Here is a 56,613-nt window from a genome sequence, read left to right on the forward strand (position 1 = left end):
CAGTGGACCACGCCACTTGTTGTTCGACGCCAGCGGCAAGCATGCCTACTTGACCTTGGAGATGCATGCCGAGGTGGTGATGTTCGATGTCCGGGAGGGCAACCTGATCGAACGCCAGCGCCTGCCACTGACCGAGCGCCAGGAGGCGGCTGCCAAGGCAGGCGCGGGCTTGCACCTGTCGGCAGACGGTCGCTTTCTGTACGTCAGCAACCGCGGCACGGCCAACGAGATCGTCGTGTTCAGCGTAGGCAAGCAGGATGGACGGTTGGCATTGGTGCAACGTCGGTCGGTCGAAGGTGACCACCCCCGTGAATTCGCGCTGGACCCCAGTGACAGGTTCCTGCTGGTCGCCAATCAGAAGAGCAACCAGATCAAAGTCATGCGCCGCGACCCGCTCACGGGCAAGCTGGGGGAAACGGTACAGACCTTCGATCAGCCGGCGCCGTCGGATCTGAAGTTCATGCGCTGACCTTCGCGTGCGATGACAGCTGTTGTCACCTGGCCATAATGGCTCTGAATAAGTCCGAGCCCAACCAGCCCTGCAGCCAGCCACGCACCCTCGGGTAAGGAGCCGTGGCGAACCAGTCGGGCTGGACTGCGGCGAACTGCCGGATCAGCGGCAACAGTGCAGCATCGGCGATACTTGGGTGCTCGGCCAGCAGGTAGGGCCGGTCCTGGAGCAGGTGCTCCAGACGTTCCAACCAGTGTTGCGCAGCTTCGCGGTAGTCGTGCCGTGAGTGCTGTGGATAGCGCTCGGCATACTTGTACAGGTTCACCTGGGCCTTGAAGGTGGTGTCGTTGACGGCAATCAGCGCTTCGGCTTGCTGCGCCGCTTCGGGCGAGCTCAACAGGCGCCAGTCTTGCGGGTCGTTCTGCGCCAGTGCCCAGCGCATGATATCCAGGCTTTCATCGAGCACCTGGTTCCCGGTGTCCAGCACCGGAACGGTGCCCTTGGGTGACAGCGCCAGCAGGGCGGCGGGCTTGTGCTTCATTGCCACCTCCTGCACGGTCACCTCACAGCCGGCATAGCGCAATGCGAGCCGGGCACGCATGGCCCAGGGGCAGCGGCGAAACGAATAAAGGATCAACCGCACACCTCGACGTCACTCAAGCCGTTGCCCAGGCGCCGGACCTGAATTTGCACCGGTATGCGCTCGTGCATTTCCTGCACGTGGGAAATCACTGCGACCTTGCGACCCTGGGCCTGCAAGCCGTCCAACGCGTCCATGGCCAGTTGCAAGGACTCGGGGTCGAGGCTGCCGAAACCTTCGTCGATAAACAGCGACTCGATGCGCAACGTGCTCGATGCCATCGAGGCGAGCCCCAAGGCCAAAGCCAGGGAAACCAGGAAGGTCTCACCCCCGGACAGCGAGTGCACCGAGCGCAGTTCATCGCCCATTTCGGTGTCCAGTACCAGCAACCCCAGCGCGCTGCCGCCGCGCTTGAGCCGATAGCGCCGCGCCAGTTGACGCAGCTGGGCATTGGCATGGTGCAACAGCAGATCGAGGTTGTAGCCTTGGGCGATCTTGCGGAACACATCACCCGAGGCCGAGCCGATCAGTCCGCTGAGCCGAGCCCAGCGCTGCCACTGCTGACGGGCCTGCTCGATCTGCTCGGCCAGGGCCTGCGAGGCGTGCTGACGTCGCTGGTCATCGGCCTGTTGGGCCCGCAGTTCGGCGCAGGTCTGCTCGTGAACGACCAGACGCTCGCGCAGTTCGAGCAGCGCCTGGTCCACATCCTGGACCGAGGTGTCGAGCGTCATCAGCGCCGCGTGCTGGCGCAGGCGCTGCTCGCGCTCCTGAAGCAGCACACGGCTCTGCTCGAGGGCTTTTTCCGCGCCCTGCAGGCGCTGGCGCAGTTCACTGGCCTGGGTGTCGTCCATGGCCAGCAGGCGATCAAGCCCTGCATCGTCCAGCTCCGGGTGCGCGGCGCGCCACTGGGCGATCTGATCCTGCAGCTGCTCGGCTTCTTGCTCCAGCGCCTGCAACTGCTCGGTGCTGGCCTTCAGTTCACCGGCCACCTGCACAGCCTGGGTGTGCAAGCCTTGCAGGCGCTGGGCGAGATCCGCTTCGACCGCGCGCGCTTGCTCCAGCGCCGCGTCCATGTGCTGTTGCCAGGCCTCGGCACTGACGTGCTCGCCCAGTAACTGCGCGAGCATGGCCTGGGCATGCTCGCGCTGCTCCTCCAGGGCTTTGAGCTGCTGGTCACGCTGGGCGAGGCTTTGCACACGCACCTGCTGTTGATCGTGCAGTTTGTCCAGCTGGACCTGGCGAGCTTGCTGTTCTTCCAGCTCATCCTTGCGCTGGTCGAGCTGTTGCAGGCGCTGGGCGATCTGTTGGTCAAGGGCAAGAAACGCGTTGGCCGGATCGTCTCGCAGCGCCTTGAGCGCTTCGTCGGGCATGACCCCAGCCAAGTCCGCGAGCCCTTGCTGCAGGAGGCGCTCGTCGTTTTCCAGGGCCAGGTGTTGTTGCTCCAGGTGCCGCTGCGCTTGTTGGTGCGCGTCTTGGGCGGCTTGCAGTTGCTGGTTGAGACGCGCGGCCTCTTTCTGCAGGCTGAGCAAGGCCCGCTGGCGCTTTTCGTCGTTGCCGATCTCTGTATCCAGGCGCCGTAATTGGCCGTCGAGCCAACCGCTACGGGCATGGTCGTCCTGGGGCGCCAGAGCAGGCCAGAGGGCATGTTCATGAAGCTGCGCAACCAAAGGCTGCAACTGCTCGTCCAGCGCCGGCAGTTGTTGCTGAAAGTCCTTGAGCTGAGCATTGACCACACCTAGCTGGGTGCGCAGCTCTACCAGGCGCGTGTTGAGCGCTGCCACCTGACGCTGGGCGGCCTCTTCTTCGGCCTGGTCATGTTCACCCAGGCTTTGCAGCAACACCTCGGGCTGATGGAACGGGTGTTCGGCGCTGCCGCACACAGGGCAGGGCTCGCCGTCGCGCAGTTGCTCGCGCAGAGCTTGAACCGTGGTGTTGCGGGCCAGCCGCTGGCGCTCCAGCAGTTGACGCGTCAGGTTCAGCGCCTGCTCGGCCTTTTCCAGTTCAGCCTTGGCGGCGGTGCCTTCGCCAATCAGGCGCTGGCGCTCGACCATGGCGTGTTGCTGGCGATCACGCAGGGTGGCCTGTTGCTGAATCAACTCGAGCACGCGGGCGTGTACACGCGTCAATTGCTCCACGGCGCGATGCTGCTTGCGGTTGTCCTGCAGCATGCTGCCGAGCAGGTCGATCTGTTCTGCCAGGGCGTCGGGCTGCGCCTTGGCTTCGCGGAACAGGGCGTCATGGGCGTCGCGCTCGGCCTGCAGGTGGGCAGTGGCCTGGCTGGCTTGAGCCTGCAGGCCGGGCAGTTCCTCGCGGCCTTTGCCCAGCCGGCCGCCGATCAGCATCACCTGCTTGAGCTGCGGCAGATAGGCATGCCACGCACCGGCCAGCCCGGCCAGGTGCTGGTTCTCGGCCAACGCCGTGTCGATCTGGGCCAGTTGCTGTTGACTGCGTTCTTGGCTGGCTTGCAGTTGCTGCAACTGCTGTTGGCCCTCAGCCACTTCATGTTCGGCCTGCTGGCTGTCGCTGCGCTGGACGGCCAGTTGCTGATCGAGGCGGGCCAGATTGTCCTGGGCCGTATAGGCTTGGCGCAGCAGCGGGCCGGCGTCGCTATGGGCGGCCTGGGCGGCGGTCAATGCAAGATGTGCTGTTTCCAACGCCTGCTGCTGCTCGGCTATCCGCTGTTGCAGCTCGGCGTGATGCCGGGTGTGTTCGGCAAGCCTGGCGATGATCGGCGCGCGCTGCGCCGCCAGTGCCTGCTGGCGGTGAAACTGATGGCGCTGCGGGGCAAGACGCTCCAGGCGCGCCAGGTCCAGGCGCGGCTCGGCCAAGGCTTGCCAGTCCTGCTCGGCAGCCTCCAGGGCAGTGCGAGCCTGCGCCTGCTGGGCTTGCAACTGGTCATGTTCGATCAACCCACTGCGCTGCTGCTCCAGCTGTCGCTCGCCAGCCTGGGCGGTTTTGAGCTCGCGTTGCGCCTGTTCTAGGCGTTGGTCCAGTTCGGCGCGGGCATCCGCGGCCATGGGCAGCAGGTGGGTGGCTCGCTCTTTCAAGGCGGCATGCGCCTCGCCCGCCTCGCGGGCTCGGGCAAAGGCCCGTTGGCCCAGGCGCGAATAGATCGCGGTATTGGTCAGTTTTTCCAGCAGTTCGCTGCGCTCGCGGTCGTCGGCCTTGAGGAACGCCCCGAACTCGCTTTGCGCCAGCATCACGGCGCGGGTGAACTGTTCGAAGTTAAGGCCCAGGCGCGTCTCGATCAGCTGCTTGTATTCGTTCTTGCCGCTGCCCAGCACCTGCTCGCTGTCCAGGTCGTAGAAGCTCTGGCGGCTGAGCTGGAGCTTGCCGTTGGCCTTGTCGCGAGCACGGTTCGCCTCCCAGCGCGCCCGGTAGCGGCGCCCGTCGACGCCGACGAAATCCACCTCGGCAAAGCCACTGCCGGTACCGCGACGCAACAGGTTGCGCGGGTCCGAAGTGGGGATCTCGCCATCGCCGTCCGGCACCTTGGCCTCACGGCCGATGTCATTCAGACGTGGCACCGTACCGAACAGCGCCAGGCACAGCGCGTCGAGCAGGGTGCTTTTACCTGCCCCGGTGGGGCCGGTGATGGCGAACAGACCCGCGCCTGCCAGGGGTTCCTGGGTGAAGTCGATATCGATCGGGCCCGCCAGCGATGCCAGGTTCTTCAGGCGAATGGCAAGAATCTTCATGGTTGCTCTTCTTCGTGCTGTACGTCCTGCAGCAGCAGGGCGAAATCGGCCAGCGTCTGCTCATCGGCAGGGTCGCCATAGGCTTGCGCCCAGGCACGGCTGAACAGGTCTTGCGGGGTCATCTGGGCCAGTTCGACGAACGCCGGGCCTTCGTCGTCGGCCGTTCGACCGGCGTACTCGGCACCAATGCGAATCAACCGCACGGCTTTGTCGTGCAGCGCGGTTTCGATCTGCTGGCGCAGGTCGGGCTGCGGCTCGTTCAGCACGACGCGCACCTCCAGCCAAGGCTGGCGGTTGGGGTCATCGAGCAGGTCCACCACGGGCAGGTCGGCCAGTTGCGTCAAGACCTCGTTCAGTGGGGCCGGCCCTATGCGTTGCAGCGGCACCGCACGCGGAACTGGGCGAGCCTCGACAGTGGCCAGCGCCGCGCCGTCGAAAGTGACTTCCAGCACCTGGTGGGGGTAGTTGACCTCCGCGAACGACAACGGAATGGGCGACCCGCTGTAGCGGATACGGTCTTCGCGGTTGACCTTCTGGGGCTTGTGCAGGTGGCCCAGGGCGACGTAGCTGATGGCCTTGTCGAAGAGCTTGGCCGGCAATGCCTCGGCGTTGCCGATGATCAGGCTGCGCTCGGAGTCTTCGGAGACCGCACCGCCGGCCATGTGCGCATGGCTGATGGCGATCAGCGCTTGGTCCTTGCGCTGCCTGGCCTGGGCGGCGGCGATCAGTTGCTGGTGGACCCGCGTGATGCCTTGCAGGTAGTCGTCGCCCAGTTGCAGGCCGGTCACCTCCGCCGGCCGCAGGAACGGCAAGGCCAGGCACCAGGCGGTCACTTTGCCGCGCGCGTTGGTCAGCGGAATCAGCAGCCGCTCGACATCCAGTTGCCCATCGTCCAGCCAGTGCACGCGGCCCAGTGCGTGGGTGCGCAGGCGGCGCATCAACGGCGCAGGCAGCTCGATGCGCGAGCCGGAGTCGTGGTTACCGGCGATCATCACGATATCCAGTTTCGGCTGCTGTTCGTGGGCCCTGACGATGAAATCGTACAATCGCTCCTGGGCTTTGACCGGCGGGTTGACGGTGTCGAAGACGTCGCCTGCGATCAACAGCGCATCAGGCTGGCGCAGGTGCAGTTGGCCGAGCAGCCAGTCGAGGAAGCAGGCGTGTTCGAAGTCGCGTTCCTGGCCATGGAGACTTTGGCCCAGGTGCCAATCGGAAGTGTGAAACAGACGCATGGATGACCTGTGGGTATGAAGGTGCACGGGCGGGCAAGGGCGTTATGGTACCCCATGGACGCGGCGCTGTGCGGGCTGGTAAAGCCGGTCACTACGCGGCGCTACGCCGGTCGACGACGTGCGGCGCTACCGGCTCACTTGGGGTACAGCGGTGGCAGGCTGCCGCTCTCGCCAGTGGGCAGCAGCACCTGTTCGGCCGGTGGAATGGTGCCGATCGCCCGCCACAGGTCTTCGCCTTGCCAGTGCTGGCCGCTTTCGCTGTACAGCGCACCGTTCAATCCATCCAGGGCGTCGGACAAGGGCACGAAGCGCGCTGCCATTTCGGCCAGGGTCTGCGGTTGTTGCCGCGCCCAGGCATCCAGGGCCTGGCGCGTGGCCTGGGGGTCGTTGGCCAGGCAGGCACGCTTGAGGTCGTCCAGCAGGGTCCGAGGGCTGGGCCCTGTCTGTGCCGCACGCAGCACCGCTGGCTGCGAACGGGCGCGCCACCACAGGGTGAAGCCCAGTAGCGTGGTCAACGCAAGCACAAGGGTCGCCACCTGCCAAGGCCACAGCAGCGCGCTGCTGCCATTGCCCACCACCGGAGTCTCGGCCACCAGGGCGGGGTTGTCCTGCACGGTGATCGAGCGTGCAGGCAGGCCACTGTGCTCGAGGTGATCTTCGCGTGTGTTCCACCAGGTCACTTCCAGCGCAGGTAAGGCCAGCGGGCCGCTGTGGGTAGGGATGAGCGCCTCGCGTTCCTCGCGGGTGGCTGTCATGCCCCGTTCGCTGATCTCGTTGCGCAACAACGGCTGGTCGGGGTAGCGGCGCAGGCCGTTGGCCTCAGTGGGCGGCACTGGCGGCAACTGAGCACTGGACAGCCCTTCGGCGCGCAGGGTGACGGTGCGGGTCAACGAGTCGCCGATCTGGGTCTGCTGGGCGGCAGGATCGGGGCTCCAGCGTTCCTCCAGGGTCAGGCTGCGCGCGGGCAGCCAGGGCAGTCCGGCTGGCCACTGGGCCGGGACGGGCCGTACCGTCAGGCGCAGCGGCAGTGAGCTGACCTGTATCTGGCGGCCGGCACGTGCAGCGCCGTTGCCGTTCTGCTCGGCCTGGCTGCTGGCCGCAGCCGTGGCGGTGAAGGTCAGTGAAGGAATGTCCAGGGTGCCGCTTTGCTGGGCATAGACCGCATAGCGCGTCTCGATCACGCCATGGCGCACACCCTGGATTTCCTTTTCGTAGGTGCGCGATTCGCCCAAGGGCTCGACCTTGGCGTTGTCCAGTTGCAGCGGGCTAAGGCTGCTGTCGTCATACAGCGCCACCGAATGGTAGATGCGCAGGGTCAGTACAGCCTGGGCTTGCACGTAGACATCGGTGCTGTCCAGGGTTGCCTCGATGAACACCTGGGCGTTGTCCTCGCGGTTGGCATCGGCCTGCAGCACTTGCAGGTCCACCGGCTGGCTGAACGATTGCCCCAGTTGCAGGGCAGGAATCTGCAGGCTGCCGCTGCGCCGGGGCAGGAGCGTGATGATCCAGCGGGTGCTGGCGCGGGTTTCGCCATCGAGGGTGTGCAAGCTGTTCAGCTGCCGGGTGCTGCGCACCTCGAAGTCGCCTTCCAGGGCCCGCAGGTCAGGCTTGCCGAACTCGGTCACATCCTGGCTTTCGAGGGTCAGCTCCAGGCTCTCGCCAGCTTCCAGGCGGGTACGGTCGACACTGGCCTTGAGCGACGGCTCGGCATGAGCCAGCAGGTTCCAGAGCAGCATGAGGAGAAAGACGCCGCAGCGACTCATCGTGGGGTTTCCTGTTGCAATTGCTGTTCGTACCAGAATTTGCGCCGGAGCAACTGCGCGGGATTGTCGGGGATTTCTCGTAGCCATTGTTCAAGCGCCTGGCGTTGCTCGGCATCCAGCGCGGTGGTGACAGGCGTGTGGGGTGGTTCGACCACATCGTCATCCTCGCCTGGCGGGTTGCCAGGTGCACCCTGGTCACTGCCGTCGCCTTGCGCCGAGGCGCCGTCCCCCGCCTGCTCGTCGGAACCGGGCGCAGGCTCTGCCGGGCTGCCTTGTGCGCTGCTGTTCCCCTCGGTTTCACGGCCTGGCGAACCCTGGGCTTCGGTGCTGCCGGGCTGTTCGGCAGCTTTGCCCTGGCGCTGGGCCAGCATTTGCTCGACCAGGGCCTGATTGTCCAGCGCCGCCTGCAAGTCCGGCTGACGCTCCAGGGCTTGATCATACGCGTCCAGCGCGGCTTCCAGTTCACCACTGTACGCCAGGGCATTGCCACGATTGTAGTGGGCGGCGGCGGTGTCCACCTGCAGAAAGGCCTCGGCGGCGCCGGCATAGTCACCCGCCTGGTACAGGGCCATGCCCCGCCATTGGGGGTCACGGAAGCGGCCGGCGGCTTCGGCCGCTCGACCCTGTTCAAGCAGGCGCTGGCCTTGCTGGTCGGGGCGCAGCCACAGATCCTCGAGTTCGAACGCCTGGCCGGGCTGGGGCAGGGCGAGCAACAGGGGCAGGCAGAATAGCCAACCCCGCCGACCGGCGCAGGCTGCCAGCAACAGCAATGGAATCAGCAGCCAGTACCCCTGGTCGGCCCAGCTGTCCAGTTGCAAGGTCTGGCCCTCGCTGCGTGTGCTGCGCGGGTTGTCGAACAGCCCGAGGCCGCGCAGGTCCAGGTCATCGATGCGGGCATGCCGGTAGCGCCCGCCGGTGCCGTTGATGAAGCCTCTAAGGGCTGCACTGTCCAGCCTTGGCAACAGGATCGCGCCCTGGTCGTCCTTGAGAAATTCGCCGTTGGCCTGGCGCACTGGCGCCCCGTCGCGGCTGCCGATGCCCAGCATCAGCAGGCTCGGACCGTGGCGACCCAGTGCCTGGCTGATGCCTTGGCGCTCGGCGACGCTGAGCGAGGACCCGACCAGCAGCAATCGCCCCTGGCCAAGGCCGCTCTGGGCGAGCAGCGCCAAGCCCTTGTGCACGGCAAGGTCTGCCCGTTGGCCGGGCTTGGGCATGATCGAGGGGTCGAGCGCTTCGAGCAGGTTGCGGGTGGTGGCCAGGTCATCGGACAGCGGCACCAGGGTATGCGCCGACCCCGCGTAGACCACCAGTGCGGTCTGGCTGTCACGACGGTGCTCAAGTACGTCGAGGACCTTGCGGCGCGCCTGCTCAAGACGATTGGGCGGGCTGTCCTCGGCCAGCATCTGCGGGGTCAGTTCCAGCAGAATGACCAGAGGGTCGGCAGGCCGCTGGTGGTTTTCCTCCACGCGTTGCCAACTCGGGCCCAGCAGGGCCAGCACCACCAGCAGCCAGGCCAGGCCCAGGGCTATCCAGGGTAGCTTGCTGGTGGTGCCGCTGCCGCCACCGAGCAGCACGTTGTGGAAGGCCGGGGGCAGGATCATTTGCCAACGCCCGGCGCGCCTGCGCCGGTGCCATAGCTTGAACAGCAACCAGCCGAGCACGGGCACGCTCAACAACCACAGCGGGCGCAGCCATTGGGGCCACAGATCAATCATCGCGGCCTCCTCAGGCGCAGGCGTTTGAGGCGCTGCCGCCATTGTGGGTGCGGTTGCAGAAAGCGCGGCTTGCGCAGCTGGCGCTGCAGCGGGTTGTCCGGCCACTGTACGCTGATCACCAGCAGCACGCTCAGCAGCAGCGCCAGGGCCAGCGGCCAGGCATACAGGGCCTCGGTGGTACGCGCCTGGGTCGGCTGTTGCGCCACAGGTTCCAGCCGGTCCAGCGTGTCGCCGATGGCGTCGAGTTCGGCGCCATCATGGGCGCGGAAATACGCGCCCTGGGTGGTCTCGGCGATTTCGCGCAAGGACGCTTCATCCAGGTCCAGGCTGGGGTTCAGGCCCAGCAGGCCAGGGGTGCCGGTGGCTTGCGGGTCGGCGCCAATGCCGATGGTGTAGATGCGCACGCCCTCCTGAGCGGCCAGACGCGCGGCGGTGAGGGGGTGGATCAGCCCGCCATTGTTGGCCCCGTCGGTGATCAGCACCAGTACCCGGCTCTGCGAGGGCCGCTGGCGCAGCCGCTTGACGGCCAGGCCGATGGCGTCGCCGATGGCGGTGTTCTTGCCGGCGATGCCGATCTGGGCTTCATCGAGAAAGGTGCGCACCGTGCGCCGGTCGAAGGTCAGCGGGGCCTGCAGGTAGGCCTGGCTGCCGAACAGGATCAGCCCCACTCGGTCACCTTCACGGTCCTGCAAAAAGTCGCCCAGCAGGGCCTTCACCAGGTCGAGCCGGCTGATGTCCTCGCCTTGCCACTGCATGTCCGGGAAGTCCATCGAGCCAGACACGTCCACCGCCACCAGTAGATCGCGTCCACTGGCTGCCACCGGCATCGGCTCGCCCAGCCATTGGGGGCGAGCGGCGGCGCACAGCAACAGCAGCCAGATCACGACGAACGGCGCCTGCTGGCGCCAGGTTGGCAGGTTCAGACGGGCGCGGCGCCCCGCCAGGCTCTCGAGCTCGTGCAGGAAGCCGACTTTCAGCACGGGCTCGCCACTGTCGGCGGCAGGCAGGACGAGCCGTGCCAGCCAAGGCAGGGGCAGCAAGGCGAATATCCACGGCCAGGCCAGTTCAAACATGCTTGCGAATCCAGGTTTCCACCGCTTGGCTGAGCCCGGCGATGGCCTTGTCGTCCAGGCGGCATTCGGGCTTGTAGGCCCCTTCGACCAACACCATCCAGCGGGTCAGGCCTGCCGCCGGGCAGCGGTTGTCAAGAAACGCCAGCCACTGCCGGCCATTGAGCGTGTGGCTGTTGGCCAAGGGGTAGTGACTGCGACACAGCCGTTTGAGCAGGGCGTTGATCTGCTGCAGCCAGGCGCCGGCAGGCGCTTTGTCATAAGGGCGGGGCAGGCGCGCCAGTTCCTCGAGGGCGGCCACGCGCACCGGGTCCAGCGGCTGCTCGGTGCGGGGTACGGGCCGTTTGCGGGGGCGCCAGTGACGCACGCGCCACAGGCCCCAGGCCAGCACGGGCATCAATGCCAGCAACAGCCACCAGCCAGGCGCCGGCGGCCATGGGCTGATCGGCGGGGGCGCGATCAATGGCTGCAACTGGTCAAGCGGGTTCACGAGGCGCTGCCCAGGCGTTGTGCGCTCAGGTAATCGCGCAATTGCTCGATCATCTCGCTTTGCGTAGTCAGGGGCATCAGCAGCACCCTGAGCTTTTGCGCCATCAATTCCCAGCGCTCGATGCGCGCCTCGGCCTGTTGCCGGTAGGCCTGGCGCAGCCCTTCGTCCAGCGTGTCCAGTTCCAGCTGCGCACCCCGTTGCGCGAACCTCAGCAAGCCGGCTGCCGGCAGGGCGTGGTCCAGTGGGTCCGATACCGGCATCAGCAACAGGTCGCAGTGACGGGAGAGCATGGCCAGGTGCTGTTCGCACTGGGGCGTCAACGAGCGCTCATCGCAAATCACGATGGCCAGGCTGCCAGGCCTCAATACTTCCCGCGCCCTGCGCAGCGCAAGGCCGAGGCTATCGGCCTGGGCCACGCCTTCGGTGTGCAGCGACTGGTTGACCTTGGCCAGGCGATTGAGCAGTTGCAGCAGGCTTTGCTTGCTGCGCCTGGGTTTGATCTCGTGGGGATCGTTGTCACCGAACACCAGCCCCCCGATCCGGTCGTTGTGCCCCAGCGCGGCCCAGCCGAACAGGGCAGCTGCCTGAGCCGCCAGTACCGACTTGAACACCAGCCCGGAGCCGAAGAACAGCCGCTGGCTCTGCTCCACGAGAATGAAGATCGGCCGCTCGCGTTCTTCGTGGAACAGCTTGGTGTGCGGCTCTTGGGTACGGGCAGTGACCCGCCAGTCGATATTGCGCACATCGTCACCGGCCTGGTACACCCGCACCTGATCGAAGTCCACACCCCGGCCCCGCAGCTTGGAATGGTGCAGGCCCACCAGCGGGCTGCGTTGGCCGGGGTTGGAGAACAGTTGGATTTCGCGCACGCGGTGGCGCATGTCGATCAGTTCGGCAAGGGTGATGCGAATGCCGGGTTCGATCAGCGGGGCGCTGGACATGGGGTCAGGCAACGGCCACGACGTCGAGGATACGCTGCACGACCCGGTCCTGGTCGACCCCCGCCGCCTCGGCTTCGAACGACAGGATGATGCGGTGGCGCAACACGTCGAACAGTACTGCCTGAATGTCCTCGGGGCTGACGAAATCGCGCCCGGCAAGCCACGCGTGGGCCCGTGCGCAGCGGTCCAGGGAAATCGAACCGCGCGGGCTGGCGCCGTAGGCAATCCAGTCGGCCAGTTCGTTGTCGAATTTGGCCGGCGTACGCGTGGCCATGACCAGTTGCACCAGGTACTCCTCCACCGCGTCCGCCATGTACAGACCGAGGATTTCCTTGCGTGCTGCGAAGATCGCCTGCTGGCTGACCCGCCGTTCGGGCTTGGTCTCACCCCCCAGCGCCTCGCCACGGGCCTGGGCCAGGATGCGGCGCTCCACGGCGGCGTCGGGGAAGCCGATCTTGACATGCATCAGGAAACGGTCGAGCTGCGCTTCGGGCAGGGGATAGGTGCCTTCCTGCTCGATCGGGTTCTGCGTGGCCATGACCAGGAACAGCGGCGACAGGTCGTAGGTACTGCGCCCCACACTGACCTGACGCTCGGCCATGGCTTCGAGCAGCGCCGATTGCACCTTCGCCGGCGCCCGGTTGATTTCGTCCGCCAGCACCAGGTTGTGAAAGATCGGCCCCTGCTGGAACACGAAGCTCCCCGTCTCGGGCCGATAGATCTCGGTGCCGGTGATGTCGGCGGGCAGCAGGTCAGGGGTGAACTGGATACGGTGAAATTGCGCCTCGATGCCCTCGGCCAGTTCCTTGATGGCCTTGGTTTTGGCCAGGCCCGGTGCACCTTCCACCAGCATGTGGCCATCGGCCAACAGCACGATCAGCAGCCGCTCGACCAGCTTTTCCTGGCCAAGGATCTGGGAAGAGAGAAAGGTGCGCAGCGCGATCAGCGCCTCACGGTGTTCCATCGGCGACGGTTCCTGATAGAGGACCAGGCGGCTGATGGCAGCGGCCCGGCAAGGGTTGATACTTTAATCCATCCGAGGGGGTGGCGACCAATGGCGGCTTGGAAATTTATCCATCCTCGGCTGCCTGGCACCCGGAAATGTCCTGCCCGATGATCGCCATTGCCTGATGGTTCGGCATCGTGCCGTGGCGCTTGCTTGTGCTTTTCAGCCAGGCAGGTAGCACTACAATGCAGACGCACATCACCGGCAGCCAAAGGGCAGACGCTATCGAAATACGTCTGGGCCTATTCTTCGACGGCACGGGCAACAATCAGCACAACACCACGGTATCGCACGGCAAGGGTGCAAGTTATGACAATGCCTTGAGCAACGTCGCACTGCTGCATGACCTCTATGCGCAGCAACCGGAAGACGATGGGCAGCGCGTCGTGCTCAAGCACTATGTCCAGGGGATTGGCACCCAGGCTGGGGAAGCCGATGAAATCTATGCTTCGGCCACCGGTCGCGGGCGTACGGGCATCGAGGCGCGTGTGGAGCAAGCGCTGGCCGATATCGCCGCGCTGTTGCGCGACTGGCAGCAAGGCCATCGGCAAACGCGCATCGAGCGGATAAGTGTGGACCTGTTCGGTTTCAGCCGCGGTGCAGCGGCGGCCAGGCATATGGCCAATGTGTTGCGCAACGAGCCCGCGCGTTTGTTTCCACACTGCCCGATCGTCATCCATTTCATCGGCTTGTTCGACACGGTGGCAGCCATCGTTGCACCCCTGCAAGGGGATTTCGACCCCGCCGATACCCGTCAGGGTGGGCTGCAGCTTGGGTTGCCCGAAGGCATTGCCAGCCATGTCGTGCAACTGGTGGCCGGGGATGAGCAGCGCCACAACTTTCCCCTGATAGGCAGTGGGCACGACATCGTGCTGCCGGGTGTGCATTCGAATATCGGTGGTGGCTATCAAGATGTGGTCGACGAAGACGTGCTGTTGTGCAAGCCCCAGTCCCAGCGGGTAGCGGCTGAGGTACCTGCACAACAGACCGGCGTCTACGCAGCCGTCGCCGCATTGAGGGTCACCGCGTTCAAGGACCTTGGCCAACCGCCTGCGCATGTGGTCAGTTGGGAACACCCGGTGCCTGGTGGGGAGCCCCGTGAACCGCAGAAACAGGTCTATGCCGCCATTGGTCGAAGGCGACAGGTAGCCGGGCAGCTGTCACGGGTCTACTTGAGCATCATGCGCGAGTACGCAGCGCGCGCGGGCGTGCCCTTTGCACCGCTGGGCTGCCACAGGCAGCACGCTGTACCGGAGGAGCTGCGTGGCATCAGCGACAAGTTGCATGCCTATGCGTTGGGGGCCTGCCCATCGCTGGAACTGACCGAGCCGGAGCAAACCCTGTTGCGCGAGCGCTACATCCATACCTCGGCGCACTGGAACGCCGTCAAGGGCATGCGCAGCAGTTCGCTGGACGTGCTGTTCATTGACCGGCCGGGCGTAGCGGGGCGGGTGGTGCATCCTAATCCTGTCTAGGGTGTTCGGGTGCAGAGTGGGGCTGCCTTGCACCAAATCCGGAGGCTATCGGATTTCCCGGGGGGGCAGCCTAGCCGCGATGGGCCGCAAAGTGGCCCCCCGACACTCTCGGCTGCAAAGCTGAAATGTTGGGGCCGCTTCGCGCCCATCGCGGTCAGTCCGGCGCCCCGGCAAGCCCGCTCCCACAAAGAATCCCGCACACCTCGGTATCCTGAGCCCTGCACGCTATCGATCACAGCGATAACCACTATCGAGCGGCCGGCCTCTCGCCTGGCAGCCCTTGCTCTTATACTCGCGGCCTGATTTAGCCTCTCGTGCGCCTGTCTCAGGCGCCCTGTCATGGAATTGTGCACAATGCCAAGCGTCAGCCCGGCCCCTCGTGGTCTGCCCGAACACCAACAGCAAAGCCTGCTCCAGCAATGGCTGGCCATTCTCTCCGTGGCCGTGGGCGCGTTCGCCCTGGTGACCAGCGAGTTTCTCCCAGTAGGCGTGCTGAACGACGTCGCCAACGATCTGGGCATCAGCGCAGGGCTTGCCGGGCTGATGGTCACCTTGCCCGGCATCATGGCGGCCCTGGCGGCGCCGACCATTTCTGTCGGTGTCGGCAACCTGGACCGGCGCTACCTGCTGATTGGCCTGACCCTGATCATGATCCTGGCCAACGCCATCGTCGCCTTTGCCGGTAACTTCCACCTGTTGCTGCTCGGGCGCGTGCTGCTGGGGGTGAGTATCGGTGGCTTCTGGGCGACCGCCATCGCCTTGAGCAGCCGCCTGGCGCCCGAGGGCGTCGGGGTGGCCAAGGCCAATTCGATCATCATGGCCGGCGTCACCCTGGCCACGGTCATCGGCGTGCCGGTGGGTACCTGGCTCAGCGGGTTGATGGGCTGGCGGATGACGTTCCTGGTCACCGCTGTGGTAGGGGTGCCGGTACTGCTGGCGCAGGTCATGCTGCTGCCCCGGTTGATGCCGGAAAAGGCGATCCGCATCAGCGACCTGCCGGCGTTGTTCATCAACCCGCAAGCGCGCGTGGGCCTGATTGCCGTGTTGCTGATCGGCCTGGCACATTTTGCGGCCTACACCTACGTGGCCCCTTTTTTCAAGCAAAGCGCCGGCTTCGATGGCCCAACCATTGGCTCATTGCTGCTGCTCTACGGCGTGGCAGGCTTCATGGGCAACATCTTCGCCGGCTTCGCGGCCAACCGCAGTGTGCGGCATACCCTCCTGCTGGTGGCATTGCTGATAGCCACCAGCACGGCGCTGTTCCCGCACTTTGCCACCGGCATGACGGGCGCTGCCATGCTCATCGCGTTATGGGGCTTTGCCTTCGGGGCGTTTCCTGCCTGCGCGAACATCTGGATGTTCGTGGTCGCGCCCAAGGATGTGGAGCGGGGCATGCCGCTGTTCGTGGCCATGTTCCAGGTCATCATCGCCGTGGGCTCGTTCTTCGGTGGTCAGGTGGTCGATCACTTGGGCACCGGCGTGCTGCTGAGCGCGGCTACGGCACTGGTAGGTTGCGGTTTCGTGACGGTGCTGGTGCTCGGGCGGAGTGTCAGCAATGCGATGGTCAGCCAGCCGGGTTGAGCCTGGCACTGATCCACCCGCGTCCGGGCGGTGTGGGGGGATTGGAATGAACGCGGCGCACCGACTAAGGGTCGCATGTTCACACCCTCCAAGAAGGAAACCTGCAATGAAAGCGATGACTCGACTGTTCACTGGCCTGGCCCTGGTTGGCGCGATGGGCGCTTCTGTTGCCTGGGCCGATCAGCCCGGCGCCGACTGGAAAGTGAACAAGGATCAGGCCGAAGCTGCCCTCAAAGGCGCCGGTTACACCCAGATCACCAAGATCGAAGCCGATGACGGTCACTGGGAAGGCGAGGGGATGAAAGCTGACGGCAAGCAGTACGAGTTCAAGGTCGACCCGCACGATGGCCGTATCGTCAAGGATGAACTGGATAACTGAGTTCAGCCTGCATTCAAAGCCCATCAGGCCCACGCAACAGCGTGGGCCTGATGCATTGGGTCAGCGGCGCAGCAGGCGCGAGACCACCATGGCCAGCGCGGCACCGATGGCTACAGCTGCAAACGGCTTTTCCTTGACGAACGACGAGACGCAGTTCACGGCATCACCGTAAGTCTTGGTCACTTGGCCTGCTGCCTGGCGGCCTTCGCCTTCGGCTTCCAGGGCCGGATCGTCGATCAGACGACCTACAGCGCTCTGGGCTTTACCGGCAATGTTCTCTGCTACACCTTCGATCTGTTCGCGTTTCATGGTTCGGTCATCCTTTCGCTAACGGGATTGGTTAAATAGCAAAAGATTAGGGCGTTAGCGCCGCCTATTGGTTCCAACGAAAGCGGTCCCAAATACTGCCGCGCCGTGCACCTGCCGCTGCTACGTGCCCTCACGCACGTGCCGTTCCAGGATCCTCGGCCCGCTGCCTTCCTCGCCCAGTACATCCTGTGGGTTACGTAGCGGGCATTGCTCCAGCGACAGGCAGCCGCAGCCGATGCAGTTGTCCAGGTTGTCGCGCAACGCCTGGAGCAGACGGATGCGCTGGTTCAGGTCTTCTCGCCACGCGCTGGACATTTCGCCCCACTGAGCCGCCGTGAGCTTGCTGTTGGGCGGGTAGCGCCCCAGCGCCTGCTTGATGTCATCCAGGGCAATACCGGTACGCTGGGCCACCTTGATGATCGCCAGGGTGCGCAGCACCAGCGACGGATAGCGGCGTTGGTTGCCAGCTGTGCGCGTGCTGGCGATCAGACCTTTGCTTTCATAGAAATGCAGTGCCGATACTGCGATACCGCTGCGGCGAGCCACCTCACCTACGGTAAGCATCCGTGTCGAATCTGCTGCCATGCGGGTCGATCTCCAATGAATGGCTGTGGTGCGTCAGAACGCTGGGGGGAAAGCAGCGGCGCTGGCGGGCATGCGGTCGCGGCGTAGCTGGTTGACCAGGCTGTAGCGATCAGCGGGGTAAAGGTTTTCGCAGACCGCCATCAGGTCGCCGTTTTCCTCGCGGTAGTGGCGCACCACGCACAGCGCCGGTGAGCCCGGCTCGGCACTCAATACCTGTGCCTGTTGCAGGGTGAGCGACTGTGCCTGAATGTGCTGGTCGATCACCGCGATGACTCGCCCGTAATGCTGCTCGATCAGGCGGGCGATCAACTGCTCGGGATGTGCCTGGGCCAGCTCGATCACCTGCACGTAGTCGGATTGGGCATAGACGGCGCTTGCACACAGCGCCAAGGCGTGCCCGGCAGAGGTACGGTGCAGCGCCTCGATGCAGAAGTACTGTTCCCCTGGCACCAGTCCCAGGCGCTCGGCCTCTTCAGGGGCGGCCACGAATTGGCGGATATCGCGAATCTGACGCAAGGGCGCCTGAAGATGATGGGAGAGCTCTGCCAGGTTCGTGATCGATTGCCGGTAGCCAATCTGGGGGTGGCGCGCCTCGACACGTGTCCCAACGCGCTTGCGCCGGGACACCAGGCCCAGGCTCTGTAACTGCTCGACCGCCGCGCGAACCGTGTGCCGGCTTACACCATACAGCGCGCACAGCTCCATTTCAGTGGGCAACAGGCCCCCGACCGGGTAGCGGCTGCTGGCGATTGCCTCGATCAAGTCCTTGGCCACGATGGCATAGCGGGCTTGGTGCATGGGTCGAACCTGTCTGGATGTTGTACAAAGGCGCCAGTGTACCAGCCGTCGGTCGCTCCCGAGCCAAGCTCCCCGCCATGGCCTCATTGCCCCTTGTGCGACCTCAGTACCAACGCTGCCACCGCACAGCCGAGCAACGCCAGGCAAGCCAGGTAGAACGCATCGCTGTAGGCCATCAGGTAGGCTTCGCGGCCGATGGTGCCCGACAACCCTTCAACCCACTGCTGTGAGTGCCAGAGCCACGTCTGCACGGTCGGGTCCAGGCGCACGTGCAGCTGCGGCTCGAACACGGTCACGTGCTCATGGATGCGCGCACTGTGCAGGCGTTCGCGCGTGGCCACCAGCTGGGTCAGGCCGGCCGTGCCGATGGCGCCACCCAAGTTACGCAGCATCGAGAACACCGCCGAGGCGGACCCGGCCTCGCGCTTGTCCAGCCCGGCCACTGCCAGCACCGACAACGCGACCATGATGAAAGGCTGGCCGATGCCCCGCACCACGGTGGAAGGGATGATCACATTGTCGGCACTGTCGGCAGTCAGGCTGGCGCCCATCCAGCAGCCCAGCGCCATGATCATGAACCCGCTGGCCACCATGAACTTTGCGCTGGTCCACCTCATCAGGCGCGGCATCAACGGCGCCAGCAGCAGCTGCACGAGCCCGTAGGCGATCAACGCCACACCCACGTCTCGTGCACTGAAGCCCTGCAGTTGCGACAGGTAGTTGGGCACCAGAAACACCAGCCCGAAGGTGGCGGCGCCGAATATGAACATCGCCAGGCTGGCCACGCCGAAGTTGTAACGGCCCAGCAACCGCAGGTTGATGAACGCGCGCGGGCTGAACAGCTGGGTCGTCACGAACAGCACCAGGGCCAATGCCGACACCACGGTCATGCCGGTGATGAACGAAGACCCGAACCAATCCAACCGGCCGCCTTCTTCCAGCACGATCTGCAGCCCGCCCAGGCCGATCACCATGGCGGCGATGCCCAGCCAGTCACCGTGGCGCAGCAGCTGCAACTTCATCGGCCTGGCCTCGATGGACCAGGCAATGGCGCACAGCAACGCGATACCAGGAAACAGCTGCAGGTAGAAGATCCAGCGCCAGGAATAGGCATCGGTCAACCAGCCGCCGATCGAAGGGCCTGCGGCCTGCGCCACGCTGTTGGCCAGGCTGAACAAGGCCATGCCCATGGCCATCCGGCTGGCCGGCAATTCGGTGATGATCAGCTGGAACGACAGCGGAATCAGGACGGCGCCGGCGGCGCCCTGAATTACCCGGATCACGATCATGGTTTCAAGGTTCGGCGCCCACGAACAGGCCACCGACGCGATCAGAAAGACCAGCGAGCCCGTCCACATCACCCGGCGCAGGGAGAACACCTCCACCAGCCAGGCCGTCAAGGGGATCATCACGATCTCTGCCACCAGGTAGGCAGTGGATATCCATGAGCCTTCCTCGAAGCTGGCGCCTAGCGAGCCGCGTATCTCGGGCAGTGCGGCGCTGGTGACGTGCACGTTCATGCCGGCCATGAAACAGCCGAACAGCCCGCCCAGCACGGCCACCCAGGCGCGCAGGGATACCGGTTGTTCAGTGCGCATCGGCAGGCTCCGGCGTGCGCGTGTCGACGGTGGTCACCACCGACATGCCGGGCAGTATCTGCGGCCCGTTTGCAGGCAGGTCGAGCAGGATGCGCACCGGAAAACGCTGGACGATCTTGGTGAAGTTGCCCGTGGCATTGTCCGACGGCAGCAGCGCGAAGACATTGCCCGAGGCCGGCGAGAAGCTCGCCACCTGACCTTTGAATGCATGGCCAGGGAAGCTGTCCACCTGAACCTGCACAGGCTGCCCTGGGCGCATCCGAGCCAACTGGGTTTCCTTGTAGTTGGCCACGACATAGGCCTGCGCCACCGGCACCACCGCCAGCAACGGCTGGCCCGGCACCACGTATTGCCCTGCACGCACGCGGCGCTGGCCCACTACGCCTGCCACCGGTGCGCGCAGCACGGTGTCCTCGGCGTCCTGTTCGGCCAGCCGACGTTCGGCGCTGGCGCTTTCTAAGGCGGCTTGACGCCGCTGCAGATCGGCCTCGGCCTGGGCAGCGCCGGCCTTGGCCATCCGTTGCTGTGCCTGTTGTTCACGCCATGCTGCCTTGGCCCCTTGCTCGACAGCCTTGGCCTGGTTGGCAGCGGCCAGTGCCTGCTCCAGTCGCTGAGTCGTGGCGGCCTCGTCGCGTACCAAGCCCTGGTAGCGCTGCAGGTCCAGCTGGCTGCGACGACGTTCGGCGCTGGCACTGTGCACGGCGGCTTCGGCCTTGAGGGTTGCTTGGGCCTGCTGCTCGATGCGCTGCACGGCCAGCTCGCGGTGAGCCTGCGCCGCGTCTATGGCCGCCTGCGCCTGGCGTTCGGCAGCGCGCGCGCGATCCCTGCGAGCCTGGTAATCGCGATCCTGCAACCGCACCAGCACAGCGCCGGCTTGAACCGGCTGGTCATCTTCGACCTCTACCGTCGCCACATAGCCTGCCACGCGCGAACTCAATGCCACCCAATCGGCGCGGATGTAGGCGTCATCGGTACTTTCCAGGTAGCGCCCGGTGGTGAACCAGTAGCCAGCGAGCGCCAGTAGCGCCAGCACGCCCAGGCCTGCGCCGCCGATATAGACCAACCGCCGTCGTGTGCGAATGGTTGCATGCTCGGTAGTCGGGGTTGGGGTGGGCGTTTCTACAGCAGCGTTCATGGTAGGGTTCCATTGTCGAGTGAAGGCAGTTGCGCTTTGCGAGCGGTGGGCGTTGGGTGGAGAGCGGTGCCTGGGGCGTGGCGGATTCACCATCCCCCGCCCAGCGCGCGAAACAGGTCGATCTGCGCCCTGGCCACCTTGCCGCGCGCCTCGAGGAGCTGGTCATGCAGGGCAATCAGCTCGCGCTCGCTGTCAAGCAGGGCCAGCCCGTCCTGGGTGCCCGCACGGTAGCTGGCCTCTGCCAGGGCGAAGCCACGCTGGCTGTGCTCAAGCGCGGCCTGCAGCGAAGACAGGTGCTGCTGCTCACCGGCATGACGGGCCAAGGCCTGGCGCACATCCTTCAGGGCCTTGAGCGCGACGCTGCGATAGTGAGCGCGCTGGGCCTGCTGCAAAGCCTGGGCCTTGCCCAACCGGGCACGATTGGCTTGCAGGTTGGGAAATTCCCAGCTGATCAGCGGGCCGACGCCGAACGTGATGGCGCGGCTGGCACCCAGGCCATTGATGTGGCGATCAGCACTAGCCAGCTGGGCGCCAAAGCGAACCTTGGGGTACAGGTCGGCGCGCACGATGTCCGTTTCCAGGCCGGCGGCTTGCAACTCTCTTTCAGCCTGGCGTACGTCGGGGCGCCGTTCGAGCAGGTGCCAGCCATCGCCTGTGGGCAGCGCTGCCGTGAGCGACGGGATGGCAGCGCAAGGTTGGGTGTGATCGACCGTGGCCTCACCCGCCAGCGTGCTCAGCTCGAACAGTGCCACCTGGCGCCGCGCCTCGAAAACGGGTATCCGGGCGCGAACCTGCTCACGCAGGCCAAGCAGCCGCTCACCGTCCAGCGCCGTAGCGATGCCGGCCTGACGCTGGCGGTCGCTCAACAGCAGGCTGCGATCAAGGGTGCGCAGGGCTTGCCTGGCTTGACTCAGGCGAGCGGTGTAGACGCATTGTTCGATGTAGGCACGGCTGGTCTGGGCTGCCACCTGCAGCCCCACGGCATCGTGTGCGGCAGCCGCGGCCTGCGCTTGCGCCTTGGCGCGATCGATTTGGGTTTGCACCTGCCCCCACAGGTCCACCTGATAGGCCAGCTCCATGCCCGGATTGAACTGCCATGAGGAAGAAGCATGGCTGTCGCGCGCCTGGGCCAGGGTCTGATCGTCACTGTCCCTGCCGTAGGTCGCAGCAATGCCCAGCGAGGTGGCAGGCAGGCGCTGCGCCTGGAACTCGCCAATGCCGGCCAGCAGTGCGCGCACGTTGGCTTGGGCCTGCGCCAGGTCCTGGTTATTGGCCAGTGCGCGCTCCACCCAGCGCTCGAGTTGCGGGTCCTGGTACAGCTGCCACCAGCGCTGGGGCAAAGGCTGTGCGCTTACCCCGGCCTGGGTCTTGGCCAAAGGATTGACCCGCATGGCCGCGGGGGGCTGTTCGCAGGCGACAGGGTGCGTGCAACCTGCCAGCAGGCTGAGCGTCAGCACAGCGCAAAGGCGTACGGGGGAGGGGATCATCGACAAAGTGGGCATCATGAGCATCGCTTGGCAGTCATGATGCAACGTTAACGAGACCAGTCAGGCCAAGGCTGCCGCAAGCGGGACAACCGTGCGCGCCAGCCGGACAATCCGAGCCGTTTCAGCGGGGGCGTGCGCTACCGTCCTGCCAGTCGCTGGGCGCGTACCCCAAGATGCGCTTGAACATGGCTGCAAAGGCGCTGGGGCTCTGGTAGCCGTGTTCGAGCGCCACATTGATGATCGGCCGACCTGCCGCCAGGCACTGCTGGCTCAACATCACCCGCGCCCGAGCGCGCCATTGGCCGTGGGACATGCCCAGCTCGCGCTGGAACAGCCGGGCCACATTGCGTGTGCTCATGTTCAGCGCCGTGGCGCACTGTTCAAGGGCATGTTCCTCGGCCGGTGCCTGCAGCATGCGCTCGCACCAGGTCCTCAGGCGTGGGTGCGTCGGCAGTGCTATGAACGTGTCGATGCGCCTTGCATAGGCGAGCTCGCCCAGAATGAGCGCCCGTACGTGCTCCCCCTCCCGGATACCGAGCATGCGCGAGGCAGCCAGGATCAACTCACGCAACAACCCTGTCACCACGATCACCTGGCAGTGGTCGACGTGGGGCGCCAGCAGCAGGGAGCGCATGCTGACGACGCCTTCCATGACAATCTCATGGCTGACGCCGGCCGGCACCCACAGCGCATTGCCCCCATGAATCACCCAGCTTCCCGAATCGGTCTTCACATGCACAGTGCCACTAGCTGCGTAGATCAGCTGGTCGTGGGCGTGGCAGTGGCTGGCCACGTGATCGCCGGGGGCGTAGTCCATTTCGAGTGTTTGCATGGCGGGATCCATTATGGGAATGGATCCAATTGTAAGGGGGGATTGTGTGTAGATGTTGCAAAGCGTGGGGTAGTGCGCGGGCTAAGTGCGATTGAATTGCTTGATCTGCTTAAAAGTTGAGGTGTGATTGCGGATTATGTGTTTTTTGCAGTTGTAATTGTGTTGCCGAGCGGAGTGTCTGGGGAGCGCTCAACGGTCTATCCCGAGCATGCCGGCTGTCGATGGAGGTCGGCATGCAGAAATTGGACGTTACAAGCCTTCCTCAAGCGCGAGCAGTGCTTCGATCGTCTGCCGACGTCGGATCAAGCGCACGGCCTGGCCTTCGATCATCACCTCTGGCAGCAAGGGCCGGCTGTTGTAGTTGGACGACATGGAGGCACCGTAGGCACCGGCATCGTGAATCACCAGCAAGTCGCCGACCTGGGCCTGGGGCAAGTCCTGAGGGCAGAGCGCCTGGTCATCCTGAGTGAACACGTCGCCCGATTCGCACAGTGGGCCGGCCACTACGGTCGGTTGCCGCGGGCGGTCCACCGGGTGGCCATCGGCATCGAGCAGGGTCATGGCATGGTAGGCCCCGTACATCGCAGGGCGCATGAGGTCGTTGAAGCCAGCATCGACCAGCACGAACGTGTTGCGGCCCACCTGCTTGACGGCACGGACTTCGGTCACCAGATAGCCCGACTCGGCCACCAGAAAACGCCCTGGCTCGATCTCCATGCGCACCGGGTGGCCCAGCAGCGCTTCGATTTCCTGGCGTGCCACTGCCCAGGTTTGCGCGTAGCGCTGCAGGTTCACCGGCGTGTCGGTAGTGCGGTACGGCGTCGAGAGCCCACCGCCGATCGAGAACGCTTCGATATCGGTGTCCAGGCGCGCGATCAGCTCGATCATGGCGCGAGCCACCTGCTCCAGATGGGTGTAGTCCACGCCGGAGCCGATGTGCATGTGCACGCCCACCAGGTGCAGGCGATGGGCCCTGATGCAGGCGAGCGCCTGCGGCAAGTCTTCATGCCAGATGCCATGCTTGCTGTTCTCGCCCCCGGTATTGGTCTTGCGGCTGTGGCCATGGCCGAACCCCGGGTTGATGCGCAGCCAGACACGGTGCCCTGGCGAGTGCTCGCCCAACTGGCGCAGCATGTCGATGGAGCCTGCGTTGACTTCGATCTTTTCCGCGACCACGCGTGCCAGGGTAGCGCGGTCCAGCACGTCGCAGGTCAGCACCACCCCCGCAGGCTCGCCCGCCACACTGGCGCCGGCTGCAAAGGCGCGTTCCATTTCCCCAAGCGATACCGCATCGAGCACCAGGCCGTGCTCGCGCATCAAGCGCAACACCTGCAGATTGGGATTGGCTTTCTGGGCGAAGCGTACGGTATCGAATGGCTTGAGCTGTTCTATCCGTCTGAGGATGGTGGCGGCGTCGTAGGCCCACAGGGGTGAACCGTACTGGCGAACGGCGTTGGCTAGGACAGAGAAGGGAATGGTCATGATCGAATGGCTCGGCACAGGTGGAAGCCGACAGCATGGCCCGTAGACTCGATTCAGAAAAATAGCTATTTTTGCGCCGTCCATTCATCTCTGATATGCCCTGAGAATGCAGTCGGTGCTCCCATGAAACTCTCCGCCCGCCACATCGAAGTGTTCCGCGCCATCATGGCCTCAGGTAGCGTCACAGGCGCGGCGCGTCTGCTGTTCACCTCGCAGCCGACCATCAGCCGTGAGCTGGCGCGGTTGGAGCACGTGACGGGCCTGCATCTGTTCGAGCGCACGGCCGGTCGGTTGGAAGCCACCGCCCAGGCGTTGCTGCTGATCGAGGAGGTAGAGCGGGCGTATGTGGGGCTTGAGCGCATCGAGCGTTTTGCCCAGGCCATTCGCAACTTCCAGCAGGGCCAGTTGGCCGTCACCTGCCTGCCGTTGTTTTCGCAGACCCTGCTGCCCAAGGTCTGCCAGCGTTTTCATAAGCAGCACCCTGGGGTGAGCGTAAGCATCAAAGCCCAGGAGTCGCCGCTGCTGGAGGAGTCCCTGGCCACCCAGCAGCATGACCTGGGCCTGACGGAAGTCGCGCAGATACCCCGTGGGGCGAGCGGGGAATTGCTGTTCAGCGCCGACATGGTCTGCGTGCTCCCTGAGCAACACCCGTTGCAGGCCAGGTCACGGCTGAGCCTAGCGGATTTCCATGAGGTCGATTTCATCAACCTGGCCAGCCTGGACACCTATCGCCAGCGTCTGGACCACCATTTTCGCGCGGCTGGGGTGAACCGTCGCACGGTCATCGAGACCACCAGCGCCGCCTCGGTGTGCGCCATGGTCAGGCAGGGCCTGGGCGTAGCCATCATCAACCCCTTGAGCGGGCTGGAGGCCGCCCAGAGTGGCTTGCTCATCAGGCCGCTGGAGATCTCGATCGCCTACCAGGTGATGCTGGTCAGGCCAGACCATCGGCCGGCCTCGGCGGCAGTCGAGCCGTTCTGCCAGACACTGCGCGAGCAGGCGCAGGCGATGCAGCGCGCCCTGGCCTAGCCTCCGTGGCCCGCGGCACGCCTGCCCAGTGATCGACGGATCAAAGCTCGCAGACGAAAGTGCCGGTGCCGCTCAGGATGTTCTCCAAGGTTTGCCTGATCTCGTCCAGGTCGCTCAGCGTGCTGGTCAGGTTGATCTGAAGCACCTCATCACCGCGCAAGGCGTCCCGGTCACCTGCTGCCACTTCGATCAACAGGCTCGTTGCCTTCAAGGTCACTTTCAAGCCGTCCAGGGTCGAGGGCTCATCGTCCAGGGTCAGATCAACCGTGTCTTCGTCAGGGTAGCGGGTCAGCAAGAACATCTGACCTTTGTCACTGTGGCAGCACAGGGTTGCCATGTTGTCCTCCTCTTCATCGCAGGGGGTGGCGAACAGCACGGCGGTGTCGATTTGCATGGCAAGCTCGGATCTAAGGAAACGGAAGGGAATTCTGACAGTCTTGCTTACATGCATAAACGTAAAGTTACCGCCCCTTGAACGAAATTGTCGCAGCGCTGCAAGCCTTGATGACCGGTCAGTCGTTAAGCTTCGCCCAGTCCTGGGCGTGCATGCACACGCTCAACGCCTGGTTTTCATCGTTCGCCCTGCCCGCGATCGTCTATCGTTGACCCCGGCACGGCGCACGCAGCGACGCTTCAACTATTACAAAGCCCAAGCGGAGTACCACAGATGGCGTTCTTCACCGCGGCCAGCAAAGCCGACTTCCAGCATCAACTGCAAGCGGCCCTGGCGCAGCACATCAGCGAACAGTCCCTGCCACAAGTGGCGCTGTTCGCCGAGCAGTTCTTCGGCATCATCTCTCTGGACGAACTCACCCAGCGCAGGCTTTCCGACCTGGCCGGCTGCACCCTGTCGGCCTGGCGCATCGTCGAGCGTTTCGACCCCGAGCACCCGCAGGTGCGCGTGTACAACCCCGATTACGAGCGCAACGGCTGGCAGTCGACCCACACGGTCGTCGAGGTGCTGCACCATGACCTGCCGTTTCTGGTGGACTCGGTCCGCACCGAACTGAACCGCCGCGGCTACAGCATTCACACCCTGCAGACCACGGTATTGAGCGTGCGCCGCAACGCCAAGGGCGAGTTGCTGGAACTGCTGCCCAAGGGCACCCACGGTGAAGGGGTGGGGCACGAGTCGCTGATGTACCTGGAAATCGACCGCTGCGCCAACGCTGCGGAGTTGAGCGTGCTGGCCCGGGAAATCGAGCAGGTGCTGGCCGAGGTCCGCGTGGCGGTCGATGATTTCGAACCGATGAAGGACAAGCTGCGGGAGGTCGTGGCGCTGGTCGAGCAGACCCCGTACGGGCCGGCCCAGCATGAAAAGGGCGAGGTCAAGGCATTCCTTGAGTGGTTGTTGGACAACCACTTCACCTTCCTGGGCTATGAAGAGTTCACCGTCCAGGCCGATCAGGCCGGCGGGCAGATGGTCTACGACGAGCAGTCGTTCCTTGGCCTGCCGCGTCGCCTGCGCGTTGGCTTGACCCCTGAAGAGCTGCGCATCGAAGATTACGCCGTGGCCTACCTGGCCGAGCCACTGCTGCTCTCCTTCGCCAAGGCTGCGCTGCCAAGCCGCGTACACCGCCCGGGCTACCCTGATTACGTGTCCATCCGCCAGCTCGATGCCTCGGGTAACGTGCTCAAGGAACACCGCTTCATGGGCCTGTACACCTCCACGGTGTACGGCGAAAGCGTTCATGCCATCCCTTACATCCGGGTCAAGGTCGCTGAAGTCGAGCGCCGTTCCGGCTTCGATACCAAGGCTCACCTGGGCAAGGAACTGGCGCAGGTGCTCGAAGTGCTGCCGCGCGACGACCTGTTCCAGACCCCGGTGGATGAGCTGTTCAGCACGGTCATGTCCATCGTGCAGATTCAGGAGCGCAACAAGATTCGCGTCTTCCTGCGCAAGGACCCGTACGGACGCTTCTGCTATTGCCTGGCCTATGTACCGCGTGAAATCTATTCCACCGAGGTTCGCCAGAAAATCCAGCAGGTGTTGATGGAGCGCCTGAAGGCCAGCGATTGCGAATTCTGGACCTTCTTCTCCGAGTCGGTACTGGCCCGTGTGCAGCTGATTCTGCGGGTGGACCCGAAGAACCGCATCGACATCGACCCACAGCAGCTCGAGCGTGAGGTCATCCAGGCCTGCCGCTCCTGGCAGGACGATTTCTCGGCGTTGGTCGTGGAGAACTTCGGCGAGGCACAGGGCACCAACATCCTGGCCGATTTCCCCAAAGGCTTCCCAGCCGGCTACCGCGAGCGCTTCGCCGCCCATTCGGCGGTGGTGGACCTGCAGCATGTGCTGGCCCTGTCGGAAAGCAAGCCACTGGCCATGAGTTTCTACCAGCCACTGACGCGGGTTGGCGAGCGCACCCTGCACTGCAAGCTGTACCACGCCGACACCCCCCTGGCGCTGTCGGACGTGCTGCCAATCCTCGAAAACCTCGGCCTGCGCGTGCTGGGCGAGTTCCCGTATCGCCTGCGCCACGCCAATGGCCGCGAATACTGGATTCACGACTTCGCCTTCACCTACAGCGAAGGCCTGAGCCTGAACATTCAAGAGCTCAATGACACCTTCCAGGATGCGTTCATCCACATCGTCGGCGGCGATGCCGAAAACGATGCCTTCAACCGTCTGGTGCTGACAGCGGGCCTGCCATGGCGTGACGTGGCGTTGCTGCGTGCCTATGCACGCTACCTGAAACAAATCCGCCTGGGCTTCGACCTGGGCTACATCGCCAGTACGCTGAACAACCATACCGACATCGCGCGCGAGCTGACCCGCCTGTTCAAGACGCGTTTCTACCTGGCCCGCAAGCTGACCCAGGATGACCTGGAGGACAAGCAGCAGCGGCTTGAGCAAGCGATCCTCAATGCGCTGGACGAGGTGCAGGTACTCAACGAAGACCGCATCCTGCGGCGCTACCTGGACCTGATCAAGGCCACCCTGCGCACCAACTTCTATCAGCTCGATGCCAACGGCCAGAACAAGTCGTATTTCAGCTTCAAGTTCAACCCCAAGCTTGTGCCCGAACTGCCCAAGCCGGTGCCCAAGTTCGAGATCTTCGTCTACTCACCCCGGGTCGAAGGGGTGCACCTGCGCTTCGGCAACGTTGCGCGCGGTGGCCTGCGCTGGTCGGACCGCGAGGAAGACTATCGCACCGAGGTGCTGGGCCTGGTCAAGGCGCAGCAGGTCAAGAACTCGGTAATCGTGCCGGTCGGCGCCAAGGGCGGTTTCCTGCCACGGCGCCTGCCATTGGGCGGTACGCGTGACGAGATCGCGGCAGAGGGCGTGGCGTGCTACCGCATCTTCATCTCGGGCTTGCTCGACATTACCGACAACCTCAAGGACGGTGGCGTGGTGCCGCCGGTCGGCGTGGTGCGTCACGACGATGACGACCCGTACCTGGTGGTGGCGGCTGACAAAGGCACGGCCACGTTCTCGGACATCGCCAACGGCATCGCCATCGACTATGGCTTCTGGCTGGGTGATGCCTTCGCATCGGGTGGCTCGGCAGGCTACGACCACAAGAAGATGGGCATCACCGCCCGTGGGGCCTGGGTCGGCGTCCAGCGTCACTTCCGTGAGCGCGGCATCAATGTGCAAGAAGACCCGATCACCGTGATTGGTGTGGGCGACATGGCAGGCGACGTCTTCGGCAACGGCCTGTTGATGTCCGACAAGCTCCAGCTGGTAGCGGCCTTCAACCACCTGCATATCTTCATCGACCCCAACCCGGAGCCGGCCTCCAGCTTTGCCGAGCGCAAGCGCCTGTTCGACTTGCCACGTTCGGCATGGACCGACTACGACACCAGCATCATGTCCGAAGGCGGCGGCATTTTCCCGCGTAGCGCCAAGAGCATCGCCATCACGGCGCAGATGAAGGAACGCTTTGCCATCGAGGCCGACCGCCTGACGCCCACCGAGCTGCTCAATGCCCTGCTCAAGGCGCCTGTGGACCTGCTCTGGAACGGTGGCATCGGCACCTACGTCAAGGCCAGTGGCGAAAGCCACGCCGACGTGGGCGACAAGGCCAACGACGCCTTGCGTGTCAACGGCAACGAGCTGCGCTGCAAGGTGGTAGGCGAGGGCGGCAACCTGGGCATGACCCAGCTTGGCCGGGTGGAATTCGGCCTGCACGGCGGCGCCACCAACACCGACTTCATCGACAACGCCGGCGGCGTGGACTGCTCCGACCACGAGGTCAACATCAAGATCCTGCTCAACGAGGTGGTGCAGGGTGGCGACATGACCGAGAAGCAGCGCAACCAGTTGCTCGGCAGCATGACCGAGGAAGTGTCTGGCCTGGTGCTGGGCAACAACTACAAGCAGACCCAGGCGCTGTCGCTGGCAGCGCGACGCGTGCGCGAGCGCATTGCCGAGTACAAGCGCCTGATGGCCGACCTCGAGGCCCGCGGCAAGCTTGACCGGGCCATCGAGTTCCTGCCTTCCGAGGAACAGCTGGCCGAGCGCCTCGCCGCAGGCCAGGGCCTGACCCGTGCAGAGCTCTCGGTGCTGATCTCCTACAGCAAGATCGACTTGAAAGAGCAGCTGCTCAAGTCCCAGGTGCCGGACGACGACTACCTGACCCGCGACATGGAAACCGCGTTCCCGCCGTCGCTGGTCAGCAAGTTCGCCGACTCCATGCGCCGCCACCGCCTCAAGCGCGAGATCGTCAGCACCCAGATCGCCAACGACCTGGTCAACAACATGGGCATCACCTTCGTGCAGCGGTTGAAGGAATCGACCGGCATGAGCCCTGCCAACGTAGCCGGGGCCTACGTGATCGTGCGTGACATCTTCCACCTGCCGCACTGGTTCCGTCAGATCGAGGCGCTGGACTACCAGGTTCCCGCCGAGATCCAGCTGACCCTGATGGACGAACTGATGCGCCTGGGCCGCCGTGCCACGCGCTGGTTCCTGCGCAGCCGTCGCAATGAGCAGGACGCTGGCCGTGATTGCGCCCACTTCGGGCCGAAGATCGCCCAGCTTGGGCTCAAGCTCGACGAATTGCTCGAAGGCCCAACCCGCGAACGCTGGATGGTGCGTTACCAGAGCTTCGTCGAAGCGGGGGTGCCAGAGCTGTTGGCACGTATGGTGGCTGGCACCAGCCATCTGTACACCTTGCTGCCGATCATCGAGGCAGCTGATGTGACAGGTCACGAGCCAGCGCAGGTGGCCAAGGCGTTCTTCGCCGTGGGCAGCGCGCTTGACCTGACCTGGTACTTGCAGGAAATCAGCAACCTGCCGGTGGAGAACAACTGGCAGGCCCTGGCCCGGGAAGCCTTCCGCGACGACATCGACCTGCAACAACGCGCGATCACCATCTCGGTATTGCAGATGGCCGATGCTCCGCAGGACATGGATGCACGGGTCGCGCTATGGGCCGAGCAGCATCGGGTGATGGTGGAGCGCTGGCGCGCCATGCTCGATGACCTGCGCAGCGCTTCGGGCCATGACTACGCGATGTATGCAGTGGCCAACCGCGAACTGGTCGATCTGGCCATGAGCGGGCAGGCGACTGTGATGCCGTCTTGAGTCAATGCTGAACTGAAAAAGCCCCGGCAGTGATGCCGGGGCTTTTTTATTGTTGGGTGCTGTTCACGATGTTGGCGCTCAAAACCCACGGCATCATCAGGCAAACCCACTACTGCGTCATTTGAAACGCCGCTCCACACCTTTCTCGACCAGAATCTTGGCCGAGATCTCTTCCACCGAAAAATGCGTGGAATTGATGTTTGGGATGTTCTCACGGCGGAACAGGCTCTCGACTTCTCGCACCTCGAATTCGCACTGGGCAAAGCTCGAATAACGGCTATTGGGCTTGCGCTCGTGGCGAATGGCGGTCAGCCGGTCGGGGTCGATGGTCAGGCCGAACAGCTTGCTGTGGTGCTTTTTCAATACCGCCGGCAGTTGCAGGCGCTCCATGTCGTCCTCGGTCAACGGGTAATTGGCCGCGCGGATGCCGAACTGCATGGCCATGTACAGGCACGTCGGCGTCTTGCCGCAACGGGACACACCCACCAGGATCAGGTCAGCCTTGTCGTAGTAATGGGTGCGGGCGCCGTCATCGTTGTCCAGGGCGAAGTTCACCGCCTCGATGCGCTCCATGTAGTTGGAGTTGCCACCAATGGAGTGGGATTTGCCCACCGAATACGAGGAATGGGCGGTCAGCTCCTGCTCCAGCGGTGACAGGAACGAGGAGAAGATGTCGATCATGAACCCATTGGAGGTGGCCAAGATCTCGCGGATGTCCTGATTGACGATGGTGTCGAAGATGATCGGCCGCATGCCGTCGCGCTCGGCGGCCGCATTGATCTGCTGGACCATGTTGCGCGCTTTTTCAGGGGAGTCGATGTAGGGTCGGGTGAATTTGCTGAAAGGAATGCTCTCGAACTGCGCGAGCAGGCTCTGGCCCAGGGTCTCGGCAGTGATGCCGGTGCCGTCGGAGATGAAGAACGCGGTTCGTTTCATTTGCGATCGGGGCCTTAGTGATGATGACGTTTCTTGATTATGATAAGTTCGCTTTGCCGAATGCGGCTGTCGGCATTCTCACTTATTTTCCAGGTACAGGCCACATGCGTCCGGCCCAGTCAAGAAGACAGGCGGGCGCCGTTGAGCTTTTCCAATACAGCTAGTGGAGAGATCACCTTGGTAGAGTACGTAGTTTCCCTCGAAAAGCTCGGCGTCCATGATGTAGAGCATGTGGGGGGCAAGAACGCATCCCTGGGCGAGATGATCAGCAATCTTGCCGGTGCCGGCGTGTCCGTGCCGGGCGGCTTTGCCACTACGGCTCAGGCGTATCGTGATTTCCTCGAGCAAAGTGGGCTCAACGACCGCATCCATGCGGCGCTCGACGCCCTGGACGTGGACGATGTCAACGCCCTGGCCAAGACCGGCGCGCAGATTCGCCAGTGGGTGAAGGAAGCCGAGTTCCCGGCGCGTCTGGACGCCGAGATCCGCACCGCCTTCGCCGAAATGGCCAATGGCAACGACAATATGGCCGTGGCCGTGCGCTCTTCGGCCACCGCCGAAGACCTGCCGGACGCCTCGTTCGCCGGCCAGCAGGAAACCTTCCTCAACATCCGCGGCGTGGACAACGTGATCCGTGCGGCGAAGGAAGTGTTCGCCTCGCTGTTCAACGACCGTGCCATCTCCTACCGTGTGCACCAGGGCTTCGACCACAAGCTGGTCGCCCTGTCGGCCGGTGTGCAGCGCATGGTTCGCTCCGAAACTGGTACTGCCGGCGTCATGTTCACCCTCGACACCGAGTCGGGTTTCCGTGACGTCGTGTTCATCACCGGTGCCTACGGCCTGGGTGAAACCGTGGTCCAGGGTGCAGTCAACCCCGATGAATTCTACGTGCACAAGCACACCCTGCAAGCCGGCCGCCCCGCCATCCTGCGCCGTAACCTGGGCAGCAAGGCGATCAAGATGGTCTATGGCGAAGAAGCCAAGGCCGGTCGCTCGGTCAAGACGGTCGAAGTCGATCGCGCCGAGCGTGCCCGCTTCTGCCTGACCGACGAGGAAGTTAACGAACTGGCCAAGCAGGCGATGATCATCGAGCAGCATTACCAGCGCCCGATGGACATCGAGTGGGCCAAGGACGGTGACGATGGCAGGCTGTACATCGTCCAGGCCCGCCCTGAAACGGTGAAGAGCCGCGCCAGCGCCAACGTCATGGAGCGTTACCTGCTCAAGGAAAAAGGCACGGTCCTGGTCGAGGGCCGCGCCATCGGCCAGCGCATTGGCGCCGGCAAGGTCCGCGTGATCAACGACGTGTCCGAAATGGACAAGGTGCAGCCAGGCGACGTGCTGGTCTCGGACATGACCGACCCGGACTGGGAGCCGGTCATGAAGCGTGCCAGCGCCATCGTCACCAACCGCGGCGGGCGCACCTGCCATGCGGCCATCATCGCTCGTGAGCTGGGTATCCCGGCGGTTGTCGGTTGCGGCAACGCTACCCAGATTCTCAAGGATGGCCAGGGCGTGACCGTCTCCTGCGCCGAAGGCGATACAGGCTTCATCTTCGAGGGTGAACTGGGCTTCGACATCAAGCAGAACTCGGTGGACGCCATGCCCGAGCTGCCGTTCAAGATCATGATGAACGTCGGCAACCCGGACCGCGCCTTCGACTTCGCCCAATTGCCCAACGCCGGTGTAGGCCTGGCGCGCCTGGAATTCATCATCAATCGCATGATTGGCGTGCACCCCAAGGCTTTGCTCAACTACGCCGGCCTGCCGGCCGACCTGAAGGACAGCGTCGACAAGCGCATCGCTGGCTACGACGACCCAGTCGGCTTCTACGTGGAGAAGCTGGTCGAAGGCATCAGCACCCTTGCAGCGGCGTTCTATCCCAAGAAAGTGATCGTGCGCCTGTCGGACTTCAAGTCCAATGAGTACGCCAACCTGATCGGCGGCAAGCTGTACGAGCCGGAAGAAGAAAACCCGATGCTGGGCTTCCGTGGGGCCTCGCGCTACATCAGCGAAGCGTTCCGCGATTGTTTCGAGCTCGAATGCCGCGCCCTCAAGCGCGTGCGTAATGAAATGGGCCTGACCAACGTCGAAATCATGGTGCCGTTCGTGCGCACCCTCGGTGAGGCCAGCCAAGTCGTCGACCTGCTGGCTGAAAACGGCCTGGCCCGTGGCGACAACGGTCTGCGCGTCATCATGATGTGCGAACTGCCGTCCAACGCCATCCTGGCCGACGAGTTCCTCGAATACTTCGACGGTTTCTCGATCGGGTCGAACGACCTGACTCAGCTGACGTTGGGTCTGGACCGTGATTCGGGCATCATTGCCCACCTGTTCGATGAGCGAAATCCTGCGGTCAAGAAGCTGCTGGCCAACGCCATCGCAGCGTGCAACAAGGCCGGCAAGTACATCGGCATTTGCGGTCAGGGCCCTTCGGACCACCCAGACCTGGCCAAATGGCTGATGGAGCAGGGCATCGACAGCGTGTCGCTGAACCCGGACTCGGTGCTTGAAACCTGGTTCTACCTGGCCGAAGGCCAAAGCGCGACCTGATACCGAAAAATGCGAGGGGCGTCTGGCGCTCCTCGCCTGGTTTTTTCCAGGGCGAGTTCCAGCGATGGATTTCGCCCTTTTTTGTGCGACAAGCAACCGACCTATGCAAAGCAGCAGTACATTATTTCCCGTCGCCTTGCTCAGTGCCGAGCGCCGCGGCGACCTCAGTGAAGATGTCTATCGCATCAAGGCCGGCCTGGGTCCCGACCCCAGCGTGGAGCTGGCCGTGACTCGCCTGGGCCTGGCTGATCAGAGCAGCGCCCAGGGTATCCCGGTCATCCTGCTGCATGGCAGCTTTTCCAATCGGCGTTTCTGGTATTCACCCAAGGGGGGTGGCCTCGGGGCTTACCTGGCCCGGGCCGGCTTCGATGTGTGGATTCCCGAGATGCGTGGGCACGGGCTGTCGCCGCGCAATCGGGATTGGGCACAGAACACGGTGGCAGCCTATGCGCGTGATGACGTGCCGGCCATCGGTGCCTTCGTGCATGAGAAAGCAGGCAGGGCGCCACTGTGGATAGGGCATTCGTTGGGCGGCACCACGCTGGCGGTCGCCCTGGGTAGCGGCGCATTGGCTGCGCAGCATGTAGCGGGCGTGGCGCTGTTCGGTTCCCAGGTAAGCCGCAGTTACTGGCCGTTGAAAGTGCCTCCGGTGGTGTGGGGCGTGCGCTGGCTGCTTCGCCGCTGGGGGCACCTGTCTGGCGCGCGCTTTGGGCGCGGCCCAGAGGATGAACCCGTCGGCCTTGCCTTTGAACACATGCGCTGGCACGGCTTGTTTGGGCGTTTTGGCGACAAGCAGGGTGATTGGTGGGCAGGCCTTGCGCAAGTCGACGTGCCGACGCTTGCCGTGGCCGCCGCGGCCGACCCGCAGAGCCCTCCGTGGGCCTGCCGCATGTTGTTCGAGCAATTCGGGGGGGCACGCAAGCAGTTCCTCTGCCTTGGGCCTGCGGCGGGCTTCGATGCCTTTGGCCATGCGGACATGCTGGCCAGCCAGGCTGCCCACGTGCAGGTATGGCCGCTGGTAGAACGCTGGCTACGTGAGCCCGGGTTGCCGGTGCATGCCTCCATCGAGGTCTTGGCGCTTGTGCCAGCGGTATGAAAGGCGCTGACCGAGCGGTCTCGGGTGACTGCGGTGTGCTCCAAGGTGTAGCCTTGGCCCACAATCGCTTTCGTTGTGACTGACAGGAGCTTGCTATGCAGCATTACGTAACGCCCGACCTGTGTGACGCCTACCCGGACCTCGTGCAGGTGCTGGAGCCGATGTTCAGCAACTTTGGTGGCCGTGATTCGTTCGGCGGCCAGATCGTCACCATCAAGTGCTTCGAGGACAACTCGCTCGTGCGTGAGCAGGTCGAGCTCAATGGCCGGGGCAAGGTGTTGGTGGTCGACGGCGGCGGTTCGCTGCGTCGCGCCCTGTTGGGCGACATGCTCGCCGAGAAAGCGGCTAAAAACGGCTGGGAAGGCTTGGTGATCTACGGCTGCGTACGCGACGTCGATGCACTGATCCAGACCAACGTAGGTGTGCAGGCACTGGCCAGTCACCCGCTCAAGACCGACAAGCGTGGCATTGGCGACCTCAACGTCGTGGTGAATTTCGCGGGCGTTACTTTCAGGCCCGGTGAATACGTCTACGCCGACAACAACGGCGTACTGGTCTCGCCAAGCCCGCTGCAGATGCCGGAGTGACGCGCCGCAGGCGCTGATGGAGCTTTGATGTTCGAGGAAGACAACGCGCAGTGGGGGCTGGTGCATGCCCTGGTGCTCGACGGCAAGGGCGGGGCACGCGCCATCGCCCGTACCGAGCTGGGCGACTTGCAACTGCAGCCAGAGCAAAGCCTCTGGTTGCACTGGGATCGCAGTCATCCCCAAACCCGGTCTTGGCTGCTGAGCGAAAGTGGCCTCAGTGAATTCGCCTGTGAGCTGTTGCTTGAAGAGAACACGCGGCCGCGCTTGCTGCCGATGGCCGACGAGCAATTGCTGCTCTTTTTGCGCGGGGTCAACCTCAACCCTGGCGCCGAGCCTGAAGACATGGTTTCGGTACGCATCTTCGCCCAGGCCCAGCGCGTGATTTCCCTGCGCTTGCGCCCGCTGAGGGCCAGCGACGAAATCCTGCTGCAGCTGGAGCAGGGCAGGGGGCCCAAGACCGCTTCCGAGCTGCTGTTGCTGATGGGCGAGCTGCTAACCGAGAAAGTCCAGGGTTTGGTCAGCGACCTGTCCGAGCTGGTCGACCTCGAGGAAGAAAAGGTAGAGGCTGACGAGCGCCACCTACCTGACCAGGGCAGCTTGCAGCAGATCCGCCGCCGCGCGGCCGGGCTGCGACGCTTTTTGGCCCCGCAGCGCGACATCTATGCACATCTTTCACGCAGCAAGTGGAGCTGGTTTGCCGAGGTCGACGCCGATTACTGGAACGAGCTGAACAACAGCCTGATCCGCTACCTCGAGGAGCTCGAACTCACCCGCGAACGTGCGGCACTGGTGCTCGAGAGCGAAGACCGCCGCCGCAGCGAACGCATGAACCGCACCATGTACCGGTTCGGCATCATCACCTGCATCTTTTTGCCAATGAGCTTCATCACCGGGCTACTGGGCATCAACGTGGGTGGCATTCCTGGGGCGCAGAACCCTTATGGGTTTCTCCTGGCGTGCCTGGTGGTAGTGGGGCTGGCAGCAGGGCAGTGGTGGTTGTTCCGGCGCTTGCAGTGGGTATAGCCACCAGCGCGGCGGCGGCCTGGTCGACGCAAGGTGTGACCCGTCGCCAAGCCGTCTCGTCTCTTGCTGATACTACGCGAGGTGCCCATGCACGATCCGTTTGAACAATCCCTGCGTGACCTGCTCAAGGCATCCCCGTCCGGCAATGACCGCCATGACCAGGATGATGCCGCCTGCCTGGGTCGCGTGCTCAAGACCGCCAACCGCCAGGTTGGCGCCGGTGATCTGTTCAGCTTGCTTGGCCGTTGGAGCCAGGCGCTGATGATCGCCATCAACAATGGCTCGGCGCACGTCGCGCCGGTGCGTAGACATTCTTCCCGCAACGCTGCCGCTGGCAGCAAAGCTGATAAGGCCGACTGAATATGGAACTCGATCTCTGGACCCAGAGCCTGGTCACCGCCATGACCGCCCTATGGACCAAGGTGGCGAACTTCATCCCCAACCTGTTCGGCGCGTTGGTCGTGGTGCTGCTGGGCTTCGTGGTAGCCAAACTGCTCGATACCTTGCTCTCCAAACTGCTGGCCAAGCTTGGCCTCGATCGCCTGATGGCTGGTACGGGTCTGACTAAGATGCTGGGCCGGGTTGGCATTCAGGTACCGATTTCTACGCTGATTGGCAAGATCGTCTACTGGTTTGTGCTGCTGATCTTCCTGGTGTCGGCCGCCGAGTCGCTGGGCCTGGAGCGCGTCTCCGCCACGCTCGACATGCTGGCCTTGTATCTGCCCAAGGTATTCGGTGCCGCGTTGATATTGCTCGCGGGCGTTCTTCTGGCGCAGGTGGCCAACGGCCTGGTGCGCGGCGCCGCCGAAGGCGTAGGGCTTGAGTACGCCGCAGGGCTTGGGCGCATCGTTCAGGGCCTGGTGATCATCATCAGCATTTCAGTGGCTATCAGCCAGCTGGAGGTCAAGACTGACCTGCTCAACCATGTGATCGTCATCGGCCTGATTACCGTTGGTCTGGCCGTTGCGCTGGCCATGGGCCTGGGTAGCCGCGAAATCGCTGGTCAGATCCTGGCCGGCATTTATGTCCGCGAGTTGTTCCAGGTGGGCCAGCAGGTGCGCATTGGCGAGGTCGAAGGGCATATCGAGGAGATTGGCACGGTCAAGACGGTGATCCTCACCGACGATGACGAGCTGGTTTCCCTGTCCAACCGGGAATTGCTCGAGCAGCGGGTCAATAGCCGCTGACCGAACAAAGCTGTTAATGTATGTCGCCGCAAAAACCGGCCCCCCCCCCGGGGGCGCTTGCGGCGACATTGACCTGACTGTCGGCCAGATCCGTTTTGAATAAAGTTCCCACGCCGCCCATGCGCTACGACCCCCGCGAACTCACCGACGAAGAGTTGGTGGCGCGCTCGCATGAGGAGCTGTACCACGTCACTCGCGCGTATGAAGAGCTCATGCGTCGCTACCAGCGAACCCTGTTCAACGTGTGTGCACGTTATTTGGGGAACGACCGGGACGCGGACGATGTCTGTCAGGAAGTGATGTTGAAAGTGCTCTATGGCCTGAAGAATTTCGAGGGAAAATCCAAATTCAAGACCTGGCTTTACAGCATCACCTACAATGAATGCATCACCCAGTACCGCAAGGAGCGCCGCAAGCGCAGGTTGATGGATGCCCTGAGCCTGGACCCCGTCGAAGAGGCGTCCGAGGACAAGGCACCCAAGGCCGAAGAAAAGGGCGGGCTGGACAAGTGGCTGGTCCATGTGAACCCGATCGATCGGGAAATCCTGGTGCTGCGATTCGTCGCCGAACTGGAGTTTCAGGAGATCGCGGACATCATGCACATGGGGCTCAGCGCGACGAAAATGCGTTACAAGCGTGCGCTTGACAAGCTTCGGGAGAAATTTGCCGGTCTCGATGAAACTTAACGACCAGCAAATATCTCTAACGAACCGGCGAGTTCTGCTAGACTCGCCGACGAGTTGTCCCCCCGGTTTTGGTGGGACTGCTTAACTATCACCAGATGGGGATTTAACGGATGAAACTGAAAAACACCTTGGGCTTGGCCATTGGTTCGCTCGTAGCCGCCACCTCGATTGGCGCTATGGCACAAGGCCAAGGCGCCGTCGAAACTGAAATCTTCTACAAGAAAGAATTCTTCGACAGCCAGCGCGACTTCAAAAACGACGGTAACCTGTTCGGCGGCTCCATCGGTTACTTCCTGACCGACGACGTTGAACTGCGTCTGGGCTACGACGAAGTCCACAACGCTCGTGGCGACGACGGCAAGAACATCAAGGGCTCCAACACTGCCCTGGACGCCGTTTACCACTTCAACAACCCGTACGACGCCATCCGTCCGTACGTTTCCGCTGGTTTCTCGCACCAGTCGATCGGCCAGACCGGCCGCGGTGGTCGTAACCACTCCACCTTCGCCAACGTTGGCGCTGGCGCCAAGTGGTACATCACTGACATGTTCTACGCCCGTGCCGGCGTTGAAGCTCAGTACAACATCGACCAAGGCGACACCGAGTGGGCTCCAAGCGTTGGTGTTGGTCTGAACTTCGGCGGTAGCCCGAAGAACCAGGCTGCTCCTGCACCTGCTCCAGTTGCTGAAGTCTGCTCCGACTCCGACAACGACGGCGTTTGCGACAACGTCGACAAGTGCCCAGACACCCCGGCTAACGTCACTGTTGACGCCGACGGCTGCCCGGCTGTTGCCGAAGTCGTTCGCGTTGAGCTGGACGTCAAGTTCGACTTCGACAAGTCGGTCGTTAAGCCAAACAGCTACGGCGACATCAAGAACCTGGCTGACTTCATGAAGCAGTACCCACAGACCACCACCGTGGTTGAAGGTCACACTGACTCCGTAGGTCCAGACGCTTACAACCAGAAGCTGTCCGAGCGTCGTGCTAACGCTGTCAAGCAGGTTCTGACCCAGCAGTACGGCGTAGAATCCAGCCGTGTTGACTCGGTTGGCTACGGCGAAACCCGTCCGGTTGCCGACAACGCCACCGAAGAAGGCCGTGCTATCAACCGTCGCGTTGAAGCTCAGGTAGAAGCCCAGGCCAAGTAATTGGTTTGAAGCTTCATGAAAAACCCGGCCTCGGCCGGGTTTTTCTTTGCCTGCCTGACAGCATGTGATGTCTAGCAGGCAAGCACTGGTATAAGGCCCAACCAAGGCAGCGTTTGCCTGCTGCACATTTGTCTATACGTTCACCTGCAGCAAACCTGCAGGCCAACATCGGGCTGTCCTGTCCCGTCAGCGATGGCTATAATCGCCCCCTCACTCACCCCGAGTCTTGTCTGCCCATGTATAACCTGGCCCGCCAGCTGCTGTTCAAACTGTCACCGGAAACTTCTCATGATCTGTCGTTGGACCTGATCGGTGCCGGCGGCCGACTTGGCGTGAACGGCAAGCTGTGCAAGCGCCCGGCCTCATTGCCGGTCAAGGTCATGGGCCTTGATTTTGCAAATCCGGTAGGCCTGGCGGCCGGCCTGGACAAGAACGGTACGGCCATTGACGGCTTCGCCCAGCTGGGTTTCGGGTTCGTCGAGATCGGCACCGTCACGCCTCGCCCGCAACCGGGCAACCCCAAACCGCGCCTGTTCCGCTTGCCAGAGGCAACTGCCATCATCAACCGCATGGGTTTCAATAACCTGGGTGTTGATCATCTGCTGGGCCGTGTAAGCGCTGCCCGTTACAAGGGCGTGCTGGGTATCAATATCGGCAAGAACTTCGATACCCCCGTCGAGCGTGCGGTGGACGATTACCTGATCTGCCTGGACAAGGTCTACAGCGCGGCCAGCTATGTCACGGTCAATGTCAGCTCTCCAAACACACCGGGGCTGCGCAGCCTGCAGTTCGGAGATTCGCTCAAGCAATTGCTCGATGCCTTGGCAGAGCGGCGGGCGCAGCTGAGCGTGCGTCATGGCCGGCACGTTCCCTTGGCCATCAAGATTGCCCCTGACATGAGCGATGAAGAAACGGCACTGGTAGCCGCTGCGCTTGTGGATTCAGGCATGGACGCGGTCATCGCGACCAATACCACGCTCGGGCGTGAGGGCGTGGAGGCGCTGCCTTATGGCGGTGAAGCGGGCGGACTCTCAGGTGCGCCAGTGCGCCAGAAAAGCACGCGTATCGTCCAGGTATTGGCCGGTGAAATGGGCGGCAAGCTGCCGATCATCGCAGCTGGGGGCATCACGGAAGGAAAGCATGCGGCGGAAAAAATCGCCGCAGGTGCGAGCCTGGTGCAGATTTACTCAGGCTTCATCTACAAAGGGCCGGCACTCATTCGTGAAGCCGTGGACGCCATCGCCGCCATGCCCAAGCGGTAAGCCCGCCCATAAAAAAGGGCCCCTTGATGGGGCCCTTGGGCCTCAGCCCGCCGCCCTGGTGGGGCGTGCCTGGTAAATCGGATGAATGTCCTCTATCAGCCTACGGCGTGATTTTCGTTGAGCCTGTGGATACCGGCGGTGCCAGTCATACCGTCCCAGTTGTCACCACGGCCCTCCCGCCAGCCGTTGATCCAGGCTTGACGAACAGATGGCAGGGTAAAGGGGCAAAGCTCCCGGGATTTGCCGGTGACTCCATATTGGTAGCCACGTGAAAATGCTCTTTCCAACGGATCACGCTTAAGTCTTCTCATAGGGTGTTGCCCTCACTTGTTGACTGTAATGTCCCGTCGGCCTCCTGGAGGCCGGGCAGAATCGTTCTGCCGGTGTGGGCTCGCTGCCGGCGTCGCGAGCCTGAAGTGCCGCTTCGTTGCGATGCGGCCTGTGTTCAGTTCTAACCAATGCGGGTTACGGTGGGAATGATCGATTTGTCATAAGCACGTAACCTTTCCGAGGGTCAGGGGATAAGTAAATAAATGCGACTCATCCTTATTCCCGCTGTAAGCCCGCAGAATCAAGGGTTCGTCGAAGTTTGGCGCCATTTTGCCATCGCCCTTGCGAAGCGTTTGAAATAGCTCGAAATGCGACGAAGGGTCACATCGGCCCCGGCTTCGCAAGAATTTTATGTACTGCTCGATGATCTAAGCTGTCTGTGCCGTCAGGCAGAGATGGGTAAGTCGGGCGGCCCGGTCATTGCGCCTCCGCAAGGGGCAGATGGCCACTTGCACACCTGTTGAAAAGGCGTGCAGGTAAACAGGGCGTTGCGATGCGTCGCAGCGCCAGTCTAATAGCCCTAATGTGCTGGATAACTCATGTCGGACCGTTTCGAACTCTACCTCACTTGTCCCAAAGGCCTTGAAAGCCTGCTTGCAGAAGAGGCCCGCAGCCTGGGTCTGGACGAGGTCCGTGAACACACCTCGGCCATCCGCGGGGCTGCCGACATGGAGACAGCCTACCGCTTGTGCCTGTGGTCTCGGTTGGCAAACCGCGTATTGCTGGTACTCAAGCGTTTTTCCATGAAAAACGCCGACGACCTGTATGACGGTGTCAACGCCGTGGAGTGGGCTGATCACCTGGCCGCTGACGGTACCCTGGCAGTTGAGTTCAGCGGTCATGGGTCGGGGATCGACAATACCCATTTCGGCGCCCTCAAGGTCAAGGATGCCATTGTCGACAAACTGCGCAACCGTGACGGGCTACGCCCGTCGGTGGAGAAGATCGACCCGGATGTGCGCGTCCACCTGCGCCTTGACCGGGGCGAAGCGATCCTGTCGCTGGACCTTTCCGGCCATAGTCTGCATCAGCGGGGTTATCGCCTGCAGCAAGGTGCAGCACCGCTCAAGGAAAACCTCGCCGCCGCGGTGTTGATTCGCTCCGGCTGGCCACGCATCGCGGCCCAGGGCGGCGCACTGGCCGACCCCATGTGTGGTGTCGGCACCTTCCTGGTCGAGGCGGCCATGATCGCCGCGGACATCGCTCCCAACCTCAAGCGTGAGCGTTGGGGGTTCACGGCGTGGCTGGGCCATGTGCCCGCGCTCTGGCGCAAGGTGCATGAACAGGCGCAGGCGCGCGCCGAAGCTGGCCTGGCCAAACCTGCGTTGTGGATCCGCGGCTATGAAGCCGATCCTCGCTTGATTCAGCCAGGGCGCAACAACGTCGAGCGTGCAGGCCTGAGCGATTGGGTGAAGATCTATCAAGGCGAAGTGAGCACATTCGAGCCGCGCCCGGACCAGAACCAGAAAGGCTTGGTCATCAGCAACCCACCCTACGGGGAGCGTCTGGGTGACGAAGCCAGCCTGCTTTACCTTTACCAGAACCTTGGCGAACGCCTGCGTCAGGCATGCATGGGTTGGGAAGCTGCCGTCTTTACCGGCGCTGCGCAGCTGGGCAAGCGCATGGGTCTGCGTAGCCACAAGCAGTACGCATTCTGGAACGGTGCACTGCCCTGCAAACTGCTGTTGTTCAAGGTCCAGCCGGACCAGTTCGTCACCGGCGAGCGCCGGACCGAACAGGCGCAAGCACCGCAAGCACACGAGCCGGCGCCATTGGCCAGCGAGCCTGCACGCCTGTCCGAGGGTGCGCAGATGTTCGCTAACCGCCTGCAGAAAAACCTTCGGCAACTGGGCAAGTGGGCTCGCCGCGAACAGGTCAGCTGTTACCGTCTGTACGATGCGGATATGCCCGAATACGCCCTGGCTGTAGACGTGTATCAGGACTGGGTGCACGTGCAGGAATACGCGGCACCGCGTTCGATCGACCCCGACAAGGCACAGGGTCGTCTGCTCGACGCGCTGGCGGCCATCCCCCAGGCCCTTGGTATTTCGCCTCAACGCGTAGTGCTCAAGCGCCGGGAGCGTCAAAGCGGAACCCGCCAGTACGAGCGCCAGGGCACGGAAGGTCGTTTTCAGGAAGTGTCGGAAGCTGGGGTCAAGCTGCTGGTCAATCTTACCGACTACCTCGATACCGGCCTGTTTCTGGACCATCGGCCGATGCGCGTACGCATTCAGCGTGAGGCGGCCGGCAAGCGTTTCCTGAACTTGTTCTGCTATACCGCGACGGCGACTGTACATGCCGCCAAAGGCGGGGCGCGCAGCACCACCAGTGTCGACTTGTCGAAAACCTATCTGGACTGGGCGCGGCGCAACTTGGCGCTCAACGGCTTTTCAGAGCGCAATCGTCTGGAGCAGGGCGATGTCATGGCGTGGTTGGAGGCCGAACGTGAAAGCTACGACCTGATCTTCATCGACCCGCCCACGTTCTCCAACTCCAAGCGCATGGAAGGTGTGTTCGACGTCCAGCGCGACCACGTTCAGTTGCTGGACTTGGCGATGGCGCGTCTGGCCCCAGGTGGCGTGCTGTATTTTTCCAACAACTTCCGCAAGTTCCAGCTCGACGAGCACCTGTCTGCTCGTTACGCCGTGGAAGAAATCACCGCCCAGACGCTTGACCCGGACTTCGCCCGCAACAACCGCATCCACCGTGCCTGGAAGCTGCAGTTGCGTTGATGCGCCGTTGCCTGTGCCCTTGCGGGGCACAGGCCATGCAGGTCACTTGGCGGCTGTACTGGCGCCTGCGCTGGGCTGGCGGTAGAGGTCCAGCAGCACCTGGTCAAGCACTTGAGAGGCGCCCCACGGTTTGGGGTCGTTGAGGATGGCGGCCACTGCCCAGGTATGGCCGTTGCTGTCACGGCTGAAACCAGCGATTGCGCGTACGGTGTTGAGCGTACCGGTCTTGATGTGGCCCTCACCGGTCATGGCGGTACGCTTGAGCCGTTTGCGCATGGTGCCATCCATACCCACCAGCGGCAGCGAGCTCATGAACTCGGCAGCGTAAGGGCTTTTCCAGGCCGCTTGCAGCATGGCTGCCATCTCACGAGTGCTCACGCGCTCGGCCCGGGATAGGCCTGAGCCGTTTTCCATCACCAGATGCGGTGCAGTGATGCCTTTCTTGGCCAGCCACTGGCGCACGACACGCTGCGCGGCACGGGCGTCATCGCCATCGGCATCGGTCCGGAACTGGGCACCCAGGCTCAGGAACAGCTGCTGAGCCATGGTGTTGTTGCTGTACTTGTTGATGTCACGGATGATTTCAACCAAGTCCGGTGAGAATGCACGCGCAAGCAACCGGGCGCTTTTGGGCACGTTTTCGATGCGATCGGCACCTTGGATGGTACCCCCCAGCTCGCTCCAGATGGCACGTACCGCACCGGCGGCATAGGTCGGGTGATCGAGCAGCGAGAGGTAGGTCTGGGAGTTGCAGCCATCGCCCAGTTGACCACTGACAGTCACGGTGATGCCGTCCGGCTGTGGCACGGGGTTGTAGCGTACGTCGCCTGCGCAATTCTTGCTGTTGACAGCCTTGACCTGGTTGTCGATGCGAATGCTGGCAATCGGCGGCTCCACGGCAACGCTGACCCTGCCCCCATCGTTGCGAGCCACGAAGCGCAAGGCCTTGAGATTGACCAGCAATGCGTCAGGCTTCACCAGGAACGGCTTGTTCTGGTCACCTCCGTCGTCATTGAATTGCGGCAGGTTGGGCTGCACGAAATGGCTGCGGTCAAGCACCAGGTCACCTGTAATGGTGCGCACACCGTTGGCGCGCAGGTCACGCATCAGCAACCACAGCTTTTCCATGTTCAGCTTCGGATCGCCTCCACCTTTGAGATAGAGGTTGCCGTTGAGTACACCGTTGCTGAGCGTGCCGTCGGTGAAGAACTCGGTTTTCCACTGGTAGGTCGGCCCCAGCAGCTCCAGGGCAGCATAGGTGGTGACCAACTTCATGGTCGAGGCAGGGTTCACGGACACGTCGGCGTTGAACACCGTGGCTGTGCCGGGGCCATCCAAGGGCAGCATCACCAATGACAATGCCGTGTCTTGTAGCTTATTGGCCTTGAGTGCCTGCTGCACCTTGGGTGGAAGGCTTGTATTGACCGCAGCGGCCTGGCTGGTCAGGGCCAAAGGCAGCAACAGGCCGGCGAGTAGGATGGGGCGGAGCGTTTTGATCATGATCAACGGATACCCTGCAAAGAGGAGAAAGGGCATTGGGGCTGTAGAGGAATGATGGCCCCAGAACGAATGCACACGCATTATGCCCCAAGCCCCCCGGGGTTGCGCCAGTTCGATGCACATGGGTTTCACATCGGACCGCTACGGTGAGTGTGTTCTGCACTGCGGCTTGTGCGCAGACCCGAAAGTAAAAAGGCCACCCCTGGGGGTGGCCTTCTGCGAACGAACCCGACAGAGATTACTCCGCCTTGTTGATCGGCTTTTCCGGGTACCAGGCGTCGAGCAGTGGGCTGACTTCGACCTTGGTCAGTTCGCTGCGGCCTTTGAGCCAGCTTTCGACGGCAGCGCGCTGCTCTTCGGTGACCGAGCCACGCTTGACCGAGCACACCAGGCCGTAATCGTCACCGCCGACATAGTCGAGGCCGTTGGCATCCATGGCTTCGGCAAGGAACGCGTCGAGGAATGCATCGATTGCCTGGTCATCCAGATCCTCTTTGAATTCCAGGTTCAGCTCGAAGCCCAATTCCTGAAACTCGTCGACACACAGCTTCTTGCGCAGACGACGGGAGCGGTTTGTGGCCATGAAACAATCCTCTTAGGTAATAACGCCGCGCAGTCTATCAGTTAACACGCCCGGTTGCCCGCCTGCGTGCACGTGGTTGTCGACAAGTCCAGCGTCAGCGCTCGGTGCACACGGCGCATGTGCCTGCCCAAGGCTTGTCGTCGCACTCGCACTTGGGCAGGGGTGAGGTCCTCATTTTCAAGGGCGGCGCAGGCTCGCATCAGCGCTGCCGCTTCCAGCATGCGTGCTGCGCTCAGAATTTTATGCGCTTGGGCGGCGATGGCCTGTTGATCTTGATCAGGCTTCAGGTCCATCAAGAGCGTGAAGTCTGTCTCCAGGCTTTGTTGCAGCGTCTGGAGGAATCGCAGATGATCAGCCGGGTCATGCCCAACCACCGCGCTGAGCCCATCCAGGCAATAGGGTTTGCGTCGGTTCTTTTTTCGGCGCTGCATGTTCACTGCTGCAAGGTGCTGACTCAGGGTGCTGAGGCTGATGGGCTTGAGCAGGCAATCGTCCATGCCCGAGTCAAGGCATTTGCGCCGTACCTCGGGTTGTGCGTTGGCGGTATAGCCCAGGATCATGCAGCGCCTGCGTCCTGTTCGCTGCTCTTCGGCACGCACCGCAGTCGCCAGTTGGTAGCCGTTCATGTGGGGCATGTTGCAATCGAGCACCAGCACATCGAAGTCGCCTGCTCGCCATGCCGTCAGGCCTTCGCGACCGTCCTCGGCCGTCGCATGCTGCAGCCCGAGATAACCGAGCTGCTGCGCCATCAGTTGCAGGTTAGCAGGGTGATCATCGATCACCAGCACCTTGAGGTGGGGGTCGAGTGCCTTCAAGCGCTCGGCAGCCAGTACCGGTGCCGATTGCACTGCAGTGTCAGCCTGTTGCAGCGGCATCTTCACCCGGACTTGAGTGCCCAGGCCTTCCAGGCTCTTGATACTGAGGTCGGCCCCCATCATTTCGCACAGTGTTCGGCAGATGGTAAGGCCCAGCCCGGTGCCCGCGCGTGCGCCCTGACTGTGCGGGTTCGCCTGAACGAACGGATGGAACAGGCGTTCCATGTCGTCCGGGTGGATACCGATGCCGCTGTCGCGCACCTCCATGTCCAACAGCGAGCTGGCGCTGTCTTCCTTCTGTAGTAGCTTGGCGTGGATGCGTACCTGCCCATGCTCGGTGAACTTGATGGCGTTGCTTACCAGGTTGGAAAGCACTTGCTTGAAACGCAAGGGGTCCAGCAGGACATGACAACGTGCCGCGGGCTCGATGATGACTTCCAGCGCCAACCCTTTCTGCCTGGCCTGGCCTTCGAATATGCGCCCTACCGACTCGAGCAATTCAGCCAGATCGACCACTTCAGGGACCAGCGTGAGGTGCCCTGACTCTATGCGCACGATGTCCAGGATATCGCCAATCAAGCCAAGCAGGTCCTTGGCCGAATGGTGGGCCAGCTGAAGGGCGCCGCGATCGACCTGGCCCTGCTCGGCGCGCTTGACGGCGAGTTCGAGCATGCCGATGACCGCGTTCATGGGCGTGCGGATTTCATGACTGATGGTGGCCAGGAACGTGCTCTTGGCCCGGTTGGCGTCATCGGCCTGCTGCTTGGCTTGACGCAACTCGTTGACCAGCTGGCGACGGTCGCTGATATCGATCCATCCGCCAATGATGCCCTGTACCTCGCCCAACGAATCCCGGTAGGGCAGGATCCAGTGGTAGATGGTGATTTCCCGGGCCTTGATGCGCAAGGGACGGTCCATGATCAACGGCGTACCAGCCGCCATCACCTTGGCGTAGTCGTTCTGGATTTGTCGGGTCTGTTCGCAGTCGGCAAACAGGCTGCTCTCCAGTTGCTTGCCCAGGACCTCCTCGGCGCTGGCCTGAACCGCTTCGAGGTAGCTGTAGTTGCAGCTTTGCAGGCAGCCTTCTCGATCACGGACGTACATCGGGTGTGGCGTACCGTTGAGCAATGCGCGCATGAATGCCACCTGATCGTTCAGGGCGCGCTCTGCTTGCTGGCGTTGACGGATCTGCAAACGCAGGCGGGCATTCCACAACAGGGCCAGCAACAGCAATACCGCCGCACCCAGGGCTACCAATACCGTCAAGCGGCGCAACCCCTCGCCCTTGGCATCTTCGAACAGGGTGAAGCCTCGCCAGCGGTTGTTGATTACCCCCAGCTCTTCAGGTGAAATGCTCGAAAGTGCCTTGTCCAGAATTGAAATGAGGGTTTTGGAGGGGGTGCTGGTGGCCATTGCATAACTGGCAGGTTCGCTGCCCACTGTGGTGCGGATGATCAGGTCGGGATTGCTGGCCAAGGCGTGGTTGGCGTCGATCAGTGTGGTGATGACCGCATCCACTGCTCCGCTGTTGAGCAGGGCCATGGAGTAGTACGAGCTTTCCGTTTCTATCCAGCCAATTTGCGGGTGGTAGCGCGAGAGCATGGTGTCCAGGGCGCTGTAGCGCGTGATTGCGATCCGCTTCCCACGCAGATCGTCCAGCGAAGTGGCTGCCGCGTTGCCCTTGTGATTGACCAGCACGTAGGTGCTGTCCAGATATGCCTGACTGATCTGCAGATCGTTCTGGTCGATGCTGCCGCTTGCCAGTGCAGCGATCACATCGGCGCGCCCGTCCTTGACCCGGGCAATCATGTCCGCGATGCCACTGGCCCGTTGCACCTCGAAACGCAAGCCCGTACGCAGGCTGATCAGTTCCAGCAGGTCGGCGGTGATGCCGCGGAAATAGCCCGATTTGTCGAAGTAAGACAATGGCGCCGCCGTACCGTCGACAACGACACGCATGACCGGATGACGCTGCAACCACTGCTCTTCGGTACGCGTCAGTCGAAGCTTGCGGTCGGTCAGAAGCAAATCGCTGCCTGCGCTCCAGCGTTTGAATATGCTCGAACGCAGGGCGGGGGACTGACTGTCGAGCGCAGCATTGACCAGCGCGAGCAGTACCGTGTCTTGCTTGCGCAGGGCAAAGCCGAAGCCAAATGCTTCATGGTTGCCAAAGCTGGCCATACGCAGCCTTGGCAGGTGCCCGCGGTTGAGTTGATAGTGGGTGGAAATCGTGTCGCCGATGAAGACATCGGCCTGGCCGAACGCCACCGCATTCAAGGCTTCGCTGGATGATCCGAAGGCCAGGACCTTGGCATCGGGATAGACACTGAGTACTTCTTTCCTCGGCAGGTAGTGATACAGCATGCCAAGGCGCATGCCTGCCAGGCCAGTGTCCAGCGCCCGATGTTCGTCCTCTCGCGTGACCAGCACGGGTTGATCGATGGCGTAGGCGTGCGACAGCACCACGCCTTCATATTTGGCGTCATAGCCGTTGGCGCTGCCCAGCAGATCGATGTCGCCTTGTTTGAGCGCCTGCAGCGCCGCCTGGCGGCTTGGATAGCGCAGCACGCGTACCGGCAGGTCAAGCGCCTTGCCAAGCAGGCTGGCGTACTCTGCGGTAAGGCCTTGATAGTCGCGCCCCCCACTGCTGATGTCAAAAGGTGGATAATCCGGGGCAGAGGTGCCGACCACCAGTTCGTGGCGAGCATTCAGCCATTGCTGTTGTTCAGGGGTGATCGCAGGCATGGCGGGCCGTGCGGTGGAGCGAGCGACCAGGGACAGCTGGGACGCGCCTTGCTGCCCGGCGTTCGCCAGGTTGCCTGGCAGTGTGGCGACCAGGAGCAGGAGGGCGATAAAACGTGCCATGAAGCCCTCAGACCAGTGCGTTGCGCTTAGCCATGTCGATCAGATCGACCAACGTGCTGGCTTCGAGTTTGTGCATGAGGCGTTTCTTGTAGGTACTGACCGTCTTGCTGCTTAGAAACATGCCTTTTGCAATCTCCTTGTTGGTTCGCCCTTGTGCGAAAAGTTGAAGAACCATCAATTCCCGATCATTGACGGTACTTAGAAGTTGCAGGTCGTTGTCAACAGGTGCATGAGTCTGCATCGCCTGGCTGGGAAAGTAGTTATACCCAGCCAAAACCGCCTTGACCGCGCTGAGTAGTTCGCTCAGGTCTTCTTGCTTGCAGACATAGCCCGCTGCCCCTGATTGCATGCAGCGCACTGCGAACAGCGCTGGCGACTGCGCGGTCAGCACAAGGATTTTCTGTGACATTGCCATTGACTGAAACCGTGCCAGTACTTCCAGGCCATCGAGCTTGGGGATGCTGATGTCCAGGATGATCAGGTCTGGATTGGTTTCGCGAATCATCTGCATGGCATCCACGCCATTGTCCGATTCGCCAGCGATTTTGTAATTCTGATTTTCCAGAAGCATGCGCACTGCCAGCCGGATTACCGGATGGTCGTCGACGATGAATATGGAGTACATGTTCTACTTCCCTGCTATCAATGAGGGTGACAGTTGGCACCTTAACCCAGTTGAAAGCGGCAAGTAATGCGGGGGCGGCTCAATAACCGTATATAGGAAATGGCCTACAAATTTAACAAAAACTACTTACGTACGGTTGCATCAACAACCAAAGTCAAACCTTGTTTGTTAGCTGATGTTTATGGTTTGAACTCGGTATCCAAGGTTGGTTGAATTGGATGTAAGTCTTTCCTGATTCAACCGTTTGAAAGCGCAGACCGACAGATTTTCTGCGCATCTTCATGCAGAGCCGGAGCGCCCTGTCATCTCCCGTGCCATTTCGCTTGCGTAGCTGTCGGTCATACCGGCTATGAAATCGATCATGCGCAGAAAAGCCTGATAAAGCGAACCATGGGGGTCGGGGGCATTGTTGCCTAGCAGGTCCAATACCCTACGGCTTTTGAACGAGGGCGTGCGCCCCCCATGTTGCTCCAGTGCGGCGCCACAGAAGGTGTTCAACAGGATTTCCAGCGTGGTGTAGGCACCGATCTCGTGAAGCGTCTTGCGCTTGTCCTGAAAAATCTTGTTTCGCGCCATCGCCTTGGCATGCAGTACGCAACGTTTAGCGGGGCCGTGCATGTGCTCGACAAGATCACCGGTCAAATGGCCGGCGAGCAGTGCTTCCTGCTGTTCCACGAAGGCCTGCGCCGCCGCATTGGTCAGGTGTTCGATAGCCTTGCCGCGCAGGATCGCCAACTTGCGGCGCCTCGAGTCACTTGGACCGAGCTGCCTGTAGGTTTCCGGCAGGTCGCTGCCTACCAGATCGAGCAACAGCGCTTCAACTTCAGCGTACTGCAGAAGCTCCATTTCCAGGCCATCTTCCAGGTCGATCAGGCCATAGCAGATGTCATCGGCAGCCTCCATCAAATACACCAGGGGATGGCGTGCCCAGCGCTGATCGTCTACTTGGGGCAGGCCCAGGCGAGCTGCAATCTGTTCCAACAGCGGCAATTCGCTCTGGTAACTCCCGAACTTGTGCTTTTTGTAGCCCAAGGCATCGGCATGACGCGCGCTCCAGGGGTACTTGAGGTAGGTTCCGAGGGTGGCATAGGTCAAGCGGGTGCCCCCATCGAACTGGTGGTATTCCAGCTGCGTCAGTACCCGAAAGCCTTGCGCATTGCCCTCGAAATTGAGGAAGTCGGCACGTTCATCGTCGCGCATGTCGTCCAGCCAACCACGATTGGCGGCCTGCTGAAACCAATGACGGATGGCATCTTCACCGGAGTGTCCGAAGGGGGGATTACCGATGTCATGGGCAAGGCAGGCCGACTGCACCACCATGCCCAAGTCACTCGGTTCACACCAGTCAGGCAAGCTTGTACGCAGGGTTTCCCCAACGCGCATGCCAAGGGAGCGGCCTACGCAACTCACCTCCAGCGAGTGCGTCAGGCGCGTGTGAATGTGATCGTTGCTGGTGACAGGATGAACTTGCGTCTTGCGCCCCAGGCGACGAAATGCGCCGGAGAAAATAATGCGGTCATGGTCTTTGTGAAACGGGCTGCGTCCCAATTCTTCAGCACTGTACTGAGCTTTGCCCAAGCGTTCGCGGGTGAGCAGGGTATGCCAATCCAAGGCGCAGTCTCCAGAAGGGGTTGCAGCGAAGCATACGCCGTGTCAGTGGTTCTTGTCCGCGATCAACCACAGACACGGCGTGAGGTGAGGATCACCGGCGGCGACGGTTGCTCTGCATGAAAAGCTTGACCAAGGGAATCAGGCTGGCACCTAGGCGGACAAGGCGGGGAAGACCACCACTTCGAACGCCCTTGCCTGTCAAAAAGCCCATGGCCACTACCGCCCCTATGCCCCACAAGGGTGCATGCTTGATGCCAAGCCCGGCATGGAGCGAGCTCCCCATGCCGCGTATGCGCCGCACAGGCTCGAGCAATTGGCCGGTTTCATGGCGGATTTCCTGGCGGTGCATTTCCATGCGCAGGCGCAGCAGCGCTTTGCGCAGTTCACGCGGATTACGTGTATTGGGCAAGTCAGGCAGGTTCATGGCAGAAGGCGCTCCCGATCTTTGGCCAGTTCCTCAAGCGTGGAGTGGAAGGGCGAGGACTCGTCGAACACCGCGCCTTTCAGGCGCAGGCCACAGTACAGCGCTGCCAGTCCATAGAACACGCACAGACCAATTATGCCGGCCAGGCGATAAGTGTCCCAGAGCAGAACAAGCACCAACCCGGAAAGCGCTGTCAACAGCAGCAGCGCGAAAACCAGTGCCAGGCCTGCGAACAGCAACAGGCGCAGGGTTCGTCCTTTCTGCTCCTGCAGTTCGATGCCGAACAGTTCTATATGGCTGTGCAGCAGCCCAAGAACAGCTGCACCGAGCCGCTTGCCGGTGGCACCGGTGCCGATGGCGTCATTGTCCATGAAAACCCCTTAACGACGGTTCGCCAGCAGGCCGATGAACAGGCCAACGCCGGCGGCGATACCAATGGCATGCCAGGGTTTTTCCTGGACATACTGCTCGGCGCTGCCCAGTGCCTCCTGGCTGCGTTCGCGCAATGATTCCTGGGTGACTTCCAGCGCCTCGCGTGCCTGCGCCAGGCGCTCGTGCATCTGTTCGCGCAGCACTTGCGCCTGGTCACCTGCCAGGTTGGCGGTATCGGCCAGCAGCTTCTCCGTGTCGCGGACCAGTGCCTGGAAGTCAGCCATCAGTACATCTTGTGCATGCTTTGCCGAATTGCTGGCCATGTGTCTCTCCCTGTCGGTTGATGTTGGTACTTCGAGTGACGTGGCTACTGGAAGGTTCAAGTCAGCACACTGGTACAGGCTTTGCTTGGTTTATGCATCGTTGCAGGGCGCCCTCTCAACACGCTGCGCTGCTTCGGAGCGCGTGCCACCCGCCACGCCTAAACATTAACCCAAATTGCCCAGACTGCCAGATTGGGCTCCCGTCCATTCGTGGCAAGTGCCCATAACAGCCTTGCCAGGCACCGAAGCGGTGCAGCATGGGGGTCGACTGAGCATTGTTGGTGCCGCCGAAAGGTGCTGCTGCTTCATGGATATGACTTCAAGCGCGATTCAGTCTCAGGTAAACGGTTCAAATACGTTGTTCATCCTGGTAGGCGCCATTCTGGTGCTCGCCATGCATGCCGGCTTCGCGTTTCTTGAGGTCGGCACCGTACGCTACAAGAATCAGGTCAACGCCCTGTCCAAGATTCTGAGCGATTTCGCCGTGTCGGCGATCGCCTATTTCTTCGTCGGCTATTGGGTGGCCTACGGGGTTGCGTTTTTCCAGCCTGCCGCAACCCTGGCGGCCGATAATGGCTACGCCTTGGTCAAGTGCTTTTTCCTCCTGACGTTCGCAGCTGCCATACCGGCGATCATCTCTGGCGGGATTGCGGAGCGAGCGCGCTTTGCACCGCAACTGTGCGCCACGGCATTGATCGTGGCACTGGTGTATCCCTTTTTCGAGGGGATAGTGTGGAATGGCAACTTTGGCGTCCAAGCGTGGTTACAGGTGCATGTTGGTGCGCCGTTCCATGATTTTGCCGGCTCGGTGGTGGTACATGCCATGGGCGGCTGGCTGGCGCTGGCTGCGGTTGTGCTGCTGGGCCCCAGACGCGGGCGCTACCGTGAAGGGCGATTGGTCGCGTTCGCGCCCTCGAGCATCCCGTTTCTGGCCTTGGGCTCGTGGATACTGATCATCGGCTGGTTCGGCTTCAACGTGATGAGTGCGCAAACCTTGCAGGGCATCAGCGGCCTGGTCGCTATAAATTCATTAATGGCCATGGTTGGCGGCACGCTGGCCGCGCTGCTGGTGGGTCGCAACGACCCAGGGTTCCTGCACAACGGCCCGCTGGCAGGGCTGGTCGCCATTTGCGCAGGCTCCGACATCATGCATCCCGTGGGCGCGCTGGCTACGGGTCTGGTGGCCGGAGTTCTGTTCGTGTGGGCATTCACCGCCGCGCAGAACCGTTGGAAGATCGATGATGTTCTGGGTGTGTGGCCCCTGCATGGGTTGTGTGGGGTATGGGGCGGTGTCGCCTGCGGTATTTTTGGGCAGGTCTGGATGGGGGGGCTGGGTGGGGTCAGCGTTTACAGCCAACTGCTGGGAAGCCTGGCCGGTGCAGCCGTGGCGCTGCTGGGTGGCCTGGCCGTCTATGGCGTGATCCGCAAGGTACTTGGCTTGCGGCTCAGTCACGAACAAGAGTTTGAGGGGGCAGATTTGTCCTTGCACCGGATAGGCGCTACGAGCCAGGACTGATACTCAACAGATGCAGACGTCAGTAGGACGGCATAGTATAACGGCCTGTGCAACTGAGTGAGGATATGTGCCATGTTGCCTGAATGCCAGCTGTTCGGCACCTTGGGTTGTCATTTGTGCGAGGTGGCTGAGGCCATACTGATGCCTTTTGTCGATCATGGATTGCTCGTCGAACTGGTCGACATTGCCGAAAGCGATGCGCTGTTCGAGCGTTATGGCCTTGCAATCCCCGTGCTGAGACGTCGCGACAATGCGGCGGAATTGCTTTGGCCTTTCGATGCCGAACAAGTAGCGGCCTTTTTGAGGCACCCAAACCCCTAGTGGAGCTTTGACCCTGCTCCACTGCAGAAACATCAATACGATGATCCGATTCAGGCACTGGGCGCAGCCTGAGTGTCGACTCCGCCTTCTGTTATCGGATCTGAACGTCATGTTGCTCACCCCACATTTCACTCTCAACGAAATGACCGTCTCCCAGGTCGCGGCCCGGAACAGTGTTGATAACACGCCTTCCCAACTGATCATCGACAATCTTCGTCTGCTGTGCGAAACCCTTGAACAGGTGCGTGCCCTATGGAACGCGCCGATCATCATCAGCAGCGGATACCGCAGCGAGCAAGTCAACCGGTTGCTCGGCGGCGCCTCCAACAGCCAGCACATGCAGGGGCTCGCCGCTGACTTCACGATCATCGAGCGTTCTCCCAGGGAAACGGTGCACCGTATCAGCACAAGCCCGATCGCGTTCGATCAGCTCATACTGGAATTCGACCGCTGGGTGCACCTGTCTGTAACCCCTGGCGTTCCACGCCGACAGGTGCTCACCCTGCGCAAGGGAGGCGGTTACCTCGCGGGTCTGGTATGAGACGGATTGACGGCAACGGAAGGATGTTCGTATGCTGTACATAAATACAGTATCAAGGTGAGCCCATGCTCAACGTCGAGCAATTGAAGTACAGCGTCAATCGGATGCCCATCGACAGGGTGGCCGATGCTGTCCTGGAGCTTCGGCTTGAAGGCCTGGTCACCGACGACCGCACGCCTTTCGGCAAGGTGCACTTCAACACCTGCTTTGCAGAGGTGGAGGCGCTGTTCCAGCGGGCTGGCTACCACCGGGGGCTGGATGTGGTGGGTTATGAAGGGCTGGTGTATGCGCTGTACGACCCCAGCCGCTGGGAGCCCGTCCAGGTGCTGCGCTGGCTCAAGGCGCGCAGCGAGTCGCTGGCCCAGGCTGGCTGATCGGCGGGGCTTGAAGGATAATACGCCGCCAAGC

General features: G+C 62.6%; 49 protein-coding genes (1 of these 49 running past the window's edge). 21 read left to right on the forward strand and 28 right to left on the reverse strand.

All coding sequences use genetic code 11. From position 1 onward, the window contains the following. Positions 1–469 carry the 3' end of a lactonase family protein gene (locus CWR53_RS07285; protein WP_100851142.1) on the forward strand. Its footprint begins 662 nt before the window's first position, so only the last 469 of its 1,131 coding nucleotides appear in the window; the start codon falls outside the window, past its left edge; its stop codon occupies positions 467–469. A 25-nt stretch (positions 470–494) separates the two neighbouring features. Here the strand turns inward: CWR53_RS07285 and CWR53_RS07290 are convergent, their stop codons facing one another. From CWR53_RS07290 to CWR53_RS07330, 9 genes are all read right to left on the reverse strand, one after another. Next, a complete protein-coding gene (locus CWR53_RS07290) occupies positions 495–1,088 on the reverse strand; it encodes a glutathione S-transferase (protein ID WP_100852593.1) in 594 nt (197 codons plus the stop codon). Next, positions 1,085–4,729 (reverse strand): AAA family ATPase, encoded by a 3,645-nt coding sequence (locus CWR53_RS07295; protein WP_100851143.1) that lies wholly within the window; start codon positions 4,727–4,729, stop codon positions 1,085–1,087. Before CWR53_RS07295 ends, CWR53_RS07290 begins: the two co-directional genes overlap by 4 nt. Beyond that, the gene (locus CWR53_RS07300) at positions 4,726–5,961 is read right to left on the reverse strand and encodes an exonuclease SbcCD subunit D C-terminal domain-containing protein (RefSeq protein WP_058605513.1); all 1,236 of its coding nucleotides are present in this window, start codon (positions 5,959–5,961) and stop codon (positions 4,726–4,728) included. Before CWR53_RS07300 ends, CWR53_RS07295 begins: the two co-directional genes overlap by 4 nt. A 134-nt stretch (positions 5,962–6,095) precedes the next feature. Next, entirely contained in the window at positions 6,096–7,724 is a 1,629-nt protein-coding gene (locus tag CWR53_RS07305; RefSeq protein ID WP_100851144.1) for a BatD family protein, read from the reverse strand. Beyond that, positions 7,721–9,439, reverse strand: a complete 1,719-nt coding sequence (locus tag CWR53_RS07310) for a tetratricopeptide repeat protein (RefSeq protein ID WP_100851145.1) — start codon at positions 9,437–9,439, stop codon at positions 7,721–7,723. The genes CWR53_RS07305 and CWR53_RS07310 overlap by 4 nt, the downstream gene beginning before the upstream one ends. Continuing rightward, positions 9,436–10,512: a VWA domain-containing protein gene (locus CWR53_RS07315; RefSeq protein ID WP_100851146.1), complete on the reverse strand. Its 1,077-nt coding sequence runs from the start codon at positions 10,510–10,512 to the stop codon at positions 9,436–9,438. Before CWR53_RS07315 ends, CWR53_RS07310 begins: the two co-directional genes overlap by 4 nt. Beyond that, a complete protein-coding gene (locus CWR53_RS07320) occupies positions 10,505–10,999 on the reverse strand; it encodes a DUF4381 domain-containing protein (RefSeq protein ID WP_058605509.1) in 495 nt (164 codons plus the stop codon). The genes CWR53_RS07315 and CWR53_RS07320 overlap by 8 nt, the downstream gene beginning before the upstream one ends. Further along, positions 10,996–11,940: a DUF58 domain-containing protein gene (locus CWR53_RS07325; RefSeq protein WP_100852594.1), complete on the reverse strand. Its 945-nt coding sequence runs from the start codon at positions 11,938–11,940 to the stop codon at positions 10,996–10,998. Before CWR53_RS07325 ends, CWR53_RS07320 begins: the two co-directional genes overlap by 4 nt. A 4-nt stretch (positions 11,941–11,944) precedes the next feature. Further along, positions 11,945–12,904 (reverse strand): MoxR family ATPase, encoded by a 960-nt coding sequence (locus CWR53_RS07330; RefSeq protein ID WP_023533720.1) that lies wholly within the window; start codon positions 12,902–12,904, stop codon positions 11,945–11,947. A 227-nt stretch (positions 12,905–13,131) separates the two neighbouring features. On the opposite strand from CWR53_RS07330, the gene CWR53_RS07335 reads away from it, so the two are divergent. The 3 genes from CWR53_RS07335 (at position 13,132) to CWR53_RS07345 (ending at position 16,381) form a co-directional block, all read left to right on the forward strand. Continuing rightward, positions 13,132–14,421, forward strand: a complete 1,290-nt coding sequence (locus CWR53_RS07335; RefSeq protein ID WP_100851147.1) for a DUF2235 domain-containing protein — start codon at positions 13,132–13,134, stop codon at positions 14,419–14,421. 354 nt (positions 14,422–14,775) lie between these two features. Then, the gene (locus CWR53_RS07340) at positions 14,776–16,002 is read left to right on the forward strand and encodes an MFS transporter (protein WP_058604510.1); all 1,227 of its coding nucleotides are present in this window, start codon (positions 14,776–14,778) and stop codon (positions 16,000–16,002) included. Positions 16,003–16,108: 106 nt separating this feature from the next. Continuing rightward, complete coding sequence (locus tag CWR53_RS07345) at positions 16,109–16,381, forward strand: PepSY domain-containing protein (protein ID WP_023533665.1); 273 nt, start codon at positions 16,109–16,111, stop codon at positions 16,379–16,381. 60 nt (positions 16,382–16,441) lie between these two features. On the opposite strand, the gene CWR53_RS07350 is transcribed toward CWR53_RS07345, so the two are convergent. From CWR53_RS07350 to lysA, 8 genes are all read right to left on the reverse strand, one after another. Continuing rightward, a complete protein-coding gene (locus CWR53_RS07350) occupies positions 16,442–16,690 on the reverse strand; it encodes a CsbD family protein (protein WP_023533700.1) in 249 nt (82 codons plus the stop codon). A gap of 120 nt (positions 16,691–16,810) precedes the next feature. Further along, positions 16,811–17,275 carry a redox-sensitive transcriptional activator SoxR gene (soxR, locus tag CWR53_RS07355; protein ID WP_058604511.1) on the reverse strand — a complete coding sequence of 155 codons (465 nt, stop codon included), beginning with the start codon at positions 17,273–17,275 and terminating at the stop codon, positions 16,811–16,813. A 33-nt stretch (positions 17,276–17,308) separates the two neighbouring features. Further along, positions 17,309–18,073, reverse strand: coding sequence for a GntR family transcriptional regulator (locus tag CWR53_RS07360; RefSeq protein WP_100851148.1), 765 nt, complete (start codon positions 18,071–18,073; stop codon positions 17,309–17,311). An 83-nt stretch (positions 18,074–18,156) separates the two neighbouring features. Then, on the reverse strand, positions 18,157–19,671 hold the full coding sequence (locus CWR53_RS07365; protein WP_100851149.1) for an MDR family MFS transporter: 1,515 nt from the start codon (positions 19,669–19,671) through the stop codon (positions 18,157–18,159). Next, positions 19,661–20,806 (reverse strand): HlyD family secretion protein, encoded by a 1,146-nt coding sequence (locus CWR53_RS07370; protein ID WP_100851150.1) that lies wholly within the window; start codon positions 20,804–20,806, stop codon positions 19,661–19,663. Before CWR53_RS07370 ends, CWR53_RS07365 begins: the two co-directional genes overlap by 11 nt. An 86-nt stretch (positions 20,807–20,892) precedes the next feature. Beyond that, positions 20,893–22,308, reverse strand: a complete 1,416-nt coding sequence (locus CWR53_RS07375; RefSeq protein ID WP_375335488.1) for an efflux transporter outer membrane subunit — start codon at positions 22,306–22,308, stop codon at positions 20,893–20,895. 106 nt (positions 22,309–22,414) lie between these two features. Next, positions 22,415–23,125, reverse strand: a complete 711-nt coding sequence (locus CWR53_RS07380; RefSeq protein WP_100851151.1) for a helix-turn-helix domain-containing protein — start codon at positions 23,123–23,125, stop codon at positions 22,415–22,417. Positions 23,126–23,374: 249 nt separating this feature from the next. Further along, on the reverse strand, positions 23,375–24,607 hold the full coding sequence (lysA, locus tag CWR53_RS07385; protein WP_100851152.1) for a diaminopimelate decarboxylase: 1,233 nt from the start codon (positions 24,605–24,607) through the stop codon (positions 23,375–23,377). A gap of 123 nt (positions 24,608–24,730) precedes the next feature. On the opposite strand from lysA, the gene CWR53_RS07390 reads away from it, so the two are divergent. Next, positions 24,731–25,636: a LysR family transcriptional regulator gene (locus CWR53_RS07390; protein WP_100851153.1), complete on the forward strand. Its 906-nt coding sequence runs from the start codon at positions 24,731–24,733 to the stop codon at positions 25,634–25,636. A 40-nt stretch (positions 25,637–25,676) separates the two neighbouring features. On the opposite strand, the gene CWR53_RS07395 is transcribed toward CWR53_RS07390, so the two are convergent. Beyond that, complete coding sequence (locus CWR53_RS07395; RefSeq protein WP_058604518.1) at positions 25,677–26,030, reverse strand: hypothetical protein; 354 nt, start codon at positions 26,028–26,030, stop codon at positions 25,677–25,679. A gap of 77 nt (positions 26,031–26,107) precedes the next feature. On the opposite strand from CWR53_RS07395, the gene CWR53_RS23150 reads away from it, so the two are divergent. Continuing rightward, positions 26,108–26,242, forward strand: coding sequence for a hypothetical protein (locus tag CWR53_RS23150; RefSeq protein ID WP_256675187.1), 135 nt, complete (start codon positions 26,108–26,110; stop codon positions 26,240–26,242). Between the two features lie 61 nt (positions 26,243–26,303). Next, entirely contained in the window at positions 26,304–31,169 is a 4,866-nt protein-coding gene (locus tag CWR53_RS07400; RefSeq protein ID WP_100851154.1) for an NAD-glutamate dehydrogenase, read from the forward strand. Between the two features lie 117 nt (positions 31,170–31,286). On the opposite strand, the gene CWR53_RS07405 is transcribed toward CWR53_RS07400, so the two are convergent. Further along, the gene (locus tag CWR53_RS07405; RefSeq protein WP_027916539.1) at positions 31,287–32,105 is read right to left on the reverse strand and encodes a pyruvate, water dikinase regulatory protein; all 819 of its coding nucleotides are present in this window, start codon (positions 32,103–32,105) and stop codon (positions 31,287–31,289) included. A 177-nt stretch (positions 32,106–32,282) separates the two neighbouring features. Between CWR53_RS07405 and ppsA the strand changes: the two genes are divergently transcribed. The 9 genes from ppsA (at position 32,283) to CWR53_RS07450 (ending at position 41,647) form a co-directional block, all read left to right on the forward strand. Next, positions 32,283–34,658, forward strand: a complete 2,376-nt coding sequence (ppsA, locus tag CWR53_RS07410) for a phosphoenolpyruvate synthase (RefSeq protein WP_100851155.1) — start codon at positions 32,283–32,285, stop codon at positions 34,656–34,658. A 103-nt stretch (positions 34,659–34,761) separates the two neighbouring features. Then, positions 34,762–35,754 (forward strand): alpha/beta hydrolase, encoded by a 993-nt coding sequence (locus tag CWR53_RS07415; protein WP_258313217.1) that lies wholly within the window; start codon positions 34,762–34,764, stop codon positions 35,752–35,754. A 95-nt stretch (positions 35,755–35,849) separates the two neighbouring features. Next, positions 35,850–36,341, forward strand: a complete 492-nt coding sequence (gene rraA, locus CWR53_RS07420) for a ribonuclease E activity regulator RraA (protein ID WP_100851157.1) — start codon at positions 35,850–35,852, stop codon at positions 36,339–36,341. 27 nt (positions 36,342–36,368) lie between these two features. Continuing rightward, complete coding sequence (locus CWR53_RS07425) at positions 36,369–37,364, forward strand: zinc transporter ZntB (protein ID WP_100851158.1); 996 nt, start codon at positions 36,369–36,371, stop codon at positions 37,362–37,364. A gap of 87 nt (positions 37,365–37,451) precedes the next feature. Continuing rightward, positions 37,452–37,724, forward strand: a complete 273-nt coding sequence (locus CWR53_RS07430; protein WP_023533663.1) for a hypothetical protein — start codon at positions 37,452–37,454, stop codon at positions 37,722–37,724. Between the two features lie 2 nt (positions 37,725–37,726). Further along, positions 37,727–38,551 (forward strand): mechanosensitive ion channel domain-containing protein, encoded by an 825-nt coding sequence (locus CWR53_RS07435; RefSeq protein ID WP_027916543.1) that lies wholly within the window; start codon positions 37,727–37,729, stop codon positions 38,549–38,551. Positions 38,552–38,670: 119 nt separating this feature from the next. Continuing rightward, positions 38,671–39,237 carry an RNA polymerase sigma factor SigX gene (sigX, locus tag CWR53_RS07440; protein ID WP_023533721.1) on the forward strand — a complete coding sequence of 189 codons (567 nt, stop codon included), beginning with the start codon at positions 38,671–38,673 and terminating at the stop codon, positions 39,235–39,237. 110 nt (positions 39,238–39,347) lie between these two features. Continuing rightward, positions 39,348–40,385, forward strand: a complete 1,038-nt coding sequence (locus tag CWR53_RS07445; RefSeq protein ID WP_023533705.1) for an OmpA family protein — start codon at positions 39,348–39,350, stop codon at positions 40,383–40,385. A 236-nt stretch (positions 40,386–40,621) separates the two neighbouring features. After that, entirely contained in the window at positions 40,622–41,647 is a 1,026-nt protein-coding gene (locus CWR53_RS07450; protein ID WP_100851159.1) for a quinone-dependent dihydroorotate dehydrogenase, read from the forward strand. Between the two features lie 95 nt (positions 41,648–41,742). Here CWR53_RS07450 and rmf read toward each other — a convergent pair whose 3' ends face one another. Further along, positions 41,743–41,958 (reverse strand): ribosome modulation factor, encoded by a 216-nt coding sequence (gene rmf, locus CWR53_RS07455; protein ID WP_023533691.1) that lies wholly within the window; start codon positions 41,956–41,958, stop codon positions 41,743–41,745. A gap of 558 nt (positions 41,959–42,516) precedes the next feature. On the opposite strand from rmf, the gene rlmKL reads away from it, so the two are divergent. Continuing rightward, positions 42,517–44,709: a bifunctional 23S rRNA (guanine(2069)-N(7))-methyltransferase RlmK/23S rRNA (guanine(2445)-N(2))-methyltransferase RlmL gene (rlmKL, locus tag CWR53_RS07460; RefSeq protein ID WP_058604525.1), complete on the forward strand. Its 2,193-nt coding sequence runs from the start codon at positions 42,517–42,519 to the stop codon at positions 44,707–44,709. Between the two features lie 42 nt (positions 44,710–44,751). Here the strand turns inward: rlmKL and dacB are convergent, their stop codons facing one another. The 8 genes from dacB to CWR53_RS07500 all read right to left on the reverse strand — a co-directional run bounded on the left by dacB (position 44,752) and on the right by CWR53_RS07500 (position 53,827). After that, positions 44,752–46,209 carry a D-alanyl-D-alanine carboxypeptidase/D-alanyl-D-alanine-endopeptidase gene (dacB, locus tag CWR53_RS07465; RefSeq protein ID WP_058604526.1) on the reverse strand — a complete coding sequence of 486 codons (1,458 nt, stop codon included), beginning with the start codon at positions 46,207–46,209 and terminating at the stop codon, positions 44,752–44,754. A gap of 238 nt (positions 46,210–46,447) precedes the next feature. After that, on the reverse strand, positions 46,448–46,792 hold the full coding sequence (locus CWR53_RS07470) for a YggL family protein (protein WP_023533709.1): 345 nt from the start codon (positions 46,790–46,792) through the stop codon (positions 46,448–46,450). Between the two features lie 41 nt (positions 46,793–46,833). Next, the gene (locus CWR53_RS07475) at positions 46,834–50,472 is read right to left on the reverse strand and encodes an ATP-binding protein (protein WP_100851160.1); all 3,639 of its coding nucleotides are present in this window, start codon (positions 50,470–50,472) and stop codon (positions 46,834–46,836) included. 7 nt (positions 50,473–50,479) lie between these two features. Then, entirely contained in the window at positions 50,480–51,097 is a 618-nt protein-coding gene (locus CWR53_RS07480; protein ID WP_058604528.1) for a response regulator transcription factor, read from the reverse strand. A gap of 279 nt (positions 51,098–51,376) precedes the next feature. Further along, complete coding sequence (locus CWR53_RS07485) at positions 51,377–52,708, reverse strand: deoxyguanosinetriphosphate triphosphohydrolase (RefSeq protein ID WP_058604529.1); 1,332 nt, start codon at positions 52,706–52,708, stop codon at positions 51,377–51,379. Between the two features lie 91 nt (positions 52,709–52,799). Further along, positions 52,800–53,132, reverse strand: a complete 333-nt coding sequence (locus CWR53_RS07490) for a hypothetical protein (RefSeq protein ID WP_027916551.1) — start codon at positions 53,130–53,132, stop codon at positions 52,800–52,802. Continuing rightward, positions 53,129–53,503 (reverse strand): phage holin family protein, encoded by a 375-nt coding sequence (locus CWR53_RS07495; protein WP_100851161.1) that lies wholly within the window; start codon positions 53,501–53,503, stop codon positions 53,129–53,131. The genes CWR53_RS07490 and CWR53_RS07495 overlap by 4 nt, the downstream gene beginning before the upstream one ends. 9 nt (positions 53,504–53,512) lie before the next feature. After that, complete coding sequence (locus CWR53_RS07500; protein WP_058604531.1) at positions 53,513–53,827, reverse strand: YqjD family protein; 315 nt, start codon at positions 53,825–53,827, stop codon at positions 53,513–53,515. Between the two features lie 307 nt (positions 53,828–54,134). Between CWR53_RS07500 and CWR53_RS07505 the strand changes: the two genes are divergently transcribed. From CWR53_RS07505 to CWR53_RS07520, 4 genes are all read left to right on the forward strand, one after another. Beyond that, complete coding sequence (locus tag CWR53_RS07505) at positions 54,135–55,343, forward strand: ammonium transporter (RefSeq protein WP_058604532.1); 1,209 nt, start codon at positions 54,135–54,137, stop codon at positions 55,341–55,343. A 72-nt stretch (positions 55,344–55,415) separates the two neighbouring features. Beyond that, positions 55,416–55,664, forward strand: coding sequence for a glutaredoxin family protein (locus tag CWR53_RS07510; protein WP_058604533.1), 249 nt, complete (start codon positions 55,416–55,418; stop codon positions 55,662–55,664). Positions 55,665–55,773: 109 nt separating this feature from the next. Then, entirely contained in the window at positions 55,774–56,205 is a 432-nt protein-coding gene (locus CWR53_RS07515; protein ID WP_058604534.1) for a D-Ala-D-Ala carboxypeptidase family metallohydrolase, read from the forward strand. 65 nt (positions 56,206–56,270) lie between these two features. After that, complete coding sequence (locus CWR53_RS07520; protein ID WP_058604535.1) at positions 56,271–56,579, forward strand: hypothetical protein; 309 nt, start codon at positions 56,271–56,273, stop codon at positions 56,577–56,579. The last annotated feature ends 34 nt before the right edge of the window (positions 56,580–56,613 follow it).

This window comes from Pseudomonas sp. SGAir0191, assembly GCF_002812565.2.
In the GTDB taxonomy this organism is placed as follows: Bacteria; Pseudomonadota; Gammaproteobacteria; order Pseudomonadales; family Pseudomonadaceae; genus Aquipseudomonas; species Aquipseudomonas parafulva_B.

Excerpts from the sequence above, each read along its gene's own strand:
- CWR53_RS07395 (WP_058604518.1), bottom strand. The coding sequence starts at position 26,030 with ATGCAAATCGACACCGCCGTGCTGTTCGCCACCCCCTGCGATGAAGAG.
- CWR53_RS07335 (WP_100851147.1), top strand. The coding sequence starts at position 13,132 with ATGCAGACGCACATCACCGGCAGCCAAAGGGCAGACGCTATCGAAATA.
- CWR53_RS07325 (WP_100852594.1), bottom strand. The coding sequence starts at position 11,940 with ATGTCCAGCGCCCCGCTGATCGAACCCGGCATTCGCATCACCCTTGCC.
- CWR53_RS07295 (WP_100851143.1), bottom strand. The coding sequence starts at position 4,729 with ATGAAGATTCTTGCCATTCGCCTGAAGAACCTGGCATCGCTGGCGGGC.
- CWR53_RS07470 (WP_023533709.1), bottom strand. The coding sequence starts at position 46,792 with ATGGCCACAAACCGCTCCCGTCGTCTGCGCAAGAAGCTGTGTGTCGAC.
- CWR53_RS07375 (WP_375335488.1), bottom strand. The coding sequence starts at position 22,308 with ATGCCCACTTTGTCGATGATCCCCTCCCCCGTACGCCTTTGCGCTGTG.
- CWR53_RS07445 (WP_023533705.1), top strand. The coding sequence starts at position 39,348 with ATGAAACTGAAAAACACCTTGGGCTTGGCCATTGGTTCGCTCGTAGCC.
- CWR53_RS07330 (WP_023533720.1), bottom strand. The coding sequence starts at position 12,904 with ATGGAACACCGTGAGGCGCTGATCGCGCTGCGCACCTTTCTCTCTTCC.
- CWR53_RS07495 (WP_100851161.1), bottom strand. The coding sequence starts at position 53,503 with ATGGACAATGACGCCATCGGCACCGGTGCCACCGGCAAGCGGCTCGGT.
- CWR53_RS07390 (WP_100851153.1), top strand. The coding sequence starts at position 24,731 with ATGAAACTCTCCGCCCGCCACATCGAAGTGTTCCGCGCCATCATGGCC.
- CWR53_RS07345 (WP_023533665.1), top strand. The coding sequence starts at position 16,109 with ATGAAAGCGATGACTCGACTGTTCACTGGCCTGGCCCTGGTTGGCGCG.
- CWR53_RS07480 (WP_058604528.1), bottom strand. The coding sequence starts at position 51,097 with ATGTACTCCATATTCATCGTCGACGACCATCCGGTAATCCGGCTGGCA.
- rmf (WP_023533691.1), bottom strand. The coding sequence starts at position 41,958 with ATGAGAAGACTTAAGCGTGATCCGTTGGAAAGAGCATTTTCACGTGGC.
- CWR53_RS07370 (WP_100851150.1), bottom strand. The coding sequence starts at position 20,806 with ATGAACGCTGCTGTAGAAACGCCCACCCCAACCCCGACTACCGAGCAT.
- rraA (WP_100851157.1), top strand. The coding sequence starts at position 35,850 with ATGCAGCATTACGTAACGCCCGACCTGTGTGACGCCTACCCGGACCTC.
- CWR53_RS07305 (WP_100851144.1), bottom strand. The coding sequence starts at position 7,724 with ATGAGTCGCTGCGGCGTCTTTCTCCTCATGCTGCTCTGGAACCTGCTG.
- lysA (WP_100851152.1), bottom strand. The coding sequence starts at position 24,607 with ATGACCATTCCCTTCTCTGTCCTAGCCAACGCCGTTCGCCAGTACGGT.
- CWR53_RS07350 (WP_023533700.1), bottom strand. The coding sequence starts at position 16,690 with ATGAAACGCGAACAGATCGAAGGTGTAGCAGAGAACATTGCCGGTAAA.
- CWR53_RS07400 (WP_100851154.1), top strand. The coding sequence starts at position 26,304 with ATGGCGTTCTTCACCGCGGCCAGCAAAGCCGACTTCCAGCATCAACTG.
- CWR53_RS07360 (WP_100851148.1), bottom strand. The coding sequence starts at position 18,073 with ATGCACCAAGCCCGCTATGCCATCGTGGCCAAGGACTTGATCGAGGCA.
- CWR53_RS07425 (WP_100851158.1), top strand. The coding sequence starts at position 36,369 with ATGTTCGAGGAAGACAACGCGCAGTGGGGGCTGGTGCATGCCCTGGTG.
- CWR53_RS07505 (WP_058604532.1), top strand. The coding sequence starts at position 54,135 with ATGGATATGACTTCAAGCGCGATTCAGTCTCAGGTAAACGGTTCAAAT.
- dacB (WP_058604526.1), bottom strand. The coding sequence starts at position 46,209 with ATGATCAAAACGCTCCGCCCCATCCTACTCGCCGGCCTGTTGCTGCCT.
- CWR53_RS07430 (WP_023533663.1), top strand. The coding sequence starts at position 37,452 with ATGCACGATCCGTTTGAACAATCCCTGCGTGACCTGCTCAAGGCATCC.
- CWR53_RS07365 (WP_100851149.1), bottom strand. The coding sequence starts at position 19,671 with ATGCGCACTGAACAACCGGTATCCCTGCGCGCCTGGGTGGCCGTGCTG.
- CWR53_RS07500 (WP_058604531.1), bottom strand. The coding sequence starts at position 53,827 with ATGGCCAGCAATTCGGCAAAGCATGCACAAGATGTACTGATGGCTGAC.
- rlmKL (WP_058604525.1), top strand. The coding sequence starts at position 42,517 with ATGTCGGACCGTTTCGAACTCTACCTCACTTGTCCCAAAGGCCTTGAA.
- CWR53_RS07490 (WP_027916551.1), bottom strand. The coding sequence starts at position 53,132 with ATGAACCTGCCTGACTTGCCCAATACACGTAATCCGCGTGAACTGCGC.
- CWR53_RS07475 (WP_100851160.1), bottom strand. The coding sequence starts at position 50,472 with ATGGCACGTTTTATCGCCCTCCTGCTCCTGGTCGCCACACTGCCAGGC.
- CWR53_RS07510 (WP_058604533.1), top strand. The coding sequence starts at position 55,416 with ATGTTGCCTGAATGCCAGCTGTTCGGCACCTTGGGTTGTCATTTGTGC.
- CWR53_RS07520 (WP_058604535.1), top strand. The coding sequence starts at position 56,271 with ATGCTCAACGTCGAGCAATTGAAGTACAGCGTCAATCGGATGCCCATC.
- CWR53_RS07300 (WP_058605513.1), bottom strand. The coding sequence starts at position 5,961 with ATGCGTCTGTTTCACACTTCCGATTGGCACCTGGGCCAAAGTCTCCAT.
- sigX (WP_023533721.1), top strand. The coding sequence starts at position 38,671 with ATGCGCTACGACCCCCGCGAACTCACCGACGAAGAGTTGGTGGCGCGC.
- CWR53_RS07405 (WP_027916539.1), bottom strand. The coding sequence starts at position 32,105 with ATGAAACGAACCGCGTTCTTCATCTCCGACGGCACCGGCATCACTGCC.
- CWR53_RS07450 (WP_100851159.1), top strand. The coding sequence starts at position 40,622 with ATGTATAACCTGGCCCGCCAGCTGCTGTTCAAACTGTCACCGGAAACT.
- CWR53_RS07315 (WP_100851146.1), bottom strand. The coding sequence starts at position 10,512 with ATGTTTGAACTGGCCTGGCCGTGGATATTCGCCTTGCTGCCCCTGCCT.
- CWR53_RS07415 (WP_258313217.1), top strand. The coding sequence starts at position 34,762 with ATGCAAAGCAGCAGTACATTATTTCCCGTCGCCTTGCTCAGTGCCGAG.
- CWR53_RS07340 (WP_058604510.1), top strand. The coding sequence starts at position 14,776 with ATGCCAAGCGTCAGCCCGGCCCCTCGTGGTCTGCCCGAACACCAACAG.
- CWR53_RS07380 (WP_100851151.1), bottom strand. The coding sequence starts at position 23,125 with ATGCAAACACTCGAAATGGACTACGCCCCCGGCGATCACGTGGCCAGC.
- CWR53_RS07310 (WP_100851145.1), bottom strand. The coding sequence starts at position 9,439 with ATGATTGATCTGTGGCCCCAATGGCTGCGCCCGCTGTGGTTGTTGAGC.
- CWR53_RS07515 (WP_058604534.1), top strand. The coding sequence starts at position 55,774 with ATGTTGCTCACCCCACATTTCACTCTCAACGAAATGACCGTCTCCCAG.
- soxR (WP_058604511.1), bottom strand. The coding sequence starts at position 17,275 with ATGGCAGCAGATTCGACACGGATGCTTACCGTAGGTGAGGTGGCTCGC.
- CWR53_RS07435 (WP_027916543.1), top strand. The coding sequence starts at position 37,727 with ATGGAACTCGATCTCTGGACCCAGAGCCTGGTCACCGCCATGACCGCC.